At 60.2% G+C, this 41,444-nt stretch carries 40 protein-coding genes and 1 pseudogene; 26 read left to right on the forward strand and 15 right to left on the reverse strand.

All coding sequences use genetic code 11. The features are described from left to right. The coding region (locus QZ571_RS13215) for a hypothetical protein (RefSeq protein WP_295535631.1) at positions 1–1,375 on the reverse strand (1,375 nt) is incomplete at its 3' end. A 73-nt stretch (positions 1,376–1,448) separates the two neighbouring features. Between QZ571_RS13215 and QZ571_RS13220 the strand changes: the two genes are divergently transcribed. From QZ571_RS13220 to QZ571_RS13245, 6 genes are all read left to right on the forward strand, one after another. Next, complete coding sequence (locus QZ571_RS13220; RefSeq protein ID WP_295535635.1) at positions 1,449–1,751, forward strand: rod-binding protein; 303 nt, start codon at positions 1,449–1,451, stop codon at positions 1,749–1,751. Further along, on the forward strand, positions 1,738–2,082 hold the full coding sequence (locus QZ571_RS13225; protein WP_295535637.1) for a flagellar protein FlgN: 345 nt from the start codon (positions 1,738–1,740) through the stop codon (positions 2,080–2,082). Before QZ571_RS13220 ends, QZ571_RS13225 begins: the two co-directional genes overlap by 14 nt. A gap of 216 nt (positions 2,083–2,298) precedes the next feature. Then, positions 2,299–3,603 (forward strand): flagellin, encoded by a 1,305-nt coding sequence (locus QZ571_RS13230; RefSeq protein WP_295535639.1) that lies wholly within the window; start codon positions 2,299–2,301, stop codon positions 3,601–3,603. An 86-nt stretch (positions 3,604–3,689) separates the two neighbouring features. Continuing rightward, entirely contained in the window at positions 3,690–4,067 is a 378-nt protein-coding gene (gene flaF, locus QZ571_RS13235; RefSeq protein WP_295535642.1) for a flagellar biosynthesis regulator FlaF, read from the forward strand. Continuing rightward, positions 4,064–4,468, forward strand: a complete 405-nt coding sequence (gene flbT, locus QZ571_RS13240; RefSeq protein ID WP_295535645.1) for a flagellar biosynthesis repressor FlbT — start codon at positions 4,064–4,066, stop codon at positions 4,466–4,468. Before flaF ends, flbT begins: the two co-directional genes overlap by 4 nt. Next, entirely contained in the window at positions 4,465–5,283 is an 819-nt protein-coding gene (locus QZ571_RS13245; RefSeq protein WP_295535648.1) for a DUF1217 domain-containing protein, read from the forward strand. The genes flbT and QZ571_RS13245 overlap by 4 nt, the downstream gene beginning before the upstream one ends. A 3-nt stretch (positions 5,284–5,286) precedes the next feature. On the opposite strand, the gene QZ571_RS13250 is transcribed toward QZ571_RS13245, so the two are convergent. Then, positions 5,287–6,276 carry an asparaginase gene (locus QZ571_RS13250; protein ID WP_295535651.1) on the reverse strand — a complete coding sequence of 330 codons (990 nt, stop codon included), beginning with the start codon at positions 6,274–6,276 and terminating at the stop codon, positions 5,287–5,289. Between the two features lie 165 nt (positions 6,277–6,441). Between QZ571_RS13250 and QZ571_RS13255 the strand changes: the two genes are divergently transcribed. The 4 genes from QZ571_RS13255 (at position 6,442) to QZ571_RS13270 (ending at position 9,990) form a co-directional block, all read left to right on the forward strand. After that, complete coding sequence (locus tag QZ571_RS13255; protein WP_295535653.1) at positions 6,442–6,963, forward strand: invasion associated locus B family protein; 522 nt, start codon at positions 6,442–6,444, stop codon at positions 6,961–6,963. A 119-nt stretch (positions 6,964–7,082) separates the two neighbouring features. Next, the gene (gene rlmN, locus QZ571_RS13260; protein ID WP_295535656.1) at positions 7,083–8,264 is read left to right on the forward strand and encodes a 23S rRNA (adenine(2503)-C(2))-methyltransferase RlmN; all 1,182 of its coding nucleotides are present in this window, start codon (positions 7,083–7,085) and stop codon (positions 8,262–8,264) included. A 59-nt stretch (positions 8,265–8,323) separates the two neighbouring features. Continuing rightward, entirely contained in the window at positions 8,324–9,283 is a 960-nt protein-coding gene (locus QZ571_RS13265) for an amidoligase family protein (RefSeq protein WP_295535659.1), read from the forward strand. Beyond that, positions 9,280–9,990, forward strand: a complete 711-nt coding sequence (locus QZ571_RS13270) for a gamma-glutamyl-gamma-aminobutyrate hydrolase family protein (protein WP_295535662.1) — start codon at positions 9,280–9,282, stop codon at positions 9,988–9,990. The genes QZ571_RS13265 and QZ571_RS13270 overlap by 4 nt, the downstream gene beginning before the upstream one ends. Here QZ571_RS13270 and QZ571_RS13275 read toward each other — a convergent pair. Beyond that, entirely contained in the window at positions 9,987–10,808 is an 822-nt protein-coding gene (locus tag QZ571_RS13275) for an LOG family protein (RefSeq protein WP_295535664.1), read from the reverse strand. The two genes, QZ571_RS13270 and QZ571_RS13275, sit on opposite strands and share 4 nt — an antisense overlap. Positions 10,809–10,890: 82 nt before the next feature. On the opposite strand from QZ571_RS13275, the gene dapD reads away from it, so the two are divergent. The 3 genes from dapD to QZ571_RS13290 all read left to right on the forward strand — a co-directional run bounded on the left by dapD (position 10,891) and on the right by QZ571_RS13290 (position 13,433). Further along, positions 10,891–11,718 carry a 2,3,4,5-tetrahydropyridine-2,6-dicarboxylate N-succinyltransferase gene (dapD, locus tag QZ571_RS13280; RefSeq protein ID WP_295535667.1) on the forward strand — a complete coding sequence of 276 codons (828 nt, stop codon included), beginning with the start codon at positions 10,891–10,893 and terminating at the stop codon, positions 11,716–11,718. Next, entirely contained in the window at positions 11,718–12,083 is a 366-nt protein-coding gene (locus QZ571_RS13285) for a hypothetical protein (RefSeq protein WP_295535669.1), read from the forward strand. The genes dapD and QZ571_RS13285 overlap by 1 nt, the downstream gene beginning before the upstream one ends. A gap of 174 nt (positions 12,084–12,257) precedes the next feature. Further along, complete coding sequence (locus QZ571_RS13290; protein ID WP_295535737.1) at positions 12,258–13,433, forward strand: lytic murein transglycosylase; 1,176 nt, start codon at positions 12,258–12,260, stop codon at positions 13,431–13,433. On the opposite strand, the gene QZ571_RS13295 is transcribed toward QZ571_RS13290, so the two are convergent. The 5 genes from QZ571_RS13295 to ade form a co-directional block, all read right to left on the reverse strand. Then, a complete protein-coding gene (locus tag QZ571_RS13295; RefSeq protein WP_295535671.1) occupies positions 13,430–14,116 on the reverse strand; it encodes an NnrU family protein in 687 nt (228 codons plus the stop codon). The two genes, QZ571_RS13290 and QZ571_RS13295, sit on opposite strands and share 4 nt — an antisense overlap. Continuing rightward, positions 14,113–14,988 (reverse strand): DMT family transporter, encoded by an 876-nt coding sequence (locus tag QZ571_RS13300; RefSeq protein WP_295535674.1) that lies wholly within the window; start codon positions 14,986–14,988, stop codon positions 14,113–14,115. The genes QZ571_RS13295 and QZ571_RS13300 overlap by 4 nt, the downstream gene beginning before the upstream one ends. Positions 14,989–15,086: 98 nt before the next feature. After that, positions 15,087–15,374 (reverse strand): HU family DNA-binding protein, encoded by a 288-nt coding sequence (locus QZ571_RS13305; protein WP_038130385.1) that lies wholly within the window; start codon positions 15,372–15,374, stop codon positions 15,087–15,089. Positions 15,375–15,505: 131 nt separating this feature from the next. Next, positions 15,506–16,981, reverse strand: coding sequence for an AMP nucleosidase (locus tag QZ571_RS13310; protein ID WP_295535680.1), 1,476 nt, complete (start codon positions 16,979–16,981; stop codon positions 15,506–15,508). Continuing rightward, complete coding sequence (ade, locus tag QZ571_RS13315; protein ID WP_295535682.1) at positions 16,978–18,780, reverse strand: adenine deaminase; 1,803 nt, start codon at positions 18,778–18,780, stop codon at positions 16,978–16,980. Before ade ends, QZ571_RS13310 begins: the two co-directional genes overlap by 4 nt. A 102-nt stretch (positions 18,781–18,882) precedes the next feature. Here ade and QZ571_RS13320 point away from each other — a divergent pair, with 102 nt between their 5' ends. Then, positions 18,883–19,737, forward strand: a complete 855-nt coding sequence (locus QZ571_RS13320; RefSeq protein ID WP_295535684.1) for an SDR family oxidoreductase — start codon at positions 18,883–18,885, stop codon at positions 19,735–19,737. A 104-nt stretch (positions 19,738–19,841) separates the two neighbouring features. Then, positions 19,842–20,438 (forward strand): glutathione S-transferase family protein, encoded by a 597-nt coding sequence (locus tag QZ571_RS13325; protein WP_295535687.1) that lies wholly within the window; start codon positions 19,842–19,844, stop codon positions 20,436–20,438. Between the two features lie 45 nt (positions 20,439–20,483). Here the strand turns inward: QZ571_RS13325 and QZ571_RS13330 are convergent, their stop codons facing one another. The 5 genes from QZ571_RS13330 to QZ571_RS13350 all read right to left on the reverse strand — a co-directional run bounded on the left by QZ571_RS13330 (position 20,484) and on the right by QZ571_RS13350 (position 26,373). Further along, on the reverse strand, positions 20,484–21,665 hold the full coding sequence (locus QZ571_RS13330) for a TIGR03862 family flavoprotein (protein ID WP_295535690.1): 1,182 nt from the start codon (positions 21,663–21,665) through the stop codon (positions 20,484–20,486). Further along, complete coding sequence (gene holA / locus QZ571_RS13335) at positions 21,662–22,684, reverse strand: DNA polymerase III subunit delta (RefSeq protein WP_295535693.1); 1,023 nt, start codon at positions 22,682–22,684, stop codon at positions 21,662–21,664. The genes QZ571_RS13330 and holA overlap by 4 nt, the downstream gene beginning before the upstream one ends. Then, positions 22,681–23,175, reverse strand: a complete 495-nt coding sequence (gene lptE / locus QZ571_RS13340) for an LPS assembly lipoprotein LptE (protein ID WP_295535695.1) — start codon at positions 23,173–23,175, stop codon at positions 22,681–22,683. Before lptE ends, holA begins: the two co-directional genes overlap by 4 nt. Continuing rightward, on the reverse strand, positions 23,162–25,720 hold the full coding sequence (leuS, locus tag QZ571_RS13345; protein WP_295535698.1) for a leucine--tRNA ligase: 2,559 nt from the start codon (positions 25,718–25,720) through the stop codon (positions 23,162–23,164). Before leuS ends, lptE begins: the two co-directional genes overlap by 14 nt. Positions 25,721–25,872: 152 nt before the next feature. Continuing rightward, complete coding sequence (locus QZ571_RS13350; protein WP_295535700.1) at positions 25,873–26,373, reverse strand: DUF3576 domain-containing protein; 501 nt, start codon at positions 26,371–26,373, stop codon at positions 25,873–25,875. Between the two features lie 287 nt (positions 26,374–26,660). Between QZ571_RS13350 and QZ571_RS13355 the strand changes: the two genes are divergently transcribed. The 11 genes from QZ571_RS13355 to QZ571_RS13405 all read left to right on the forward strand — a co-directional run bounded on the left by QZ571_RS13355 (position 26,661) and on the right by QZ571_RS13405 (position 39,746). Then, entirely contained in the window at positions 26,661–27,581 is a 921-nt protein-coding gene (locus QZ571_RS13355) for a porin (protein WP_295535702.1), read from the forward strand. 97 nt (positions 27,582–27,678) lie between these two features. Continuing rightward, positions 27,679–28,332 (forward strand): YggS family pyridoxal phosphate-dependent enzyme, encoded by a 654-nt coding sequence (locus tag QZ571_RS13360; protein ID WP_295535705.1) that lies wholly within the window; start codon positions 27,679–27,681, stop codon positions 28,330–28,332. A 675-nt stretch (positions 28,333–29,007) separates the two neighbouring features. Beyond that, the gene (locus QZ571_RS13365) at positions 29,008–31,242 is read left to right on the forward strand and encodes an ATP-binding protein (RefSeq protein ID WP_295535709.1); all 2,235 of its coding nucleotides are present in this window, start codon (positions 29,008–29,010) and stop codon (positions 31,240–31,242) included. A gap of 981 nt (positions 31,243–32,223) precedes the next feature. Then, on the forward strand, positions 32,224–32,649 hold the full coding sequence (locus QZ571_RS13370; protein WP_295535712.1) for a cupredoxin domain-containing protein: 426 nt from the start codon (positions 32,224–32,226) through the stop codon (positions 32,647–32,649). After that, the gene (locus QZ571_RS13375; protein ID WP_295535715.1) at positions 32,646–33,506 is read left to right on the forward strand and encodes an FTR1 family protein; all 861 of its coding nucleotides are present in this window, start codon (positions 32,646–32,648) and stop codon (positions 33,504–33,506) included. The genes QZ571_RS13370 and QZ571_RS13375 overlap by 4 nt, the downstream gene beginning before the upstream one ends. A 71-nt stretch (positions 33,507–33,577) precedes the next feature. Beyond that, positions 33,578–34,924, forward strand: coding sequence for an imelysin family protein (locus QZ571_RS13380; protein ID WP_295535718.1), 1,347 nt, complete (start codon positions 33,578–33,580; stop codon positions 34,922–34,924). 83 nt (positions 34,925–35,007) lie between these two features. Further along, complete coding sequence (locus QZ571_RS13385; protein ID WP_295535721.1) at positions 35,008–36,369, forward strand: di-heme oxidoredictase family protein; 1,362 nt, start codon at positions 35,008–35,010, stop codon at positions 36,367–36,369. Beyond that, positions 36,366–37,358 (forward strand): imelysin family protein, encoded by a 993-nt coding sequence (locus QZ571_RS13390; RefSeq protein ID WP_295535724.1) that lies wholly within the window; start codon positions 36,366–36,368, stop codon positions 37,356–37,358. The genes QZ571_RS13385 and QZ571_RS13390 overlap by 4 nt, the downstream gene beginning before the upstream one ends. A gap of 5 nt (positions 37,359–37,363) precedes the next feature. Beyond that, positions 37,364–38,293 carry a sterol desaturase family protein gene (locus tag QZ571_RS13395; RefSeq protein WP_295535726.1) on the forward strand — a complete coding sequence of 310 codons (930 nt, stop codon included), beginning with the start codon at positions 37,364–37,366 and terminating at the stop codon, positions 38,291–38,293. 3 nt (positions 38,294–38,296) lie between these two features. Beyond that, positions 38,297–39,478 (forward strand): cytochrome c peroxidase, encoded by a 1,182-nt coding sequence (locus QZ571_RS13400; RefSeq protein WP_295535729.1) that lies wholly within the window; start codon positions 38,297–38,299, stop codon positions 39,476–39,478. Positions 39,479–39,497: 19 nt separating this feature from the next. Then, on the forward strand, positions 39,498–39,746 hold the full coding sequence (locus QZ571_RS13405) for a hypothetical protein (protein WP_295535732.1): 249 nt from the start codon (positions 39,498–39,500) through the stop codon (positions 39,744–39,746). Between the two features lie 8 nt (positions 39,747–39,754). Here the strand turns inward: QZ571_RS13405 and QZ571_RS13410 are convergent, their stop codons facing one another. Beyond that, on the reverse strand, positions 39,755–40,699 hold the full coding sequence (locus tag QZ571_RS13410; RefSeq protein ID WP_295535734.1) for a Tat pathway signal protein: 945 nt from the start codon (positions 40,697–40,699) through the stop codon (positions 39,755–39,757). Positions 40,700–41,311: 612 nt separating this feature from the next. Continuing rightward, positions 41,312–41,444 (reverse strand): annotated as a pseudogene (locus tag QZ571_RS13415) (cytochrome c); the annotation flags it as partial.

Raw genomic sequence — 41,444 nt, forward strand, 5'->3', positions numbered from 1 at the left:
TGGTTTTGTCGTTCACGAGAGAGACGGCTTGCTGTCCGTCGGCTATGGCGACCGATTCCGGCTTTGGAAAAGCGGGACCGCGTGCGGCGAAATCTTCAGACTTGCTGTTTTCTTTTTGAATAGTGATATCGCCTTTTAACTCTGGCTGAAGAGCCGCCGTTTCAGCGGTGCCGCTATCACCTATGTATTCTACAGGCTGGTGCATCGGCCTGACATTGGGCGTGATTTGAACCGATTGCCCCAAAGCTTTGGCATCGGCTTGTAAAGGCAGGACATCGACTTGGTGCTGTCTTGTGGGAGCAGGTCTTTGGCTGTTTTGCGTGTTTTCTACATGCGCAAGCGGTGCGCTAGCTGGGTTTGCCAGTGCTTGGAAAGTTTGACCTAGCGCCGTCACAGCGGACAACGATGTTTTCGTTGATGCGGAACCAGTCGGGCCTGCCTGCAAAGAAGTCGTGACTTTGGGCGATTGCGCAGTTTCGAGTTTTTGTCGAACGTGGCCTGTCGCATGCAACGCCGCGTTTTGTTCGAAACGGGTGCTATTGGCAGACTGATTTATGCCCCGAGAGGGTTTTTCGGATACCGGCAGTGCATCCTCTTTTAGGGGCCGATCTGAGGCGTTTGTATTTGGTGCGATACTTTGGCGATCGCGCACTGTGGAGTCATCAAGACTGTGTCGGATTGGCTGCAACGTTTCCGCGGTATCTTGCGCGATCTGATTTGATTGCGCCGATAATTTGTCCTCTGGAGATGCGGTTTGGGTGGTCAACACGGGGGGAGCCGAGGAGTCTCTGCTGGGCATGTTTGTAGCTGTAGGAAGCCAAGCAGCTACTGTGTCCGACACAGGTTGAAAGGCGATATCTGAGGACATCGAGTCATGTTCTGACGGTTTCTGTGGAGCGGACGAGGCCGGGTCCGCTTGCATGATTGCGCCATCATTTGCCACCTGCAGTGACGCAAGATTCGGCGTGCCCTGGACTATTTGGGTTGGCGCAATGTCTTGATCCGAGAGAGTTTCGACCGCAGGAAGATGGGTTGCAAAATTCGCAATCTCGGGCCCAATTTTAACATTACTCGGCGGTGTCTTGGTCGTGAGATCCTGCGTTGCACCTTCATCAACGCTCTGTGCGTCCTTCAAGGTCGCGTCGGTCAAGGCGCTGCCCGATCCTTGTAGCGCGGTGCGCGTCGCCACATCTGTAGCCGGTGCTTTTTGCGTGCGAAGCCCAAAGTCGAGAGAAAACTGCGCTCCAAGCGGATCGGTTTGCATCCATGCAGCGCCGCCAGCGCGGCCGGAGGCTGAAGATTTCTGGGCGAGCGGGTCAGTCGTGGCAATTGGAATCATGGTTTCAAGACTTTCTGTCTGCGGCTTGCCCAGCATGTCAGCAGAGAGTTACCGATTCTTTACCTCGCCATGGCACAGTCAGAAAAATTCGCATCAATTGGAGGGATCCATGACCCCGACACAACCAATCACGCAACCCGCCCCGCCCCAACCCGCCCCGCCGACACAGCATGAGGCGGAGATGCGAGAGGCGGCGGTCAAGCTTGAGGCGAACTTCTTGGCAGAGATGCTCAAACACGCGGGTCTTGGTGACACTGAAGGGGCGTTCAGTGGCGGTGTCGGCGAAGAGCAATTTTCCTCGTTTTTGCGGCAAGAGCAGTCACAGCTTATGGCTGAAGCTGGCGGAATTGGACTGGCCGAGACGATCTTTGAGGCAATGAAAGCGCGGGAGGCCAAGAATGGCTCAAACTGAAGAAGACAAAACGACGGCGCTGATTGATTTGCTGCGCCTTGAACGGGATGCGATTCGTGCCGGTGATTTTTCGGCGCTCATCGAGATCGCGAATCGGAAAGAAGCTCTGATCGCCGATCTGGCGGGGTCGAGCCCGGCGCGACTGGACGAGTTGCGCGTCATCGCGGCTGACAACCAACGCCTGCTTGCTGCCGCGCTTGAGGGCGTGCGGGCCGCTCAGCGCCGCCTCAATGCAATCTTGAGTGCGTCTAAAGGGTTCAATGCCTATGATAAATCCGGCCAGGTCAAACCGATCCGACGTGGCGATGGCTCTCTCGAACATCGTGTATAAGCCATTAATCATTAAAGAAAACTCTCATGAATTTAGGCCGGCTACAGCGCCGGCCTTAGCATTTCATTAGGGCAAGCTGTGCAATCTAGGCCCTGCATCAAATGTGATGGCGCGCCGCAATAAAACGCAGCGCAACGGTCAGAATGACATGAGCGCCGTTTCAAAGAACGGCTTAGAAAATCTGGCGTAAAGCGCCAAAAAAATTAGGAATATGACATGTCCAGCATTCTGACGAATACCAGCGCAATGGTCGCGCTGCAGACTCTCAAAGGCATCAACTCGGGTCTGGCGATGACCCAATCGGAAATCTCGACCGGTAAATCGATTTCCTCGGCCAAAGACAACGCCGCTGTTTGGGCGATTTCCAAGGTCATGGAATCTGATGTGAAGGGCTTTTCGGGGATCTCTGACAGCTTGGCACTCGGCGAATCGACGGTTGCCGTTGCGCGTCAGGCGTCGGAAACCGTGACCGACCTTTTGACCCAAATGAAGGGCAAGATCGTCGCGGCCCAAGAAGAGAACGTCGATCGCACCAAGATTCAAACCGATATCCAAGCGCTGACCGATCAAATTAAATCGGTTGTCGGTGCGGCTCAGTTCAACGGACTGAACCTGATCGACGGGACGAGCAGTGATTCGATGAACGTCCTTTCGTCGCTTGATCGCGACTCGAGCGGGAACGTAAATGCCAGCACGATCAACATCGGGCGTCAAAACCTGTCGGTGACCACGCCGGTCACGGCGCAGAACTTTGGTGCGGGAGATCTGGCAACCGCTGCACCGGATTACATTTCGGGCGCTGGCACGACCCAAACCGCGGCAGCCAGTGCGCTGACAGCGCCGGCAACGGTTACGGCAAGCGGTGGCACCGCGACTGTCACTGTGGGCCAAGTCGCTGCAGGCATCGGTTATGAGATGGCTCTCGACGGTCTGGACATCAAGACAGCAGATGGCAGTACCGCCAACGGATCTCGTACCTTCCAATACGTTGCCGGGGATTCCGATGGTACGGCCGATGTTGCTAAGAATTTGCTGAACCAGATCAACTCCTTCTTCGAAGCGGCTACTGATGGCAGCTACACTGCTGTGCTTGGGGCGACTGACAATCAAATCACGATCACCAATAACTCGGGTACAGATATCGATGTCGGTCTGCGTGCCACGAGTGGCGGGACCGCAGGCACCGATGCTGCATCTGGTGGTTTGGGAACGCTGGCCAATATCGACGTGACTTCGGACGCTGGTGCGATCGCAGCCCTGAGCAATATTGAAACGCTGATCGGCAAGTCGATTGATGCCGCCTCGGCTTTTGGTTCTGCTGAGGGGCGCATTCAAACCCAGTCCAGCTTCATTTCCAACCTGTCGGATTCGATGAAATCTGGGATCGGCGCGCTTGTCGATGCGGATATGGAAGAGGCATCGGCCCGTCTGCAAGCCCTGCAGACCCAGCAACAGCTGGGTATCCAGGCGCTGTCGATTGCGAACCAGCAGCCGCAGAACATCCTGTCGCTGTTCCGCTGATGACATAGGGGGGCGCCGAAACTGGCGCCCCCTTTCACCGCGGAAAAGCCGCGATCTGATGTATCCAGTCACAGGAAGGATTTCCCGTGTTCGCTACGACTCTGGCCAAAACGGCCTACGCCAATCCCGGACAACCTGTCCGCACCGCGCGTGGCACCGAATTCGAACTTTTTGCGCGTATCACACGGCGCTTGAAACAGGCCTCCGATGCCGGCAAGGCGCAGTTTCCTGCTCTGGCCGCGGCGGTTTATGACAACCGCAAGCTGTGGACGGTGCTCGCCTCGGATGTTGCTGACCCTGGCAATAGATTGCCCAGCGACCTGCGCGCGCGACTTTTTTATCTCAATGAGTTCACGCAAGTGCATAGCCGCAAGGTTCTTACCGGCGATGCCTCGGTTGATGTTCTGATTGACATCAATACCGCAATCATGCGCGGTTTGCGCCAAGAAGGAGGCGCAGCATGAGCGGCCTTGTTCTGAAACTTGCACCGAAAGAGCGTGTGCTGATCAATGGTGCCGTGATCGAGAATGGCGAGCGACGCTCGCGCCTTGCGATCATGACGCCCAACGCACATATCCTGCGGCTGCGTGATGCCATCCACCCCGAAGAGGTCAACACCCCGGTGCGCCGCGTGTGTTATATTGCGCAGCTCGTGCTGTCGGGCGATGCCGACCCGGAGGACGCCAAGATGCAGCTTCTGCGTGGGATCGAACAACTCAGCCAGGTGCTGACGGATCATGATAGCCGGGCGCAGTTGAACTCTGCCAGTCACGCAGTGCTTGACGGGCAGCCCTATCAGGCGCTGAAATTCCTGCGCAGCCTGTTGCCTCGGGAGGCGCGGCTTCTAGCCGCACATCCGCAATGAGCTATCAGCCGATCGTACCTTTCAGCGGTTTTTCCGGGTGGAGTTTTCTCAATCGCACGATGGAAAAGCAGCAGGCGGCGTTTTCTGCCTCAAACGAAATCCAGCGCAACGAGGATTATTTCCGCGAAAAGATCGGCTCTATCAAAACAGCAGAAGAGCTGGTGGGCGACCGCCGGCTCTTATCTGTCGCGCTGGGCGCGTTCGGTCTTGACGATGATATCGACAACAAATTTTTCATTCGCAAGGTGCTTGATGAGGGCTCTCTGGATGGCGACGCGCTTGCGAATAAACTCTCTGACAAGCGTTACTTTGCTATGACGCAGGCCTTCGGATTTGGTGATTACACCACGCCACGCACGGTTCTCTCGAATTTTCCTGACGAAATCTTGGGTCAATATGAGACACGCCAGTTCGAAATTGCCGTTGGCAATAGCGACAATGATATGCGTCTTGCGTTAGCCTTGCAGCGCGACCTGCCCGCGTTGGCGGCTAAAACGAATACTGAGACCACGAAATGGTATTCTATTATCGGGTCGTCAACGATGAGCACGGTGTTTCAAACAGCACTTGGCCTGCCCAGGAGCGTTGGCTCGCTTGATGTCGATGCGCAGGTGAAGATGTATGCGGCAAAGGCAGATCAGCTTTTTGGCTCGAGTGACCCGGCGCAGTTCAGCGATGGCGAAAAGCTTGAAAAGCTCACGCGCGACTTTTTGCTACGTTCGCAACTTAGCACGAGTGGTTCAATCAGCTCAGGCGAAGCCGCGCTGACTCTGCTACAAAATGCCTCGAGCGGAAGCATGTCGCTGCTGCTGTAACGATCAGCCAAACCCCGGAGAAAGTCGAATCTCGCCAGTCACGATTCCACGCCAGTTTTTCTGAATTCCCGTAAGCCAGGTCTCTACCGTCGGGTGGTTGCGATCCAGCACGCCTTGGCGGATCAAAAGCGCTGTAATCGCAGCTTCCGAAGCGCGGGTGGCACCATCCATGATCTTGAGGGCAATGCCACGCTTTTGCTTTGGCAGGATTGCGATATAGACAGCTTCGGCCCCCGTTTTCACGGCCACTCTGCCCCCCATTGCGCGCATCAATTCGGTGCAGGCGCGCCCGTCATTGGCAACCATTTCAGGAAAGGTCGCCATCGCTTGTGTCAGCCGGGCGGCGGCGCGCTCGCGTGTTGAACCCTCGGGGTTGGCGGCCGCGAAGAATTGCATTGCGCGCGCCAGACCAGTCACCGTGGTTGCGAAATTCGGCGCAGAACAACCGTCAATCCCGAAACCGGGAGAGGTCACATCGGTCACCTCTTCAAAAGTGGTCTTGATTATCTGCTGAAGCGGGTGGGTCACTTCGACATATTCCGAGCCGCCGCGCAAATGTCGGTTCAGCGTGAGAAAGCCAACATGCTTGCCCGAGCAATTATTGTGCAGCTGACAAGGGGCCTCATGGGAACAGACCAGCCGCGTTTTTTCAGCCGTGTCCCACGGCATATGCGTGCCGCAGCGCAAGTCTTCCTCATGCATGCCCAAGCCTGCCAACCACTCGGCGGCGGCATCGCGATGCAAGGCCGCGCCGGAATGACTGGCGCAGGCAAAGGCCAGATGGCGTTCGCTCAATCCGGCTGCATCCGCCGCTCCGCTTTCGACCAAAGGCAATGCCTGAATCATTTTCACCGAAGATCGCGGGAAAATTACCGCTTCCGGATCACCCCACGCCTCTTCAATTCCATCAGGTCCGAAGACCACGGCATGGCCAGCGTGAACGGATTCCAGTATCCCACCACGCCAAAATTCGATCATTGGTGCTGCAGTCATGGTCATGCTCCTAATCTAATGGGCGATTTCTCGCCAACCAGGGGTTTTCCCTCTAGGCATTTATCGGTTAAACAGGTGTTATCGAGTGGAAAACGCATCCGCCAGCAAGAAAAGGGTGATCAGCCCGGGCGATGTAGAGGCAAACGGCAGCTGGAGGCTGTAAGCATGAAAAATATGTGTCTGCGGGTCGTGACCGTAATTGGGCTCACGTTTGGGGTGGCGCATAGCGCGGTCGCGCAAGAAAGCACCAACCGTGTCGCCGCGTCGACTGACTGGAGTGTCTTCGTCGACGACAATCCCAAGGAATGTTGGGGCGTGTCCAAGCCGAAGAAAACGGTCAATACCAAGGATGGCAAAGTTGTGCAGGTGCGGCGCGGCGACATCTTGTTGTTCGTGACCTACCGACCGGGCAAGGCGCCGGAAGTGTCGTTCCGGGGCGGCTATCCCTTTGCATCGGGCTCAACTGTGGAACTGGACGTGGGCGGGCAGAAGTTCACACTCTTCACGGATGGCGAAGGTGCCTGGGCTGGTTCTCCCGATGAGGATGCCAAGGTGATCGCTGCCCTCAAATCGGGGAGCGATGTGACCCTGACAGGCCATTCGGGCCGGGGCACTCAGACCCAGGATAACTTCTCGTTGATGGGCTTTACCGCGGCCACTGAAGAGGCTGCGACGCGCTGCAAATAAGTGCGGCGATTTTGCATTAGGCGCCCTGGCCGCTGGTCGGGGCGTTATTTTTTGGTTTTTCCCTACACGCGCTGGGGTGAATCCCCTATATGAAGCCCTTGATTCCAAGGAAATGCGCCATGACCCAGCCCAACGCACCGATTACGCAAGACGTGCATACGATCCCGCGCAAACTGCCCGAGGGCGGCAAGATCAATCTTGTCGGCCTGACTCGCGCGCAGATGAGCGAAGCTTTGATCGCAGCGGGCACCCCCGAGAAGCAGGCGAAAATGCGTGTGGGGCAGGTCTGGCAATGGATTTATCATTGGGGCGTGCGCGATTTCGCGGCGATGACCAACCTCGCAAAAGACTATCGTGCGATGCTGGCTGAGCAGTTTGAAATCACCCTGCCCGAGATCGTGACAAAGCAGGTTTCCGAAGATGGCACGCGCAAATATCTGCTGCGCATCGCCGGCGGGCATGAGGTAGAAGCCGTCTACATCCCCGAAGAGACGCGCGGCACCTTGTGTATTTCCAGTCAGGTTGGCTGCACGCTGACCTGTTCGTTCTGTCACACCGGCACGCAAAAACTGGTGCGCAACCTCACGGCGGGCGAGATCGTCGGTCAGGTTATGGTGGCGCGCGACGATCTGGGCGAGTGGCCCGAAAAGAACAGCCCCAAGAATGAGACGCGGCTGGTGTCGAATGTCGTGCTGATGGGCATGGGCGAACCGCTGTATAATTTCGACAATGTGCGCGATGCGATGCAGGTCGTGATGGACAATGAGGGGCTGACGCTGTCGCGCCGCCGCATCACGCTGTCCACGTCAGGTGTGGTACCCGAAATCGCGAAGACGGCCGAGGAAATCGGCTGTCTGCTGGCGGTATCTTTCCATGCGACCACCGATGAGGTGCGCGACCGCTTGGTGCCGATCAACAAGCGTTGGAACATCGAGACGCTGCTGAACACCCTGCGCGAGTACCCGCGGCTGTCCAATTCCGAACGGATTACGTTCGAATATGTCATGCTCAAGGGCGTGAATGACAGCGACGAGGATGCGCGCCGTCTGGTCAAGCTGATCAAGGGCATTCCCGCCAAGATCAACTTGATCCCGTTCAACGAATGGCCCGGTGCGCCTTATGAGCGCTCTGATTGGCAGCGCATCGAAAGCTTTGCCGACATCATCTACAAAGCCGGTTACGCCAGCCCGATCCGTACTCCGCGCGGTGAAGATATCATGGCTGCCTGTGGTCAGTTGAAATCGGCAACCGAGCGGTCGCGCAAAAGCCGCGCCGAGATCGCGGCGGAGGCCGGACTGTAAGGGAACTTAGCGTCCTCTCGCCGCATTGTCCCCCAAAGGGACAATAGACTGGAGAGATCATGACGCGAGAGGCTATCGCCCCGTTGCCGCAGCCCGATACGGCCGATGGAACGCCACGCCGCATCGGTGTCGAGATTGAACTGGCCGGTCTGACCGAGAAGCAAATCGCGCAATTGGCCGCCCAGAATCTGGGCGGCACAGCCCGACGAACCTCTGGCAATGACTGGGAAGTCGCGCAGAGTGCGATTGGGAGATTGCAGATCTATCTCGACATCTTTCTGCGCAAAGAGACCGATAGCGCGTTCAAAGAGATTGGCCTCAAGATCGGGCGCGAGGTGATCCCGGTCGAGATTGTGACCGAACCTTTGGATCGTAAAGGCCTGTTGCAACTATCTGATTTCATAGCATTGCTGCGCAGAGAAGGGGCGAAGGGAACGGGACAATCGCTGCTGTTTGGGTTTGGATTGCATCTGAACCCCGCCATTGCGAGCGCGCAAGATCGTGACATCGTGCGCCCGCTTTTGGCCTATGCCTTGATCGAGGAATGGATGCGCGAGCTGCACCCGATTGAGCGCACCCGCGAGTTGCTGCCCTTCACCGCGCCCTATCCGAAGAAACTCATCGCCGAACTGGCGCGGCTTGGCCCGAATGCCAGTTTAGAGGCCGTAATCCAGACTTATCGCGCGGCCACGCTGTCGCGCAATCATGGCCTTGATATGCTGCCGATCTTTACCCATCTGCGCCCCGATCTGATCGCGCCCGAGCAGGGCAAGGGCGGCACAGTGTCTCCGCGTCCAGCGTTTCATTTTCGTCTGCCCGACTGCCGGATCGACGACGAGGATTGGTCCCTTGATACCGAGTGGCGGCGCTGGTGGCGCGTTGAGGCGATCGCCGCAGATACCGAATTGTTGTCTGATCTGTGCCGCGAGTGGCTGGCGGCAAAAGAGGGGCTGACGCTGCTGGGCGACAAATGGGTCGCGCGGTGCGACGCAGTTTTGGATGGCGCGGGGCTATTATGAGGCCGTTGATCGGCATCTCGACCTCGCGCCGCACTGGCTGGCGGGTCTATCCGTTCATTGCGCTGGGCGTGTGGCTGGCCGGCGGGCGGTCCGTACGCTGGCAAGCCGGTAAGCCCGTGCAAGTGACGTGTGTTGACGGCATTATTGTGGGCGGCGGGGATGATATTTCCCCCGAACTTTACGGCGGCACTTTGGTCGCCAGCGCGGTTCTGGACCCAGCGCGCGACGATCTTGAGCGCTGTCTGATCGACGAGGCGATGGCGCAGGGCAAACCGGTTTTGGGGATTTGTCGCGGGGCGCAGATGCTCAACGTGGCGCTGGGGGGCGATCTCTATCAAGATGCCTACGGGCATTTCGGTGCGCGCAAACACTCTACGATTCTACCCAAGAAGGACATTCGTATCAGCCCCGACACGCGGATGGCGGCGCTGGCGGGAACCGCGCCGATGCGCGTCAATGCGCTGCACAGTCAGGCGGTGAACCTACTGGGCGATGGCTTGCGCGTGGCTGCGCGCGACACGTCGGGAATGGTGCAGGCGGTCGAGCGGATCGAGGAGCCCTTTGCGCTGGGCGTGCAATGGCACCCCGAATATCTGACCTATGCGCGCAGGCAACGCGCGTTGTTTCGTGCCCTCGTGGCGGCGGCGCGTGCGCATGTCGCCGCGCGCGCGCAACTGCCCGAGGTCAGTGCCGAGGCCAAGGCCTAGCAGGCCTCGTAATCCCAGCCGTCGATCACCGCCGCGGCCTCGGCAGCGGTTTCGACAAAGCTCACCAGATCAAGGTCTTCGGGCGAGATCGTGCCCGCCTCTTTCAACCGCTCCCAGTTGATGATCTCGCGCCAGAATTCGCACCCAAACAGGATGAACGGGATCTTTGCCATCCGCTTCGTCTGGATCAGCGTCAGCGCCTCGAACATCTCATCAAGCGTGCCAAACCCGCCGGGAAAGACGCAAACGGCCTTGGCGCGCATCAGGAAATGCATCTTGCGGATCGCGAAGTAGTGGAAGTTGAACGCTAGGTCGGGCGTGACATAGGCATTGGGCGCCTGTTCATGCGGTAGCACGATATTCAGCCCGATGGACTGTCCGCCCGCCTCATGCGCGCCGCGATTGCCCGCCTCCATCACGCCGGGGCCGCCGCCGGTGCAGATCACGTTCTGGCGGCCATAATCTTGCATCGAGCGTTCGGTCATTTCATATGCGAATTTCCGTGCCTCGTCGTAATAGCGCGTCAGTTCCGCCAGATAGGGCGTCTTGGCGCTGTCCTTGTTTTCAGGCGCGGGAATGCGCGCGCCGCCAAACATAACGATGGTTGATTCAATCCCGCGTTCATCCATGATCAGTTCGGGCTTGAGCAACTCCAACTGCAGACGCACCGGGCGCAGTTCTTCGCGCATCATGAAATCGGTGTCGGTGAAGGCCAGACGATAGGCGGGCGCGCGCGTTTGCGGCGTATCCGGGATGCGGTTGGCGGTGGCGGCGTCTTCCTGACTGTCGCGGAACGGGTGGCGGCGATCGTCTTTCATGGATGTCCTGCTCATTGCGCGTTGGGCTTTGACCAACTATAGCCTGATCTCGATAAAGGCCACCTGAAAGAGGAAGACCGACATGTCCAACGCCGCGCTGGAAACCGCCATCGAAGCTGCATGGGAAGCCCGCGACACGATCACGCCCGCCACCAAGGGCGAGACGCGTGAGGCGATCGAGGACACGCTGAATGCGCTGGATCGCGGCGCATTGCGCGTGGCTGAAAAGCAAGCTGACGCCAGTTGGCATGTCAATCAATGGGCGAAAAAGGCGGTTCTGCTGGGCTTTCGCCTGAAGGATATGGAAATGCAGCCGGGCGGTCCGCAGGGCAGCAGCTGGTATGACAAGGTCGACAGCAAATTCGAAGGCTGGGGCGATAACGAGTGGAAAGCGGCCGGTTTCCGCGCCGTTCCCAACTGTATCGTGCGCCGCTCGGCCTATATCGCGCCGGGCGCGGTGTTGATGCCGTCTTTCGTCAACCTCGGAGCCTATGTTGATACCGGCACGATGGTCGATACTTGGGTGACGGTCGGGTCTTGCGCGCAGATCGGCAAGAACGTGCACCTCTCGGGCGGCGTCGGCATTGGCGGCGTCTTGGAACCGATGCAGGCTGGCCCCACGATCATCGAGGATAACTGCTTTATCGGCGCGCGTTCCGAAGTGGTCGAAGGCTGCATCATCCGCGAAGGCTCGGTGCTGGGCATGGGCGTTTATATCGGCCAGTCGACCAAGATCGTGGATCGCGAAACCGGCAATGTGACCTACGGCGAAGTGCCGCCCTATTCGGTAGTTGTGTCGGGCACGATGCCGTCGAAAAACGGAATCAACCTGTATTGCGCAGTGATCGTGAAGCGCGTCGATGCCAAGACGCGCTCGAAAACCGGCATCAATGAACTGTTGCGTGACTGATGAGCGAACAGGCCGAAAAACCCGCCAAGAAGCCCTCGCGCCAGCAGGTTTTTACCCTGCTGGTCGAGGTCGGACGCGCGCCTAATGATGGCTTGCCCAAAGGGGCCTCGGGGGCGGGCTTGCTGTGCTATGCCAGCGGCGTCGATGAGGCCGAGGCGGTGCGCGAAACCGTAGCGATCCTCAAGCAGGCCGAACTGGCGCCGCTGGATGTGACGGGCTACGGCACGATTGCCGAGCGCGAAGAGCAGGGCCATGAAATCCCCGATGAGGAACGCGAGTTGATGGATCGCGCATTGGCGGAAAACTCGGTGATCGTCGCGCAGATGACGCCCTATTACGGCGACGACAAGAAGCCTCTGCAATAAACCGCCCGCGGCACCGAGTTCCGTTGAAACGCGCCCTGCGCCTGTTAGACTGTTTCGAAATGGCAAACATTCGGGCAGAATATGGCAAACCTTTCCTATCTTATCCCTCTGAGTTTCGTGGCATTTTCTGGGCTGGCCGCCTGTGCCGGTCCCCCCGAATCTTCGCCGCGCCCGATGGCGAAGGGGGCAACCCCCGTGGCTGACGCGATCCCCGCCGCCGATCCTGCGACCGAGGCGCGTTTTGAGGCGTGGCTTCGGGGGTTCAAATCGCGCGCGATGGCCAATGGTATCAGCGACGCGACGTGGACCCGCGCGATGGCGGATGTGCGCTATAATCCCAAGGTGATCGAGCGCGACCGCTATCAATCGGAATTCACCAAATCCATCTGGGATTATCTCGATAGCGCGGTTTCGCCCGAGCGGGTGGCGACCGGCCAGCAGATGCTGCGCCAATATGGTCCGCAGCTGAACGCGATCGAAAAGAAATACGGCGTCGACAAAGAGGTTGTCGTCGCGATTTGGGGCATGGAAAGCCGCTATGGCGCGCATCGCGGCACCACCGCAATCATCCCCGCACTGGCGACGCTGGCCTATGACGGGCGGCGCGGCGAATTCTTTGCCAAGCAGTTGATTGCCGCGCTCAAGATCATCCAGTCGGGCGATGTCGATGAACGCCACATGACCGGATCATGGGCGGGCGCGATGGGCCATACGCAGTTCATCCCGACCTCATATGAGGCCTATGCGGTCGATTTCACCGGCGACGGCAAGCGCGACATCTGGTCGAATGATCCGACGGATGCGCTGGCCTCGACGGCGGCGTATCTGGCGCGTTCGGGTTGGTCGAAGGGGCAGCCTTGGGGGGTCGAGGTCACCTTGCCTGCGGGCTTCAATTACAGCCTGACCGGCAAGGGCACCAAGAAGTCGCCCGCGCAATGGGCGGCACTGGGTGTGCGCTCGGCGACGGGCGGGTCGATTGCGAATTACGGCCCCGCCTCGATCCTTGTGCCTGCGGGGGCGAAGGGACCTGCCTTCATGATCTTCGGGAATTTCCGGGCAATTTCGCGCTACAATGCCGCCGATAGCTATGTGATCGGGGTCGGGCATCTGGCGGATCGTATCAAGGGCAAGGGGCCGTTCGTGCGGGACTGGCCGCGCACCGGCAAGCCGCTGAGCGCGCCGCAGAAGATCGAGCTGCAGGAACGGCTGACGGCGGCGGGCTATGATACCGATGGCACCGATGGCAAGATCGGGCCGAACACGGCCAAGGCAATCGTTGCCTATCAGAAGGCCCGCGGGCTTGCGCCCGATGGCTATGCCACGCTGGAGCTGTTGCAGACCCTGCGCTAGGGCTGCGGGCTGACACCGATGACGGGGGCGTGCAGGGAATAGAGCGCGCCCCACACGCCTACCGCCACGATCAAGCGCAGCGGCGAGGGCAGGGCTTTTGGCCGCCAACGCCCGCACAGCAGCGCGGCAAAGGGGATCAGGGCTGTGTGCGCGCTCAGCCTTAGCCAGTCCGCTGCGCCCCAGACACGGCGCTTGCGCGCCTCAAGCGCGCGCATCCCAGCGCCGGTGAACAGCGCAAACGCTCCGAACAGAATGACATGTGCCAGATCGCCATTGGCAATCAGATGCGCGCTTGCCCACAACAGGATCGCCCAAAGCAGCGGTTGGCGGGTCAGCCCTGCGATGCCCGGACGGGTCGGGTCGAACCCACTGGCGCGCCCTTCAAAGGCGAAGGGATTGGGCGCGCCCACCCCGTAGCTGCCCAGCACAATCGCTAAAGGCATCGCGATATTGACCAGCCAACGCGCCCACCTGTCTTGCGACCATAGCTCGACATAGGGCGCGCGCCCGGCGGCGAAAATCAGCCAAAACAGCAGCACGGTCGAGAGTGTGGAAAATGCAATCGTCCAGCCGCGCGCACCAAGGGTCGCAACCAACGCGCCCTTAAGGCGCGGCATCGACGGGATCGCGTGCGAGGCGAGAAAGGCAAATCCCGCCAGTAGGAATTCACCCCAGCCGTTCATCGCACGACCTTTTGCTTGGACAGCTGTACGGCCAGAATGCCCCCCGCAATCACCGCAACCCCCAGCGCATCATGCCAATCCAGCGGATCGCCCAGAACGACCGCCGCAATCGCCACGCCAAAGACTGGCGTGAGGAAGTGGAACGTCGCTGCGCGCACCGCGCCGATCCGCCCGACCAATTGAAACCAGATCCAGGTCGCGGCGAGCCCCGGCACCAGGACCGTGTAGATAAATGCGGTGGCAAGCTTGGGTGTGACATCTACCGCAATCGCCTCGGTCAACCCCGAGACCACGGCCAGCACCGCTGCCCCGATGAGCATCTGCAATCCCACAACCATCAACACGCCGCCCCCGCCGGAACTCGCTCCGCGCACGGTGAGTGTGGCCACCGCAAGTGCAAGCGCGCCAAAAACACACAGCATCAAACCATAAGGGTCCACCCCGCCTTGCAGCCGCGCGCCCATGATGATCGCAACGCCCGCAAACCCTGCGATTAGCCCGATCAGCCCCAAAGGAGAGAGCCGCTCGCGAAACACAATCCAGCCCAATGCGCCCACGATCAGCGGCATAGTCGAGGCGATGATCGCCGCAACCGAGGCCGCAACCGTTGTCATCGCGACCCAGTTAAAGCCCAGATACAGCGCATTCTGGCAGATCCCGAACAGGATTGTGGCGCGCCATTGTGCCCGGCTCAGCCGCCAGCTTTGTCCCAGCGCAAGGGCCAGCACGATGCCCAGCACACCGGAGATCAGAAAGCGGAAAGACAGCGAGGCAAGGGGCGGTGCCTGAGCTACGATAATGTGGGTCGATGTAAAGGCCGACGACCACATCAGGGCAAAGGCCAACCCCATTCCGATAGAGCGCAGATCCATACGTCCCCCAAAGCGTAATGTCGGCAATGAAAAGGGCCGCCTGCGTCATTGCGCTAGCGGCCCTGTCTGTCGTGTGTCCCTCGTTAAGCGAGAGGGGATCAGGCGTTGACGCTGTCTTTAAGCGCTTTGGCCACGGTAACCTTGACTTGCTTGTCGGCGGGCTTTTGCATCTGCTCACCGGTGGCGGGGTTGCGCACCATACGCTCGGGACGCTCGCGGCAGTAAACTTTGCCAATGCCCGGAAGGGTCACGGCGCCGCCTGCAGCGACCTCTTTGGTGATCACGTCGGTCATCGCGTCCAGCGCGGCCGAGGCGGTTTTCTTGTCGGCGTCCATTGCTTCGGCGAGTGCAGCCACAAGCTGTGTCTTGGTCATCGGTTTCGACATATTTAATCCTCTCTTCGCCCCGCTTGGCCGGGGTCAATTTCGTCCGCATCACGCGGTTGGTCGGCAATGTTCGACACGTTTTTATTGAGCAAGGCAAGACCTTTTCGCCTTATTTCATGGATTTTCCTGCGTCACAGGAAGGCTGTTTCCTCGAAACTGCGCAATTTCCGGCTGTGAATGCGCTCCAACGGCATTTCGCGCAGCTTCTCCATCGCGCGGATGCCGATCAACAGGTGGTTGGACACTTGCGAGCGATAAAACTCGGTCGCCATGCCCGGCAGCTTCAACTCGCCATGCAGCGGTTTGTCGGAAACACAGAGCAATGTGCCGTAGGGAACGCGAAAGCGAAATCCGTTTGCAGCGATCGTTGCGCTTTCCATATCCAGCGCGACGGCGCGTGACTGGCTAAGCCGATGCACCGGACCGGATTGATCACGCAGCTCCCAGTTGCGGTTGTCGATTGTAGCGACCGTGCCCGTGCGCATGATCCGTTTAAGCTCAAACCCGTCCAGATCGGTGACTTCGGCCACGGCCTCTTGCAGGGCAATCTGAATTTCGGCCAAGGCCGGGATCGGCACCCAGACCGGTAGGTCGTCATCGAGCACATGATCCTCGCGCAGATAGGCATGAGCCAGCACGAAATCGCCCAAGGATTGCGAGTTGCGCAGCCCCGCGCAATGCCCGACCATCAACCAGGCATGCGGGCGCAGAACGGCGATATGATCGGTCGCGGTTTTCGCGTTCGACGGACCAACCCCGATATTGACCAGCGTGATGCCTTGCCCATCCGGCCGCTTGAGGTGGTAGGTCGGCATTTGCGGCAGTTTCGCGAGGCCGGGAATTTGCTCTTGCGGATCAAAGATTTCCTGATTGCCGGGCGCGACAAAGCTGGAATAGCCCGAATGCGGATCCGCTAGCATCCGGCGCGCCACATCTTCGAATTCATCGACGTAGAATTGGTAGTTGGTGAACAGAACATGGTTTTGGAAATGCTCGGCGGCAGTTGCGGTGTAATGCGACAGACGCGCCAACGAATAATCCACGCGCTGGGCGGTGAACGGAGCCAGATGGCCTGACCCATCCGGGTTTGGCCCGGCGGTACCGTTGACAATATCGTCGTTCATCGAGGCCAGATCGGGCACGTCGAACACATCGCGCAGGCTGAAATCCAGCACGCCTTCTTGGGGCACGGTCACATCCGGATGCGCGGCGACGGCGAAATGCACCGGCATCGGCGTATCCGAGGGACCAACTTGCACCGGCACGCCGTGATTGCGCATCAGCAAGCCCAGTTGCTGCGTCAGATAATTGCGAAACAGATCGGGCCGCGTCAGCGTGGCCGTATAGGTTCCGGGCACTGGCACATGGCCAAAGCTCATCCGGTTGTCGCCCTTGATATGCGAGGGCACGGTGATGCGCACCTCGGGGTAAAAGGCGCGAAACCGTGCTGTTGCGCGTTTAGATTCCAACGTGTCGTTGAATTTCTCCAGCAAAAAACTGGTGGCCTGTTCATACAGTTCCTCAAGGCGCGCTACGGCGGCCTCGGCATCGGTGAAACGTTCCGGATCGCGCGCGTCCGGGGTCAGGGTCGTGAGAGGTTCGTTCATTTGAATAATTCCGTCAGTTCAAAGCGCGTCACGTCGACCAGCCCCAGATCCGAAATCCGAATTTCAGGAATGACGACAAGCGCGAGTAGCGAATGCTGCATGTAAGCGTTGTTCAGGGTACAGCCGCAGTCGGCCATTGCCTGCACCATTTTTCCGGCACGTTCGGCCACGGTCGCGGCGGGATCATCCGACATCAGCCCGGCGATAGGCAGCGGCACGGTGGCGATCTCGGCCCCGTCTTTCCAGACCGAAATGCCACCGCCCATCTCGCCCAAAGCATTGGCGCAGGCGGCCATCATCTCGCGGTCGGTGCCCACCACGATCATGTGGTGGCTGTCATGGGCAACGGTGGACCCCATCGCCATGCGACCCTTGTAGCCAAAGCCCGAGACAAACCCGTTGGTCACGCCGCCGGTGCCTTGGTGACGCTCGACGAGGGCGATCTGGGCAATGTCTTTGGCGGTATCGGGCTGGGCCAGACCGTCCGTCACATCCAGTTCCGCCGTGAGCGCCTTGGTTGGGGCCTGATTTTCAACGACCCCGATCACGCGGGCAGTGACCGTGTTGGCCCCTTCGGGCGCGGCGATTGCGAAGTCTTCTGCTGTCAGTGTCTTGCCCAGATGCACGGTATTGCGCGCGCTTTCGGGCCAGGCGAAGTGCGGGCATTCTACCAGCAATTTGCCGTCTTTTGCGACCGTGCGGCCACGCGCGATCACATGCTCGACTGGCAGAGTGGCCAGATCCGAGGTCAGGATCAGATCGGCGCGCCGACCCGGCGTGATGCTCCCCAACTCGCGCTCTAGCCCGAAATGGGTGGCGGTGTTGATCGTGCACATTTGCAGCGCGACCAGCGGTTCGGCCCCGCAGGTCACGGCATGGCGAAACACCCGGTTCATATGCCCGTCATGCACCAGCGTGCCGGAATGGCAATCATCGGTGCACAGAATGAAATTGCGCGGATCGAGGCCCTTTTCGGTGACCGCGGTAATCTGCGTTTCCACGTCATACCAAGCCGAGCCCAGCCGCATCATCGAGCGCATCCCCTGACGCACCCGCGCAATCGCGTCGGCCTCGCAGGTGCCTTCGTGATCATCCGCCGGACCACCCGCCACATAGGCGCGAAACGAGGCCCCCAGATCGGGCGAGGCATAGTGCCCGCCCACCGTCTTGCCCGAATTCTGCGTCGCCGCAATCTCGGCCAGCATCTTGGGATCGCCCGCAACCACGCCGGGAAAATTCATCATTTCACCGAGGCCCACGATGCCCGGCCATTGCATCGCCGCCGACACATCCTCGGGGGTGATTTCAAAGCCGGTCGTCTCAAGCCCCGGTGCCGAGGGCGCGCAGGACGGCATCTGGGTGAAGATGTTGACGGGCTGCATCAGCGCCTCGTCATGCATCATCTTGACGCCCTCAAGGCCCAGCACATTGGCGATCTCATGGGGGTCGGTGAACATGCTTGTCGTGCCATGCGGGATCACAGCGGCGGCAAATTCCGCCGGTGTCAGCATGCCAGATTCAATATGCATATGCGCATCGCACAGGCCCGGCACCATGTAGCGCCCCTCGGCCTCGATGACCTCGGTGTCGGGGCCGATTGCAGAAGACAGATCGGGCGCAATGGCGGCAAAGCGCCCCTCAGCCACGGCAATATCGTAGCCCTCAAGCACCTCACGCGAATGCACATTCACCCATTTGCCACCCTTGATCACAAGGTCGGCAGGCTCACGCCCGGCGGCAACGGCAATCAAGCGCGCAGCAGCCTCGGGCCAGGATTTGATTTTGTTGCTAAGTTCCATGTCCCAGCCTGTCATTGACCGCGCGAAGGTTCAAGAGACGTTGTGATGCGTTCACGCAGGCTCTACCTAGGTCAGATGACAGTTCGGCAAAGGGGGGCGGAAATGCCCACGCTTCTTTCCATCGGACACGGCTATAGTGCCCAAGCGCTGGCACCGCTGTTGTTGGCGCGCGGTTGGCGGGTGATCGGTACAACGCGCTCGGTAGACAAGGCGGAACGCCTGCGCGCGCAGGGCGTGGAGCCGGTGATCTGGGAAGGCGGCGATCTACCGCTTGAGGGGGTCAGCCATGTGCTGAGTTCCGTGGCCCCCGGTCCCGAGGGCGACCCGGTGCTGGCGGCTGCGGGTGCGCAACTCGCGCAGGCCGCGCCGCAGCTTGACTGGGTCGGCTATCTCTCGACCATTGGTGTATACGGCGATCACGCGGGCGGCTGGGTGGATGAGGCTACGCCGCTGACCCCCGCCACCAAACGCGGGCAGGCGCGTGTCGAGGCCGAGGCTGCGTGGGGCGCGCTTGGAGCCGCCCATCGCCTGCCGCTGCATATCTTTCGCCTTGCCGGGATTTACGGCCCCGGTCGCGGGCCATTTGAAAAGCTGCGCCAGGGGAGCGCGCGTCGGATCATCAAGCCGGGGCAGGTCTTCTCGCGCATCCATGTCGCGGATATCGCGCAAGTGCTTTTGGCGTCGATCGACCGGCCCGATCCGGGGGGAGTTTATAACGTCTGCGACGATGATCCGGCCCCACCGCAAGACGTGATCAGCTACGCTGCGGAATTGCTGGGCTTGCCTCAGCCGCCCGCCGTCGATTTTGACACGGCAGACTTGTCGCCGATGGCGCGCAGTTTCTATGCCGAAAGCAAGCGGGTGCGAAACGACAAGATCAAGCGCGATCTCGGCGTTGCACTGCGCTATCGCGACTATCGCGCGGGGCTGCGTGCGCTGCTGGAACAAGAGGGCTGAGTCCTTTTCCCGCCTGTGCATTATCACAATCGCGCGGATGGCTTGCACCTTCGTCTCAGCCGTGTCCCAATATGGCCAATGATGGGGGTGCAATAGGGGGCGGCATGTATACGGTGATCGGCACGGTGGGCTCGCGCACGTTGCGCGTTTTATGGACGCTCGAAGAGTTGGGGCTGGACTATGAACATGTGCGCGCTGAGCCGCGTTCAAGCGATGTGGTGGCCTTCAATCCGGCGGGCAAGGTGCCAGTGCTGGTGGTGGATGGCACGCCAATTACCGATTCCACGGCGATTATCACCTATCTGGCGGATGCGCATGGCAAGCTGACACATAAAGCGGGCTCACTGGAGCGGGCGCGGCAAGACAGCCTGACGCAATTTTTGCTTGATGAGTTTGACGCCAGTCTCTGGACCGCTGCGCGCCACAGTTTCGTGCTTCCTGAAGAGCTGCGGCTGTCTGGCATCAAGAACAGCCTGCGTTGGGAATTTGAACGCTCGCAGCACACCCTGATGCATCGGATGGGCGAGGGCGATTTCGTGATGGGAGACGAGATGACGGTGCCTGATATCATTCTGGCGCATTGTCTGGATTGGGCGTTGCTGTCGAAATTTCCGATCACCGAGCATCGCTTGAGCGCGTATCACGCCCGGATGCGTGCACGTCCCGCCTATCAGCGCGCTGTGGCGAAACGCGACGGCTAAAGGGGCGCTGCCCCTCTGGCCTGCGGCCATTCACCCCGGGATATTTCAATCAGGGGAAGACATAAGGCGGCGCGCCGCGGCGCGTCCTGCGTGGCGTCCGGAGGCCAGGCACGCGGTGAGCAGATAGCCTCCGGTCGGGGCCTCCCAATCCAGCATTTCGCCAGCGACAAAGATGCCGGGCAAAGCGGTGAGTTCAAGATCATCGCTGAGGCTGTCCCACGCGATGCCGCCAGCGCTGGAGATCGCCTCGGATAGCGGGCGTGGCGGGCCAAGCGGCACGGGCAGCGATTTGAGCGTAGCGGCCAATCTCTGGGGATCGGTTGGCAATGGGCGGCCCCATTCCATCGCGAGCGCCAGTTTGACCGGGTCAAGTTTGGCCCCGCGGCGCAGGCGGTTTGACAGGCTTTGTTTGGGCGAGATTGAGCCGAGCCGCTGGGAGAGGGTGTCGATGTCGATATCTGGCGCGAGGTCGAGATGCAGCGGCGCGCCCGCGCGCAATTGCGCTGCGATCTGATAGATGCCGCCACCTTCGATGCCGCGTTTGGACAGGACAAATTCGCCGCGAGAGCGGCCAGTCGGTATGATCAAGGCAGCGCCTTTGACGGGCTGGCCGAGATGGGCGTGCATATGGTCGGACCAGTTGATCTGAAAGCCCATATTGGCGGGTTGGAAGGGCGTGATCGCAACCCCTTTGCCCGCCAGCCACGCCACCCAAGCCGCATCCGACCCAAGGCGCGGCCAACTGGCCCCGCCAAGCGCCAGCACCGTGATATCGGGGTGTAAGGTCTTGCGGCCCTCAGGCGTGTCAAAGACGAGCGCCGCGCCATCAAACCCTTGCCAGCGCCAACGCGTAAGGATCGAAACGCCAAGCCCGGTGAGCCGCGCAATCCAAGCGCGCAGTAATGGCGAGGCCTTCATGCCGCTTGGAAAGACGCGCCCAGTCGAACCGGTGAACAGATCGATCCCGAGATCGCGCGCAAATTCCTGCACCTGATCGGGCCCGAAGGGGCGGGTGATTGCAGCGATTTGCGGGTGTGAATAGTGCGACAGAAATGTTTCGAGCGGCTCCTGTTTGGTCAGGTTCAACCCCGATTTTCCCGCCATCAGGAATTTGCGCGCAAGGGTGGGTTTTGCCTCGACCAGCGTTACATCGGCGCCTGTGCGCGCCAATTCCTCGGCCGCCATCATGCCCGCCGGGCCGCCGCCAATGACCAGTGCCGTTTTCATCGCCGCGCCAGCATTGCCAGCCGCATCAGCGTGCGTTCGATCACCGCCATTTGCGGCGCCCGCGACGCCGAGCGCAGGGTCAGATCGGCCTCGACCAGATCCTTGAGCGCGGTTTCCAGTTTGAACATGCCCCAGCTCTGCGCCTGACGCTGCATCTTGTCGCGGCGTGGCCCAAAGATGGGCGGGCGGATGCGCGCAATTCCCGAACCGGGCCCGGCCGGGTCCGAGGCTGCCGCATGCAGCGCGCGAAAATGGCGCAGCGCCATGATCGTCAGCAGCACCGGCTGCACACCCTGACTCTCGAGTCGCTGCATCACCGGGCCAAGTTCGGGCGCGCGCCCGTCAGCCACGATTTCGAGCACATCATCGACGCCTGCCTCGACCGAAGAAGGCGCACAGGCGGCGACATCGGCGGGACTCAGCGCGGCTTCGTCGCCATATTTATACAGCGAAATCTTCTCTACCGTCTGGCGGAAATCACCGGGATCGAGCGCGCGCGACAAAGCCAGCAGATCGGTCATCGCCTCGGCGCTGATATCGCGCAGCCCCGCGCGGCGCAGGATATCCTCGATCTCTTCGCGCGAGGGCGGGTCGTCGTAAATGCCGACCGCATAGGCGCTGGAATGGCCCTCAAACGCCTTGCGCAGCTTCGATTTTGCGGTCAGCGATCCGGCGGTGACGACGATGCGCGCATCGCCATCGCGCCATTCCGACAGCGCCGTCGTGATCGCGTCGGTCACGGTTTCGGTGGCATCTTCGAGAAAGGCGACGCGCAGGCCGGGGAAGAACCCGACCTCTTTGATCGCATCCAACAGCAGTGAGGGAGATTTGCGCAGATCAGCCCCCGCAATGCGCGTCAGGCGCATTTCTTCTTCGCCTTGCGGACCGATCAGGGCGGCGATCACCTCTTGGCGACGCAGGGCCACGCGCATTGCATCCCCGCCATAGATCAGCAGGCCGGTGCGGTCGGGGTCGGGCTTGGCGAAATAGCGCGCTGCGGCAGCCCCGGCCAGTTTCATTGCGGCAGGCTCGACGCTTGCGCCAGCAACCGCGTCACGATCTGATCGCCGAGAATGCGCATCAGGCGGCGATGGGCGTCTTGCTCGGCGGATTGCGTGGCAACAATGGTGCCAGTTGTCGACCATGAGGTAAAGGAATTCACTCGTCCCGTCAGCAACACCGCATCGCTGGCTGCATCGCGCAGCGTGTAATCGACCGTGCCGGTGAGTTGATAGCGCGTGGTGGCGTTATCGGGTGATATCCCCTGGCCCGCAGCAGTGGTCTCGATCCTATAGCCAAGGCGATAGCGCGCCGGATTGGCTGGGCCGAGGCGTGCTTGCAGATGTGTCACCAGTTCAAACGCATCCGGACTGTCGGGCGCATCCGGAGACACGCCGTTCAGCAGCTTGGCCGCGCCACCTTGGGGGCCATAGGCCGGGGTGAAGCCGCACGCGCTCAACCCCAGCGCGCCGCCGGTGAGCAAGAAGGTTCTTCGGTTAGATGACCACATTGACGATGCGCCCCGGCACGACGATGAGTTTCTTGGGCTGACCTCCTGCCAGCGCCTTGACGACATGTTCGTCGGCCAGCGCCAGCTTTTCAACCTCTTCCTTTGGCATGTCCACCGGCACGGTCAGTTCCGAGCGCCGCTTGCCATTGACCTGAATGGGCAGCGTGACGCTGTCTTCGACCAGCAGCGCAGGATCGGCCACTGGCCAGCGCGCGCCACTCACGAATCCCTCGCCGCCCAGCATTTGCCAGATATCCTCGGCCAGATGGGGCACCATAGGTGCCATCAACTGCGCCATCAGCTTCATTGCGGCCTGCTTGGTTTCGGCTCCGGCTTTCGACTTGGACAGGGTGTTGGTCAGCGCGTAAAGCGACGCCACCGCCTTGTTGAAGGTGAATCCTTCGATCGAGCGGGTGATCTCGTCCACCGTTTTGTTGGCGGCTTTCATCAGCGCCAGATCCTCGGCCGTATCGGCAGGCGCGTCCGAGGTGGCGATCTCATCGGCGATTCGATGCAGGCGGTTGAGGAATTTCGACGTGGCCTCAGCCCCGGCTGCCGTCCATTCCACGTCGCGTTCTGGCGGACTGTCTGACATCACGAAGAATCGCGCGGTATCTGCGCCGAACGCGGCGATGATATTCATCGGATCGACGACGTTCTTCTTGGATTTCGACATTTTCGCTGAGGGGATGATCTCAACGGTCTCGCCGGTGGCCTTCAGCTTGCCGTCCTCGACCTCTTCGGGGAGGTGATAGACCGGGCGGTTCTTGGCGTCGCGCGTCTGATAGATCTCATGCGTGACCATGCCCTGCGTGAACAGCGCGTTGAACGGCTCGATAGCTTGCGCGGGCAGATGCCCTGTTTTCGCCATCGCGCGGGCGAAAAAGCGCGAATAGAGCAGGTGCAGGATCGCATGCTCGATGCCGCCGATATATTGATCGACATTCATCCAATAGGCGGCCTCAGTCAGATCGGTCGGCGTGGCGGCATGGGGCGAGGTGAAGCGCGCGTAGTACCACGACGAATCGACGAAGGTATCCATCGTGTCAGTTTCGCGTTGCGCAGGCGCGCCGCATTTCGGGCAGGCGCAGTCACGCCAGCTCGGATGACGATCCAGCGGGTTGCCGGGAATCGAGAAATCGATCGGCGCGCCGTCCTGATCGTAAGGCAGTTCGACGGGCAGGTTCTCTTTCTTCTCGGGCACGACGCCGCACGCCGCACAATGCACGACCGGGATCGGGCAGCCCCAATAGCGCTGGCGCGACAGGCCCCAATCGCGCAGGCGGAACTTGGTCACGCCCTGACCGATGCCGTTTTCCTCACAGAATGCGATGGCGCTGGCCACACCGTCTTCGCCGGTCTGCACCTCATCGCCCGCGAAGCCCGCGATGTAGCGGACCTTCTCGGATTTCAGCGGCACGAATTCGGCAGCCGGGTAGTCGCCCTCAAGCGGCTCGAACACCGGCACTATGGGCAATTCGTATTTCGTCGCGAATTCAAAATCGCGCGCATCATGGGCCGGGCAGCCGAAAATCGCGCCGGTGCCGTAATCCATCAGGATGAAATTCGCGATCCAGACGGGCAGCTCGACCTCGGTATTAAGCGGGTGACGCACGCGAATGCCAGTGTCCATCCCCAGCTTTTCAGCGGTTTCGATCGCCTCTTCGGTGGTGCCACCAGCCCGGCATTTCGCGACAAACGCCGCGATTTCGGGATTGTGGCGTTCCAGGTGCTTGGCGAGCGGGTGATCGGGTGAGATCGCAGCGAAACTTGCGCCCAACAGCGTATCGGGGCGTGTGGTGTAGACCTCGAGCGATTCGAACCCGTCGGGCGCACCCTTGGTCGAGAACGCGAATTGCAGACCGCGCGATTTGCCGATCCAGTTGGCCTGCATCAGGCGCACCTTTTCGGGCCAATCCTTGAGCCCGTCCAGCGCATCCAGCAATTCTTCGGAGTAATCCGAAATCTTGAAGAACCACTGCGTCAGTTCGCGCCGCTCGACCGCCGCGCCGGACCGCCAGCCCTTGCCGTCGATCACCTGCTCATTGGCCAGCACGGTCATGTCGACCGGGTCCCAGTTCACCACCGCATTCTTGCGATAGACCAGACCCGCAGCGAGCATGTCGATGAACATCGCCTGTTGCTGGCCGTAATAGTCCGGGTCACAGGTCGCAAATTCGCGCGTCCAGTCCAACGAGAAGCCGAGCGGGCGCATCTGGTCCTTCATGTCGGCGATATTGGAATAGGTCCAGTCCTTGGGGTGGCCGCCGCGCTCCATCGCGGCGTTTTCAGCGGGCATCCCGAAGGCATCCCAGCCCATCGGATGCAGCACCGAAAATCCCTGCGCCATCTTATAGCGTGCGACCACATCGCCCATCGTGTAATTGCGCACATGGCCCATATGGATGCGCCCCGAGGGGTAGGGGAACATCTCGAGCACGTAGTATTTCGGACGGGCCGGATCGTGACGCGCGGCGAATAGCTGCGCTGCGTCCCAGGCTTTTTGCCATTTGGCTTCGCTTTGGCTTGGTTCGTAGCGCGACATATCTAGGCCCTCATCGGTCATATTCTGCGCAGGCTTGCTACACCGCGCGCGGGGGCAAGGTCCAGTCACCGCTGACATGCGCGCATAAATAACCCCGCCAGAGACAGGCTCGGGCGGGGCGGAAAATGCGTGCGGGTGGTTAGGGGCCCCGGTTACAGCTTCGAATCACGAATCCGCAGTTGGCGGGCGCGCGTCAGGATCGCGTCTTCGACCGCGCGTTGCGTATCAGCCGAAACCGGACCGCTGCGCGTGCGCAGCGACACTTTCAACGAACGCGCATCCAGCGCCGGATCGGTCACATAAACAGTCGCCTTATACGCGCGACCGCCGCCCGGAGGCGTGCCATATCCCGTCACGATCACGCCCGAGAACGGATCGACCTCTTGGATGGGCAGGAAATCAAGCACGTCCAGCGACGCCTGCCAAAGGTATTTGTTTACCTCGACGGTGATGTTCGGGTCGCCGCCGCCATTAAAGAGGTCCCAAATCTTGGTCTGCTTGCGCGCGTTGGCCTCGTTCGTGGGCTGTTTCGCCTTTGCGGCGTCTTCCGGGCTTGCCGAAAAAAGCTTGCCACTAGAGGTGCCGCCGCAAGCGGAGAGTGCGAGGCTAAGGCCAAGAGCTGCGGTGATGTGCAAAAGACGTCTGCTGATCATGAGGCGCTGTTCCTGTCGGCTCGCTAGAGTTTCTTGTTTCGTCTCTAGCCTATGGCCCTCAGAGCGACAAGGATTTTCCGGGTCCTACACGTCTTGTCGTCAAACAAGGCCATGCAGAGCGCGAAAATGACTGTGACAAGTCTGCACCATCCTGCGGGGCTTTGCTCTGGGGGCTGCGCTTTGAGTTGCATTGCATGGCGCTTGGAGAGAGAACAGCGTCATACCCAATTCGGACTTCCCCGGAGTTGGGGGTTACCTTTAGTTTTAAAAGAAGATGAGGGAAAACGATGAAAAAGGTTCTCTTCGCGACAACCGCTCTTGTGCTGTCGGCTGGCTTTGCTTCCGCTGATGTGACTCTGTCGGGCTATGGTCGCTTCGGCCTGCAGTACAACGACTCCGCTGCTGCTGGCGTGTCGGAAACCACCGTTGAAAGCCGTATGCGCTTGAACATCGACGCTTCGAAAGAAACCGATGGTGGCGTGACCTTCGGTGGCCGCGTTCGCGTGCAGTACGACAACGGTTCCACTGCGTCCAGCCTGAACGCTGCGATGATGTATGCTTCGTTTGGTGGTTTCCGTATGGAAGTCGGCAACGCCAACCAGGCGATGGACTCGGCTCCGCTGGTTTATGCTTCGGAACTCGGCTTGGTTTCCTCGTCGTTCGGCGACATCCAGTCCGGCTTCTACGCCTACACCACCGGTCCTTACGCTGCAGCTGAAACCAACCGTATGGGTGTGTCGGCTTCCTATTCGATGGGTGCCTTCAGCGGCATGCTGTCGTACATCAATCCCGACCAGACCGCTTCGTCGCTGCCCGCTGGTACTAAAGCAGAAGCTTCGCTGTACCTCGCATATGCTTCGGGCCCGCTCACCGTTGCTGCGGCTGGTACCTGGAACGCTGCTGGTATTGACGGCAATGACATCGCCTTCATCGGCGCTGCTTACCAAGTCAACGACGCAGTCAACGTCGGCCTGAACTACACGGACGAAGTTGTTGGCGAAACCATCGTTGGCTACGGTAGCTACAAAATGGGTGCAACCACCCTGCGCGGCTACATTGCTAACAACAGCGACCCGGCAAACGCAACCGACACCGCTTACGGTATCGGCGCTGACTACGACCTCGGCGGCGCGACCCTGCTTGGTGGCATCCAAAAAGGTTACGCGAAAGAAACCGTTGCTGACTTCGGTGTGAAATTCGCATTCTAATCCTTACGGATAGAACGAATGGAAGAGCGGGCCTTGTGCCCGCTCTTTTCTTTTGTGCGCCAAGCGTGTTTTCTGCACGCAAACAAGGAGGCGCAATATGGCATTGGCCGAGATCAAGGACCGCATCGCAACCGCCGAGACCCGCGCCGGGCGTGCGCCCGGATCGGTGCAGTTGATTGCCGTGTCCAAAGTGCAGCCACCCGAGCGGGTTGAAGCGGTGCTGCGCGAGGGCCATCGCCTGTTTGGCGAGAATTACGTTCAGGAAGCGCAGGGCAAATGGCCCGATTGGCGCGCTGAATTTCCCGGCTGCGCGGTGCATATGATCGGCCCGTTGCAAACAAACAAAGCGAAAATCGCCGTTGAGCTATTCGAGGCGATCCACACGCTCGATCGGCCCTCGCTGGCGAAAAAGCTGGCCGGGCTGGCGCAGACGCGCGGGGCCTCGCCCGATCTGTTCGTGCAGGTCAATACCGGAAGCGAGCCGCAAAAGGCCGGCGTGCTGCCCGATGATCTGGATCGATTCGTGATAGATGCGCAGGCTTTGGATTTGCCGGTGAAAGGGCTGATGTGTATTCCGCCCGAGGGTGAAGACTCCGCCCCCCATTTCGCGATGTTGGCTGGGATGGCCGCGCGCAACGGGCTGGAACAGCTTTCGATGGGAATGAGTTCCGACTTTGAGGCCGCGATTGCGGCGGGGGCGACCCATGTGCGGGTTGGCTCGGCTATTTTTGGCGCGCGGGATTATTCCTAGGCTTTGTCGCGGGCGGTGAGTTCTGGCGTCAGCAGCGAGTGGCGAAGCCGATGAAAGACCCGTGCCTAGATCCTCGGCTTGCGGATCGAATTGTGGTTGCTGCAGACGCCACGCCCATTGCCGCAGGTGACAGAGGGCGCACCACAGGTGGCGCAGACCAGTAGGCCAGAAAGCAGGTTTCGACGACGATGGCATCGATCCGGCGATTGGGCACGGCTTTCAGGCACTGCCGGATGCCGTGCCCGAAAGCCCGGGCTATGTCCGCGTCTAAGTCGGACGCTGTGCGGGCGTAGATGGTGACGCTTTGGGGGAAGCTGATTGTTGGATTCCTTTGCGGGTGGTGATGTGGGGGTCGCCATGACGGCCTCTTGCGAAAGCCCCGATGGATTAGGCGACGCGCATTGACGAACGGCCGAGCAAAGTGGTGGTGAAATGTCGCATAGGCGTGTTATTGCCGAGTTCGAAGCAGGTGGCTTGCCACAATTTCTGTTTCGGCATATTGAGCGCAACCCCTCTGGGTTGAAATTCCAGCGCCGTGCTTTGAAATACAGGTCTTCTGGCATTTCGTTCTTGAAACAATTGCTGTTGAAACTGGCCCAGGTTGGCCCGTGAAATTTCAGGGCCAATTATAACTCCATGTTTTCATTGTCTATCCGCCAGAAGATTGCCCTCGTCATGACCCTCGTTGTGTCGATCGCCACCGCCGGCATGGCATTCACCTTCATTTACCAGTCCAAAGAACTGTCGCTGGACGCGGCCAAGCGTGAGATTGGCGGGCAAACCCGTCTACTCGCTTCGCGATTCAAGAATCGCTATACACAACTTAGCGGCGATCTTTTCGTGCTGGCCGCCTCGGCGTCGGTCAAGGCGGCCGAGCGGCAGATGGAAGCCGACCTTGCGGCTGGGCAGGCCGGGTCGCTGTACCCCTCCACCGCCACCGGGCTGCAGGATTCGTTCCGGGCGATCATGTCGGTTCAGCCCGAATACACCCAGCTACGCCTTATCACCGTCGCGGATCAGGGGCGCGAACTGCTTCGTATGAACCGCGTAAACGGCACATTGAAGGTCGTGAAACAGGGGGCGCTGCAGCAAAAGGGTGGCGAGGCCTATTTCAAGAAGGCGGTGGCGATGTATAGCCACCATGGCGCGGGCGCGGAACACAGCGATCACCACATCACGTTTTCCGACATCACGCTGAACCGCGAGAATGGCGTGGTGACCGAACCTAAAACCGCAATGTTGCGCGCGATCTGGCCGCTCTATTCGACGCGGCACGCTCTGTTGGGCTTTCTGGTCGCCAATATCGACTATGAGAAGCTTCTGGTGGGCACGTTTCGTGAATCCAAGCCGGGTTACGATGCCTTTGTCATCAACCGGGCCGGGGACTATCTCGAATATTCCGGAGACGGCTCTCTGATTGGGCTGCAACTGAGTGGCGGCAATTCCGCCCCGGTGCCAAAGCTGGTGGCGGATGCCCTGTCCAACACCAGCTCGGAACTGGCGATTGATGACGGAAATAACATTTCCTATCTGGTCCGGGTCAATGTGAACGATCTTGACGCCGAGAACTTCATCACCATCGGTCTGAAAGCCTCGCGCAAGGTGGTGTTGGCGGGCGTGTCCAGTCTTGGCAAGTTCGGAATGATTCTTGGCGGCGCCTTCGTATTGCTGGCAATTCTGGCGGCGACGGCATTGGCGAATATCGTGACGAAGCCACTGCGCGAACTGACGCAAAGCGTGAAGGATGCCCGCACTACCGAAACGCCGGTAAAGTTGCCGTCCCACAGGAAGGACGAGATCGGCGTTCTGGCGAATGCGTTCCTCGATCTGTCGACGAAGCTCAGCGACAATGAAGAGATGATGCGCTCGACCATCGACAGCATTGGCGAAGGCATCATCGTGATCGATGCTCAGGGCACGATCGTCAGCGTGAACCCGGCCTGCAAAAAGATTTTCGGCTATGGCCCCGGCCAACTTAGCGGCAGGAATGTCAGCGTCTTGATGCCAAAGAGCCATGGCGTCCAGCACACGGCCTATCTTGAGCGCTACACCACTGCCGGCACAAAGAAGATTGCCTGGGCAGGGCGGCAAGAGGTTGGCCTGCGCCGCGACGGCTCGACCTTTCCGCTGGAGCTGACGGTGAATGAACTGATCACCAAGGACCGGTTGCTGTTTGTCGGTATCGTCCGGGACATCACCGCGCGCGAGGCTGCAGACAAGGCCAAGGCCGAATTCACCTCGACCGTCAGCCACGAATTGCGCACGCCGCTGACCTCCGTTCTGGGCGCGCTGGGGCTTGTCCTCAGTGGCAAGATCGAAAAGGTGCCACCAAAGACCCAGCGCATGCTGGAAATCGCGAATGAAAATGGCACCCGGCTGATCCGTCTGATCGAGGATTTGCTGGATATGGAGCGGATCGCCTCGGGGAAGCTTCGGATGGAGAAGCATGCAGTCGATCTGAACGAACTGGCGAAATCGGCTGTAGAGCAGAACGTGAATTACGGGGCGAAGAACAACATCGCCTTTGAATTTGTGGGGTCTGGCGATCCGGTCATCGTGGATGGCGATGACGAGCGGCTGATGCAGGTTGTCACCAACCTTTTGACCAATGCGTCCAAATTCTCGCCGCGGGGCGAAACCGTGCAGGTCGATGTGCGTGCCAACGCAGAAACCCGCACCGCGCGGCTGTCGGTCGAAGACCGCGGCCCCGGCATTGTCGATGACGTACGCGATAAGGTTTTCAAGAAATTCACCCAGATCGATTCGTCGGACCAGCGGTCGCATGGCGGCGTCGGTCTCGGGCTGGCGATTTCCAAGGAGATCGTCGAGCTTCACGGCGGGACAATCAATTTCTCGTCGCAAGTTGGTCGCGGGACTACGTTCTATTTCGATTTGCCCCTCGTTGAATGATGTGAAGTAGCGCCGCTGATTTCTGTCGGTGAAAGGTTCATTCCCCTTTGGCGCTTCTTGTGTTGAGCGCTAGCACCTGCGCGCGTCCGCTCGCTGACGCTTCAAGCCTACCGACCTTGCCCCCGGTGCCACGCGATCTCGCGCGGCAGCTGCTGCATCATATCGAATGCATTCCGAACGACGTTGAGACCATCGGCAACGATTTCCTTGATCTGGGTTGAGAAGAATGGCGGGGCCGTGCCCAGCCCCTGCCGGGCTTATTCCGTTGGCGGGCCAAACGGCGCGCTGGCGGGTTTGCCGGGCCTCGTTCACGCCGGTTACGGCGCTTTTCGGCGTAATGCTTTGTCGCCATGTCGTCCGCGGCGAAGGTCCGGGCCCGGACGGTGTTCCGCCGCTCTCGCTCGTCGCCACCAAGCGGGTCGGGGCGACAACCGTAACCCCAAGAATGAAGGAAATATCGCCGATGAGCGATGATATCACCTTCGCCCCCCTCAGAACGCAGCATCCTCAAGCATGCGCTCGACGTTGGCGGTAAACGCATGAAGAAGCGCATCGGCGCGACAAGGCTCTGCGCGATACAATCGTGGCAACCATCGCCGCGCTCAATAGCGATCCGCTGCGTCTCGCCGTTGATGACGCCGCGATCGAGAAGCGGAAGCCGTATTTCCTGGCACAGCGCTGGAGGCCGTCGGGAGGGGCCAGCAGCAGAGCCAAGGGTCTAATCTGGCATCACGGGTAAGGTCGCGACGGGGGTATCGGACCCAATCTCGCCTTTTGCTTTGTCTCTAGTCATCATCTTGGAAACGAAACATTTTCTGCCGTGCGGCGTTTTTGGAACCTCTGGCGTGTCTCAAATCTGGCGCTGAATTTCAGCCCCGAAAGACTTCAAGGATTGACTCCCTAAGTCGCCCTCAATAAAGACGACTTAAATGCTCAGGAATTGAGTGATTACGTTTTCTGATCGACAAAGAGGCCTTCGCAATGTCCCGCCCACTGAAGATGAAGATGCCAAAGAAAGCCTTTCTGTGCGTTGTCCTGACCTGTCTCGCACCACTCTGGCTAAGTGCGGCACACGCGCAAGAAACCGCGACCGAGGCTGCGGGATTTAGTGAACCTGTAGATCCGGGCGCATCGGTGCCTACCTACAAGATCGAGTTGAAGGACGGCGCGTTGCTACCCGAGACGCTGGTGGTGCCCGCCAAGACCCGTTTCAAGCTGCATGTGACGAATATCGGCACAAAACCCAGCGAGTTCGAGAGCAACCAGATGCGCCTTGAAGAGGTGTTGTTCATGGGGATGGACGTGACGATGACCGTCACCCCGCTCGATTCCGGCGAATATGACTATTTCGATGAGTTTCAGCCCGGCGTGATGGGCAAGCTGATCGCAAAGGAGGTCGCGCAATGATGGGTCAGGTGATCTTCATCGTGGCGCGCGAAAGCGTCGAGGCGCTGTTGGTGATCGGTATTCTGTGGGCATGGATGGCACATCGCGCCGATGCGCGCGCGGGCAAGACATGGCTTTTGGGCGGGATCGTCGCGGGTTTCGCGTTGGCGACGATGCTGGCACTGGCGCTGGTGGGGGTCACGACGTTCCTTGGCGCTGCGGCGCGCAGCTGGTTCGAAATCGCTATGCTCAGCATGGCGGCGGTGCTGATTGTTCAGATGGTGCTCTGGATGCGCAAGCACGGCCGCACTCTTAAGCGTGAGATGGAGGGCGAATTGGATCGCCATGTCGCCACATCCAACTGGTGGGGCGTGTTCGCGTTGGCGATGATCGCAATCGGGCGCGAAGGTTCGGAAACCGTGGTCTTCCTTTATGGCTCTTTCCTGCAACTGCAAAGCTTGGCCAATTTCCTTAGTTTCTTCGGCTCGGCTGTTGCTGGTCTGGGGATTGCGCTGGGGCTGTTCTGGGCCTTGCAGGTTGGTGCGCGCTTCGTTTCTTGGAAATGGTTCTTCCGCGTGACCGAATGGATGCTGCTGTTTCTGGGCTCGGCGCTGTTCCTGACTGCGATGGGAAAACTTCTCTCAAAACACCTTTCCGCCTTTGATCTTCCCGGCTGGGTCTATGCCACCGTCTGGGACACGTCGGGTGTTCTCTCGGACAGCTCGATGTTTGGAAGTCTTCTGGCGACGCTCGCGGCCTATCGCTCGCAACCCATCGTCTGGGACATCCTTATGCTTGCGCTCTACTGGGGCACGCTGGCGGTGCTGTTTGGCTGGCAAAAGCGTCGCTTTGCCGCCACGCGGATCGCACCCGCCTGATTTTTCACCACGATGCGGCAAGCCCTCGCCAGCCGCGACCAAAGCAAACCGAAAACAAGGGACTAGTGACCATGAAAACCAATCGGATCGCCTTGATCGCAACCTGCTTTGCCCTCGGGATGCCTGCTTTCGCGCCGACGCGTGTGCTGGCCGAAGTAAGCAAAAAGCAAGAAATGGACGCGCTCGCGACTTATGCCACCATCGCCCATGACAGCTATTCGGACGCGCTGGCGGATGCCACGGCGTTGAAGGCAGCGATTGACGCCTTCGCCGCGACCCCAACCGAGGAGACGTTTAAGGCCGCCAAGCAGGCTTGGCTGCAATCGCGCGAGAGCTATGGCCCGACCGAGGTGTTTCGCCTCTCCAACGGGCCAATCGATGCCGAGACCGGCTGGGTTGCCGAGAAATACGGCACGCTTGAAGGTCAAATCAACGCCTGGCCGCTTGATGAGAACATGATCGACTACACGACCGATGCCGATGGCCACAAAACCTCGGGCAATATCATCGACACGGCAGGTGCCTTCACCCCGGGCGGCGAAGCGCCCGAGGAAGTCGATGTGACCACGATCACCCCCGACGCGTTGACCGCGCTCAATGAAAATGGCGGCGATGCCAATGTCGCGACCGGCTATCACGCGATTGAATTTCTGCTTTGGGGGCAGGATCAGGATTACGCCAACATGATCGAGGACAAGATCACCCATGGCGCGATGGTCGCAGGGCAGCGTCCGCTGAGCGATTTCACCACCGATGCACATGCCGCACGCCGCTTGGCCTATCTGCAATCGGCCGCAGACAAGCTGGTCTTTGATCTGACCACCGTTGCGGGGGCTTGGGACGACACGGTGGATGGCGACAAGGGACTGTATCGCGCGGCGTTGCTGGGCAAGCTGGCGGGCGATCAGGCGGCGATGAATATCCCGACGCAGGACGCGCTCAAGCAGATCCTGACCGCTATTGGCGTGTTCTCGAAATCGGAACTGGCCAATGAACGGATCGCGGTGGCGGTGCTTACGCCCTCGGAGGAAGACGAGCAATCATGCTTTTCCGACAATACCCATCGCGATATCGCGCTGAATTATGAGGGCATCCACAATGTTCTGCTGGGCACGTATCGGGGTAAAGATGTCGGCATGGGCTTTGCCGATGCACTGCCCAAGAAGGAGCGCGCCACGCTCGACAGCCTGATGGCTGATATCTCTCAGCGGATCGGCACGGTGAATGAGACCGCCAAGACCTCAATGCATTTCGATTATCAGATCCACCCCGAGAACGAAGACAGCGTGCAAAATATCGTCACGCTGAAGAACAAACTGCGCAAGCTTGGGGATGAGATGGTGCAGATCGCGCCGCAATACGGCCTGTTGCTGACCACCGACAACGTGACCGACCCGGAAGAGACGCAAGTCAACTGACCGGGCCGAGACTGATGAATGAAGGGGCACGGCCGGCTTGGCCCGGGCGTGCCTGCACCGATTGAGAATTGCGGGACACAATGATGCGCAAGGAGATCATCGCGGGAACGCTTGCGCTGTCGTTGATGGCGGCAACGAGCATTGCTGCGACCGCTTTGCCTGATTGGACCGCCGATGCGGCGGGTCTCGCCCCCTTTGCCCAAGCCATGCGCGCGCGCGACGATGCCATGCTCGACCAGCGGATGCTTGGGCGGTCGTTCTTTTCCATTCCTTGGGTCGCAGCACCCGCGGCCACCACCGCACGCGACGGGCTGGGACCGTTCTTCAACGCCAATACCTGTGCGAGTTGCCACGAAGACAATGGCTCCGCGCCGACGATCGACGCCGATGGCAAGCCGCTGCGTGCGCTGCTATTCAAGCTCGCCCGTCCGGGCGCGCATAACGCGCGGATGGCGACGGATACTCCCGAAAGCCCCGATCATGCCCGCATGCTCGACCCGCATTACGGCGGCCAAATCGCGATCAACGCGACCGGCCATGCAACCCCCGAAGCGCGCCCGCGGCTGGAAACGCACAAGATCGCGTATCGCTATCACGATGGCGCCGAAGTCACCCTTGAACGCTTCACGCCGAAGCTCGACAATCTGGCCTATGGGCCGCTGGCGGAGGACACGGTGATTTTCACCCGCCAGCCGCCCGCGCTGGCCGGGCTGGGGCTGATCGGGGCGGTGCCCGACGCGGAAATTCTGGCGTGGGAAGACCCCGAGGATCGCGACGGCAACGGGATCAGCGGACGCGCCAACCGGATGGCGGATGGCGCAATCGGGCGCTATGGCTGGAAGGCCGCCGAGCCCACGCTCATCGCCCAGATTGCCAATGCCGCCGCCGTCGATATGGGACTGACCAATTCGCGCTACCCGGTGGAGCTGTGCCAGCCCGGTCAGACCGCCTGCATTGAGGCCCCGCGCGGACGCCCCTCGCCGCAAGGGCTGCTTGATCTGCCCGATACGCGGCTTGCGGCGATCGAAACCTATCTCGAAGGGTTCAAGGCGCCGCAACCCGTCATGCTCGATGCTCAGGCCGTGCGTGGGGCGGATCTCTTCGCCGCCATCGGCTGTACCGCCTGTCACCGACCTGCGCTGAGCACCGCCGATGGCCGCGAGATCCGCCCGATGAGCGACTATCTTTTGCATGACATGGGTGCGGATTTGGCCGATGGCGTGCGCGAACACGAGGCAGGTCCGTCGGAGTTTCGCACCGCACCGCTTTGGGGCCTTGGCGCACGCCTGCGCGCAGGTCATCGTTTCCTGCATGATGCGCGCGCCCGCACGCCGGAAGAGGCGATCTTGTGGCATGGCGGTGAGGCCGCAAAGGCCCGAAAGACATTTATTTCCCTCGATCCGGCCGCGCGGGCCGCGATCCTCAGCTATCTGGAGACACTATGACCCGGCTTGCAGTCCTATCCGTCCTGTTTGCGGCGCTCATACCGCTGGCTGGTGCCGCCCAAGATACGCAGGCCGCCTATGAGGCGATCTATGACGACATTCTTTTGGCCGATTCCGAGGCCACGGTGCAAAGCTGCCACGCGATGGTGGGGACGCTTGAAACCGTCAGTACCCAGCAGGCGCGCGAAGACGCGTTCACCGCGCTTGCGATTGGCTGGGGGCGGGTCCAGGCGACCTATATCCTCGGCGGCTACGACATGGACGCAATGGATTATCCGCTGCTGATCGACATGTTTCATAACGGCAAGGAGGATCTCCACGCGAGCCTCGAACGTGCGATCAAAAGCGATTCCAGCCCGCAAAAGGCGCTTTACAAAAACGCCTATCGCTCGATTACCGCGCTTGACGACATCCTGTTCTCGGGTCCTTGGTCGCAGCGCCGTCAGGCCCTCGCGCAGGAGATTTCCGGATCGCTCTGCAAGCGGTTCGAGACTGTGCATCAGGGCTACCTCGATCACCGCGACGATTTTCTGGCCAATCCCAATGAGGCGCTTGGCCTGCTGATGAATGCCCAGATTCAAAGTCTCTACAAGACCCGCGACTGGCGCATTTCCGAAGTGGCGGGGCTGACCAAAAAGACGCTTGGCCAGATGCATCCCGAAAACCGCCAATACCGCTGGGGCAAGGCGTCTTGGCCCGTGATCGACGCGATTCTTGACACGCATTGGCGGCTTCTGGCGACCGAAACCGCACCCAACCTCTCGAGCATTGCCGAGGCGCGCGACGCAGGAGCCGGTCTCGCCTCGGTTCAGGACATGCTTGGCGAGGCGATCGAAGCCTACAAGGCCGTGCCCGAGGATAAGGCATTCGCACCGCGCGAGGCCGTGCCGATCATCAACGCGCTGCAACGCGCGCAGAACGCCTATTACAACTCGCTGGCGCTTCTGGTCGGCGTGACGCTTGGGCTCGTGGATGCTGACGGGGATTGAGCGCGATGACCACGGCTTTCACAACCCTGCACAGCCTGCCAAAGCCTTTTGACGGGCTTTTTGACGGGGCCGAGCGGATCTTCTGGCTCTATCTTCTCGCCAGCGCGGCGATTGCGCTGGTGCTGATGCTGGCGGCGGGAAACTGGCCGACGCGCGCGCGGCTGCGGGCCTATTGGCTCAGCTCGGATTCGCGCCTTGATGCGCTGTATTTCCTCGTGGCTTGGGGATTGCGCACGGCGCTGATCGTGCCACTGGTGCTTTCGGTGCAGACAGTGGCGGTCTGGGTGCTGCACGGGTTGAACGCGTTTTACGATCCACCCTTTCTTGCGTGGCGCTACCGGTCCATCGTGCTGGCCTACACGCTCGCGCTGTTCTTGCTGTCTGATCTGTCGCGCTACTGGCTGCACCGGCTGATGCATCGTTCGCGCTGGCTTTGGCCGTTTCACCGGGTCCATCACGCGGCGGAGGTGCTGACACCGCTGTTGGTCTATCGCATCCACCCGCTTGAAAGCCTGCTCTTTGCGCTGCGTCATGCGGTGGTGGCGGGGGGCGTTACGGGGGTGTTCATCTTTCTCTTTGGCGCGCGGCTCGACCTTTACACGATCTTTGGCGAAAACCTGTTTATCGTGGCGCTGTTTGCCTTCACCGCGAACCTGCGCCACAGTCATGTGCGACTAAGCTACGGGCGCTGGCTGGACCATATTCTCGTGTCGCCCGCGCAGCACCAAATCCACCATGACCGCCGCCACCTGAACAGCAATTTCGGCTCCTGCCTCGCGCTTTGGGACTGGGTCTTCGGCACGCTCAAACTGCCTGCGCAAATTCAGGGCGCTCCCGATTTCGGGATCGGCCAGCGCGGGGCGCGCTACTCCAGCGTGGCGGCGCTGCTGATGGAACCGTTCCGCGATCTCGGCCAAATGATGCGGAGGCGCTGAGCCATGACGACCCGCCTTTCACTGATGATCGTGGCGACCCTCGCCGGACTGGTTGTACTGGCCGCGCCGCCGCCCGCCCTGACCGAAGGCCCGCCTTTGACCGAGGCAGACCTGGGCGAGCAACTGTTCTTCGATCCCAATTTCTCGATCAATCGCACCATGGCCTGCGCCACCTGCCACGATCCCGACCGCGCCTTCACCGACGGGCGCCAGACCCCGGCGACGGGCATGGTTTCGCTGGGCGATGACGGCCACGCCTTGGGCGTGCGCAACGCGCCGATGGTGACCTATGCGCTGACCGCGCCGCCGTTTCATTTTGACGAGACGCTGAAGGAATATGTGGGCGGGCAGTTCCTTGACGGGCGCGCCACGACCCTGGCCAATCAGGCCGTCGCCCCGACGTTGAACCCGGTCGAGATGATGATGCCCGACGCGGCATCTGTTGAGGCGCGGATCAAGGAAAACCCCGATTACGTCGCCGATTTCAAGCGGCTCTTCGGCGCGGATATCTTTGAGCGCCCCAGCGATGCCGCCCCCGACACGCCAGCCGCCTTCACGGCGTTTGGCCGCGCCATCGAGGCATACGAACGCACCGCGCAATTCGCGCCCTTTGACAGCAAATACGACCGCTTCCTGCGCGGCGACTACGATCTGACCGTGCTGGAAGACCTCGGGCGCACGCTGTTCTTTTCGAACAATAACGTGAATTGCGCGAACTGCCACAGGCTCAAGCGCGAGGATGCGCCGTTTGAGCCTTTCACCAATCACCAGTATCGCAATATCGGCGTACCGCGGAACCCCGCCCTGCTGGCGCTTGGCCAAGTCTCGCCCGATTACATCGATCACGGGCTGCTGGAAAATCCGCAGGTGAGCGATCCGGCAATGGATGGCAAGTTTCGAACGCCAAGCCTGCGCAATGTCGCGGTGACCGGGCCCTACATGCATAACGGCGTGTTTTCCGACCTGCGGACGGTGATTGAGTTCTACGACAAATTCAACAACCCCGACCGCAAGCTGAACCCTGAGACGGGCAAGCCTTGGGCCGATCCCGAAATGCCCGGCACGGTGGACCTCGAAGAGCTGCGCGCCAAAGCCTTGAGCGACCGCAAGATCGATGCGCTGGTGGCCTTCCTCGAAACCCTGACCGACAAACGCTATGAGCCCCTGCTAAACAACCAGAACTAGGGGCTGCTGACGGATATCGGTGGCGACAAAGAAACAGACGATTTCGGCGACCTTCGTCAAGCCATCAGCCAATATGAATCGCGTGATCGCACCCGAACGGAAATCTGGTCGCACCACTTTCGTCGGTCGGCAGTTGCATGGAATTGGACGCTGCACTTCGGTGCGCTCTGATCCGGTGAACGGCGGCAATGGGGCGGTCGCGTTGATTACGACCGAGAGTGCCAGCAAGGCTACGCCGCGCCGCCGCATGTCGGCTTGGAGTCCTTAGCGCTCAAATCAGATCATGAGGTCAGCAACCGGGCGCCTTAGCGACATGGGTAAAGCAGGCGCGCGCCCGAAACGCACCACCAGGTCCGGACGCGCATCTGTCATTCCCAACCAACGCGAGAATTCTGAACGGACACCCGCCACTTCGATGGGTTGATTAATATGCGCGTTGCGAATGCCAAGCGCCGTAGATTGGAGCGCAAATCTCTGAAAGCTGCGTCCGACCTTGACCCAATGCTCAGGATCCTCGGCGTCCCCAACGAAAACCGCAACGCCAGCGGAAGAGCGGATCTGGGTCCGATACTTGTCATTCTCGCTGTCCTTTTGAAAAAACATGCCAAACATCGGGTTTGCGATCCACGCTGGCACGACCGGATTGCCGGTGCACGCGGCAAACAGCCCGTCCTGCGTCTCAAGCGCTTGTTTCGGTGTCATCCTGATCCAATTGCGCAACTCGGCCACAAAGGCAGGATCGTCCATCTGTGCGCTGTTGGCTTCGACAACGAGGTCAAGAATTGCGTCGCGATCAGAGGCTTCGGTGAAGATCAGAACCGATACACCCTCTTGTTGGGCCGCAGCTTTCAATTGCTTGATCTCAGACGCGGAAATCGGTTGTCCATCATATTCGGACCGCGTCGATTGGCGCAATGGGATGGCCTGCTGAAGCGCCACGTCGCGCACGGGACCATTGCCAAGTGAAATGTCGATTCTCGTCTGTGGACCGTCTTCGAACGAAAGCTCAGTGGATCTGCCTGTTGAGTTTGCCGCGATCAATAGATTTTCCGCAGCGCATCCTAAGCTAACGTAGAGATGGTGGTCATCGGGATCAACGACCTGCGTCCGCCGCGAAAGATCGGGCAAGATCGACACCGTCGCCCCGTCCAGACGGAATTTCCATGGCTGGGTGTTGTGTCCGTTGGCTGCAAGCGTTGCGAAACGCGCCAGTTCAACCAAATCCGGGTCCGCTGATAAGGGGCGACGTTGACGGTCAACCTCTTCGTTGTAACCGCCGAGACGAGGCCAGAGACCATATCCACATGCTCCGATAGCAGCGACCGACAACCCGGAGACAACCAAAGCTCGACGTGAGATCATATCGAATGCCCAATTGTTTGACGCATGCATTCGATAATTAAACGTTTTGTGGCGACCATTCCTTGATTTGCGTCAATAGCCCCACGGAAAACATGAAAGAAGGCAAGTAGAGTGTCTGCTTTGTCCGCAGCAGACATCGCTGCATCGCGTAGCTAAGGACCGCCATTGAGCCCACGAGCTGATCAAAGCCGCCTTGATCGACGGGGTGCTGCGAAAGAAACTATTGGTCGATCAAGGGACCGAAGCCTTTCCCGTCCCACCAGCGGATTTTGGGAGGCCCTGCACAGCGAAGCCAATCGCAGCGCCACCGAGATAACGCACGGTGTTCCCCGCAAGAAAATGGGCGGGGCTCCCCCCGCCCATATCCGAGAGTGGAGTAGCGTTTTACACGCGGAACCGGTCGTTCCCGTCCATAGATTGGCAAGCCTAGGCACAACCAATCTTGCGGTTCTGACAGTTTAACTGTCCCATTCAATGCCCGTCGCGGGCGGCCTGCACCGCTTGCATTCGGTCTGGCCAAGTTGAGCGGATGAAGCCGAGAATATCGAGGATCTCGCCATCATTGAGGGTTCCGGCGAAACCGGGCATGCCGCTGGCGAAATCC

The organism is uncultured Thioclava sp. (assembly GCF_913064665.1).
Lineage (GTDB): Bacteria > Pseudomonadota > Alphaproteobacteria > Rhodobacterales > Rhodobacteraceae > Thioclava > Thioclava arctica.

Bases quoted from the DNA above. Each gene is read 5' to 3' on its own strand.
- rlmN (WP_295535656.1), top strand. From the start codon at position 7,083: ATGACCCAGCCCAACGCACCGATTACGCAAGACGTGCATACGATCCCG.
- QZ571_RS13255 (WP_295535653.1), top strand. From the start codon at position 6,442: ATGAAAAATATGTGTCTGCGGGTCGTGACCGTAATTGGGCTCACGTTT.
- QZ571_RS13395 (WP_295535726.1), top strand. From the start codon at position 37,364: ATGACCACGGCTTTCACAACCCTGCACAGCCTGCCAAAGCCTTTTGAC.
- QZ571_RS13385 (WP_295535721.1), top strand. From the start codon at position 35,008: ATGCGCAAGGAGATCATCGCGGGAACGCTTGCGCTGTCGTTGATGGCG.
- leuS (WP_295535698.1), bottom strand. From the start codon at position 25,720: ATGTCGCGCTACGAACCAAGCCAAAGCGAAGCCAAATGGCAAAAAGCC.
- QZ571_RS13230 (WP_295535639.1), top strand. From the start codon at position 2,299: ATGTCCAGCATTCTGACGAATACCAGCGCAATGGTCGCGCTGCAGACT.
- QZ571_RS13400 (WP_295535729.1), top strand. From the start codon at position 38,297: ATGACGACCCGCCTTTCACTGATGATCGTGGCGACCCTCGCCGGACTG.
- QZ571_RS13330 (WP_295535690.1), bottom strand. From the start codon at position 21,665: ATGAAAACGGCACTGGTCATTGGCGGCGGCCCGGCGGGCATGATGGCG.
- QZ571_RS13270 (WP_295535662.1), top strand. From the start codon at position 9,280: ATGAGGCCGTTGATCGGCATCTCGACCTCGCGCCGCACTGGCTGGCGG.
- QZ571_RS13360 (WP_295535705.1), top strand. From the start codon at position 27,679: ATGGCATTGGCCGAGATCAAGGACCGCATCGCAACCGCCGAGACCCGC.
- lptE (WP_295535695.1), bottom strand. From the start codon at position 23,175: ATGTGGTCATCTAACCGAAGAACCTTCTTGCTCACCGGCGGCGCGCTG.
- QZ571_RS13320 (WP_295535684.1), top strand. From the start codon at position 18,883: ATGCCCACGCTTCTTTCCATCGGACACGGCTATAGTGCCCAAGCGCTG.
- dapD (WP_295535667.1), top strand. From the start codon at position 10,891: ATGTCCAACGCCGCGCTGGAAACCGCCATCGAAGCTGCATGGGAAGCC.
- QZ571_RS13370 (WP_295535712.1), top strand. From the start codon at position 32,224: ATGTCCCGCCCACTGAAGATGAAGATGCCAAAGAAAGCCTTTCTGTGC.
- QZ571_RS13350 (WP_295535700.1), bottom strand. From the start codon at position 26,373: ATGATCAGCAGACGTCTTTTGCACATCACCGCAGCTCTTGGCCTTAGC.
- QZ571_RS13245 (WP_295535648.1), top strand. From the start codon at position 4,465: ATGAGCTATCAGCCGATCGTACCTTTCAGCGGTTTTTCCGGGTGGAGT.
- QZ571_RS13305 (WP_038130385.1), bottom strand. From the start codon at position 15,374: ATGTCGAAACCGATGACCAAGACACAGCTTGTGGCTGCACTCGCCGAA.
- QZ571_RS13295 (WP_295535671.1), bottom strand. From the start codon at position 14,116: ATGAACGGCTGGGGTGAATTCCTACTGGCGGGATTTGCCTTTCTCGCC.
- QZ571_RS13225 (WP_295535637.1), top strand. From the start codon at position 1,738: ATGGCTCAAACTGAAGAAGACAAAACGACGGCGCTGATTGATTTGCTG.
- QZ571_RS13290 (WP_295535737.1), top strand. From the start codon at position 12,258: ATGGCGAAGGGGGCAACCCCCGTGGCTGACGCGATCCCCGCCGCCGAT.
- QZ571_RS13365 (WP_295535709.1), top strand. From the start codon at position 29,008: ATGACCCTCGTTGTGTCGATCGCCACCGCCGGCATGGCATTCACCTTC.
- QZ571_RS13310 (WP_295535680.1), bottom strand. From the start codon at position 16,981: ATGAACGAACCTCTCACGACCCTGACCCCGGACGCGCGCGATCCGGAA.
- ade (WP_295535682.1), bottom strand. From the start codon at position 18,780: ATGGAACTTAGCAACAAAATCAAATCCTGGCCCGAGGCTGCTGCGCGC.
- QZ571_RS13390 (WP_295535724.1), top strand. From the start codon at position 36,366: ATGACCCGGCTTGCAGTCCTATCCGTCCTGTTTGCGGCGCTCATACCG.
- QZ571_RS13355 (WP_295535702.1), top strand. From the start codon at position 26,661: ATGAAAAAGGTTCTCTTCGCGACAACCGCTCTTGTGCTGTCGGCTGGC.
- QZ571_RS13220 (WP_295535635.1), top strand. From the start codon at position 1,449: ATGACCCCGACACAACCAATCACGCAACCCGCCCCGCCCCAACCCGCC.
- QZ571_RS13265 (WP_295535659.1), top strand. From the start codon at position 8,324: ATGACGCGAGAGGCTATCGCCCCGTTGCCGCAGCCCGATACGGCCGAT.
- QZ571_RS13380 (WP_295535718.1), top strand. From the start codon at position 33,578: ATGAAAACCAATCGGATCGCCTTGATCGCAACCTGCTTTGCCCTCGGG.
- holA (WP_295535693.1), bottom strand. From the start codon at position 22,684: ATGAAACTGGCCGGGGCTGCCGCAGCGCGCTATTTCGCCAAGCCCGAC.
- QZ571_RS13275 (WP_295535664.1), bottom strand. From the start codon at position 10,808: ATGAAAGACGATCGCCGCCACCCGTTCCGCGACAGTCAGGAAGACGCC.
- QZ571_RS13375 (WP_295535715.1), top strand. From the start codon at position 32,646: ATGATGGGTCAGGTGATCTTCATCGTGGCGCGCGAAAGCGTCGAGGCG.
- flbT (WP_295535645.1), top strand. From the start codon at position 4,064: ATGAGCGGCCTTGTTCTGAAACTTGCACCGAAAGAGCGTGTGCTGATC.
- QZ571_RS13250 (WP_295535651.1), bottom strand. From the start codon at position 6,276: ATGACTGCAGCACCAATGATCGAATTTTGGCGTGGTGGGATACTGGAA.
- QZ571_RS13300 (WP_295535674.1), bottom strand. From the start codon at position 14,988: ATGGATCTGCGCTCTATCGGAATGGGGTTGGCCTTTGCCCTGATGTGG.
- QZ571_RS13285 (WP_295535669.1), top strand. From the start codon at position 11,718: ATGAGCGAACAGGCCGAAAAACCCGCCAAGAAGCCCTCGCGCCAGCAG.
- QZ571_RS13325 (WP_295535687.1), top strand. From the start codon at position 19,842: ATGTATACGGTGATCGGCACGGTGGGCTCGCGCACGTTGCGCGTTTTA.